The following is a 54,995-nucleotide window of genomic DNA, read 5'->3' as shown; positions in this document are numbered from 1 at the left end:
ATGGCGGCAGCAAAAAAGATCAGGCTGACCCACATCAGACGAACAAAGACCTGTGCTATCCGCCACCTCTGCCACTGACATATTGCCCAGGCGATTATGAAGACCTGACAAGCCGCAGGGTAGGAAAACAGTGCCACTAGCCCGACGCTATATCCAAGGGATGGGCCCTCGCCCTGAACGGCCGAGGCTCCCATGATCCACAGTAAGAGGAACAACCCTGCCGCCGCGGCGACAAGCAGAGGTATGCCCAAGACGACAAAGGCGCGAAGAAATCTCATCAGGCCATCTGATACGAGATTTCTGACAGCACAAGCTTTCAGGACGCCTTGAGTTATCCTTCTTCAGGAGTGTGCTAGGAATTTGCAGGTGCCGTTTGCGTGGTGGGGGTCCCAGCATCCCCGCCTACCGGCTGTCCCCCGGCACTACGCCGCTCTGACTGACCAGCACATATGCTATGGCAAGTGCCAGAAGCAGCACAAACGCCCCGACAATAATTCGGCCAATCTTTCGGTCATTTCTGTGATCGACCATAGTCAATCCTTTCAGACTCGTTCTAGCGAGCGCATATCAAGCCAAAGACCCTGTAGGTGTCCGGCGCGTGAGCGTGGGCACGATGATCTCAGTGAGCCCTACCAACAGGTGCGGCCACCAGATCCGATCAGCGAAGCCTAAAAGCCAAGGAGACGTGGCCAGCAACACACCGCTCGCAATGTCTATGGCGAGATGAACATTGAGCGGGATGATCTTGGAGAAACTGAGCTCGTACCGAGTTATCAAACTCATCACGATGGTGACAGTGCCGAGCAGCATCGGCAGCCATTGGGCGATCGTACCGTCGGCAAAGCCGAAAAGGTAAGGTGCAACGATCAGCAGTGCTCCGGTTAGATAATCGAGAACCGCGTGCGTTCGCGTCGGGATCATGGCGGCATCCTCTGAACTTCCAGCGCTAGCCAATCCTTGCGCCACGGCACGCCAATGATCTCCCATGTTTCCCGTTCCGGCGATTGCCTCGGTTAGGTGGGGCTGCAGCGGCCTTGCTGGGGCAAGCTGATGGTGCTTAGCTGCGGATATGATAAATTCTGTCTGCGCTGCCTTGGTCAGTTCGCTGCTCTGGCTTGCTATCGCCGTGTCATCGCCGGTACTCGCGGAAGAGGCTGAGGGGCGGACATGTTTTGACCTCGACGGTAAGGAAATCTGCATCGAGCAAGCAAGCTACCGAGCCGATACATGTGCCGCTATCGAGGCATTTGCCACACATTGGGGCTTGCCCGTTGGGTTCTTTGCAAGGCTCATCTGGCAGGAAAGTCGGTTCGATCCTGCAGCCTTAAGCCCTGCGGGTGCTCAGGGCATCGCGCAATTCATGCCCACAACCGCAAGGCTGCGCGGCCTTGCCGATCCTTTCGATCCGGCCGAAGCGATGGCGCGGTCTGCGGAGTATCTGCGGTTCCTTGAGATAAAGTACGGCAATCTCGGCTTGGCTGCCGCAGCGTATAATGGCGGGGAAGGGCGGATGAGCGGCTATGTCGCGCGAGGCGGAGGTGCGCTGCCCGCCGAGACACGCAACTACGTGATGATCATCACCGGCTATCCTGTCGACCAGTGGCTTGCAGACAATGTCGGCGATGTAGACTATACCCTGGACAAGGAACTGGATTTCCAGTCTGCCTGCCTGGACATGGCTATATCGGTCAGTACGCCCAATCTCGTTGCCAGCCCTGCCCACTGGCAGCCATGGGGCGTGCTTCTTGGTCAAAGCGCTACGGCCAACCTTGCCCAAGACAGGTTCCACTCTGCACAACAGCGCTTCGCAAGCATTCTTGGCAACGAGCAATTGATGATGATCAGCGTGCGCAACCCCAGCTTCGGCAATCGCATGCGCTTTTCGGCCATGGTGGGCAGGCAGAGTCAGGAAGAGGCGCGAGAACTCTGCCAGCAGCTGGTCCGCGCCGGTGGAAACTGCATCGTGCAGAAGAATGCACCATAATTCCGCACGAGGGATCTGGCCCTTGCGCGTAGAAGCGATCGTTGCGGGCGGCGATGCAGTCGTTGAGATCGGGGTACGCGCAGCGCCGATGGATTGTGTTTGGCGTCAGACTTGGTCCGCCGAAGCTTTGCGAAGCTGATCCAGCATGCCGCAACTTGACGATGTACTGGATCAGGAAATGAGATCGCGACGGGCATCGATGTGATCTGCGGCCGTGCGGAAGATAGCACCGTAAGCTCCTACGGTGAAACGTAGCTGGCCCTGCTAGTCCGAAAGCAGCTCGTTCACGGCGGCCACCAACCTGGCGGGGTCATAGGGCTTGTCCAGCACTGCATCGAAGGCCTCGGGATGCGCGCGGCCGATCGAACCTTGCGCTCCACTGACCAAAAGAATCGGTATTGCGCTAATCTCCGGGTCTTCCCGCACCGCTTGGGCAAGCTCAAGGCCAGTCATCAAGGGCATCATGAAGTCGGTGATCAAGAGGTCAGGCTTATGCGCGCGCACAAGCTTGAGTGCCGCTACCCCATGAGGCGCCATGCGCACCTCGTGGTTCTCGTCTTCGAGAATGGCCTCAAGCATTGTGGCAAGCAGATATTCGTCTTCTGCAATTACAATTATTGCCATGGCGGTGGGCGAAACCGGAACGTCGTCAAGATAGCTCAGAGCCCCGAATTTTCACTGATCGAGAGCGAATTGGATGGATAATCCACGGGGAACGCGACCTTCAGGCCAGTGGTTCCTATGACAAATTCATGCAGTGCGGGCTCGAAGGCTCCGTCCCTGACCTTAAGCAAAGCGATGGAGCGTGTGACTCCGGAACGGCGCGGCACCTGTCTAAGCGTGACCAGATTGTCGATAAGGCTATACAGCTCTGGTCCGGGTGCACCGGAACCGGCGCTGCTGTCTTTTTCCCAGGTGACGATGGTGGTGACATCAAGCGCCCGCAACTCGTTGCAGAGCGCTGCGAAGAACTCGATAAGCCTTGGAGAATAGAGGCAAGCGCGCTCGAAGCCAGCAAGTGCGTCGATCACGAGGCGCTTGATCCCGCGCGCCCGGACTTCTTCAAGCAGGCGATGGCCAAGCTTGTCGATCAGGTTTTCCGTTAGCGGCTGCCAGCGCATATAGACAGCGCCTTGTTCCACTTGTTCCCGCAGGGAGATGCCTAGAGCATCCGCCTTGATCAGGAGGCGCTCAGGAGTCTCGTAGAACCCAAACAGCATGCCAGGTTCTGCTGCGGAACTTTCGCTCAGGAAATCAAGCCCGAGCGAGGTCTTACCGCTGCCTGAAGATCCGAGAAGGAGAGTGACAGAGCCGCTCGGGATACCGCCCAGAAACAGCTCATCCAAGCCTTCGATGCCAGTCGAGATGCGCTTGGCAGAAGGCATGTCTGGAATGGATGGGTGGGACAGACTGGACTCGAGCCGGGGATAGATGCAGATACCGCTGCTAGTGATCTCGAATTGATGATAGCCGCCGAGCGCACCGCTCCCGCGAGACTTGCGAACCTGGAGCCGACGCGCCGACCGCATGCCGACCAGTTCATCGTATAGCTCGATGACACCATCGACCATGGTGTGTTCCGGACTCTGATCGGCCAGGCGAGCACTTGTCAGGAAAAGAACGGTGCATCCAACGAAGGCAGCCTGGCTCTGCACTTCCGCCACGAAAGTCTTGACGTCGATGTCCGTTTCCGCTCGGTCCCGGGCGTTCAAGAGGCCATCGAATATCAGCAGTGTAGCCTGTTGCCGGCGCGTTTCCTGCCGCAGAAGCGAGACGACAGCAGAAAGTCCCTCGTCCTTCAGAGTCTGAAAGACGCTGAGATAGACGATGCCGTTTCCGAGCCGCTCCTTGTCAAAGAAGTCCAAGGTGCTGAGCGATTGGAAGAGGCGGTCGTGCGTCTCTGCCAAAAGGGTGATGTACAGCACCTTTCGGCCGGCCCTGAGCGCTTCGAAGGCAATCTGATTGGCAAGGATCGTCTTGCCCGCGCCTGGCTGACCCTGAAGGATATAGGATGCGCCATCAACGAAGCCGCCGCCAAGGACTGCATCTAGGCCGGGAATGCCCGCTGCGATTCGTGGGAGATACTCGGTCACAATTTCGCCTGAGAGATTCTAGTTCGGCGCACCGTAAGACAGGCACCTGCGATTTCCTATGGGCAAAATGGCCATTTAGCAAAGCCGGCGCTCTGAGCCGACAGGATTAGCCGCTAATGGGAAGCGCACAGCTCCTGCTGCATGAGTCACTCAGCAAGGCAACGACGATATGTGGAACTGGTGCCGGCAGCAGGGTTCGAACCCGCGACCCCCTGATTACAAATGAGGGGCAGGGCCCCGTAATGCGGGGAATTTTGCCCTCCATGTTGCGTCCGTGTCGCATCTAGCGGAGCACGAATGCTTCGGCTGCAGCCATTTCCGCCCCGTCATCGCCTCTCGGGAACAAGTGCCCGTAACGGTCCATCGTCAATGCTATGGTGGAGTGCCCAAGTCGGTCTTGGACCACCTTCGGGGGAAGGGCCAGCCCTCCATCCTCTTTTCGATTGATGCACCAGCTCGCAAACCAATGGCGGAGGCAGTGCATGCCGGTGTATCGCGGACCAAGGATCGGCTTGCCGTCGGCATCGACCTCTCCCGTCTCCACTGTTACGCCGGCCGCGATCCATGCCGGGTGAAGCCCTCGCTTGAGGATGTTTCCCAATGCCTCAACCTTGCCCTGGCCATTGGGGAACACGAGGTCGAGCACCATGACCTTTTTGCCGCTAGGGTCGACCTTGCCGCTGTCCAGCCGCGGGCATGTCAGCTTCCATTCCCGTAACGTGTTCGCCACCAGTGGGGGCAGGGGGATGGTGCGCTCTCCGGTGACTGACTTAGGCTTGCCGATGGCATTGAACCGATCGGCGCGCTGATGAACGCGGAGTTCGCGCCGCTCAAAGTCGATGTCCTTCCATCGCAGTCCGCGAAGTTCTGAAGCCCGGAGGCCGGTGAACACCGCAGTGATAATCAAAGGCCTCCAGCGGCCCTGTAGCGAGCCAGCCAGCGCCTTTATGTCCTCAAGGCTGGGAATATCCGTCCCAACCTTTAACCGGCCCTTCTGGCGCTTCTCCTGACGGCTCTCGGTGGCGCGGCGCCCGGTCATGTCCCTTACGGCATTGCGCACCACCAGACCACGCTCCTGCGCATCGGCAAGCATGGTGCCCAGCGTCGTCATCACCCGACGGGTCATGGAGGCAGATCGGCCCGAGTCTCGCAGCTCGTCGGTGAAGGCTCGCAGGCGCGGCGTGTTCAATGTCGTAAGGCGCAAGTTACCGATCAGCGGCTCGATATGAAGCCTGAAGGTCCGCTCGTAATCTTGAACAGAGGACCGCTCAAGGCCGGAGGCGGTGGCCGCAGATAGCCATAGCTTGCCTGCCTGGCTCACAGTCGCGCTGGCGCTATCGGCAACGTGAAGCCCTTCCCTAACCTCCACATGGGCGGTGGCGGCAAAGCTGTCTGCGGCCTTCTTGGTGGGGAATGTCTTGAGCCGGCGTACGCCATTGCCGTCGCGGTAGTCGACCGCCCATGCAGTCTTCTCGACACCTCTAGGCGTGGTCCAGGTGCGTTTACGAACGGACATGTTTCATCCTCAGCACGGCCATTGAGCGATCACCTCGTCAGCGATCAAGTCAAACGCTGGACGGTGCCGCTCGGCAGGTTTTTTCCGAAGCGTTTCAATGGCGAGGTCGATTATCTGCGATGCTTCGACGCCTCTTGGTCGGCATGACCGTTTAGCTGGCCAGGCAGTGGCTTCGAGCGCATCGGCGATTCCTATGATGTAGCCGCCGCAACTTGCCTGATCGACCCGGCACATCTCCTTCAGCTCATTGCCAGTGATATACACAACCCGGCTCTGTGCCATTGCTGATGAGGCGAGCGCGGCGATTAGCACCGTCGTAGCCAGGCAGCGTTTCAGGACGCTCATTGTTGCTCTTTTCTGCGCCGCGCGTCGCGCTTCGCCTTCCATATCTCCAGCTCGCTGAGAGGCTTTATCTTCGGCGTCGCGTTGACTGGAATGAATCGAACCTCGCCTGCAGTGACGATAATCGGCATCTGAAAACCTGCGGCCGCAGCGCCCTTCAGGATGGAGGTGAGGTCGCTTTGTTTCATCAGCGCGTCTGCTCGCTGAGCTATCAATAGCCGTCCTCGCTTCGTCGGTGCTCACTAGCTTGGCGGTACATTGCAGAAAGCTCTTCCCTCAGAAACTTGTTCTCCTCAGTGAGCATCTCGAGCGAATTGCTCATGCGCGAGATCTCGGCCTTCAACATGGAAATTGAGTTTGCGATTTGTGCGGAGAGCTCACCCATCATGAAACCCTGCTTGCCACCGGCTTCATCGATCTCGAATGAGGCCTCGAGTCTTGCAACAATCTCCGCGTTCATAGAGCGGCCAACCTCTGAAGCAGCTGCTTTTAGCTGATCCCGCATCCCATCGGGTAGCCTGACTATGACCTTGTCCAGAACCCTACTTTCCGACTCTTGAACCAAGCTACACCTCCAGGTTGATATGGCAATAGGCCATAAATGACCTTGTTTCAATGTCGGCCTTAGGCCATATTGGCCTTAGGCCATATAGGAGACTGATTCTTGGATACTGACCGGAACAAAAATGTGGAGGGCTTTAGCCTTCGCATCCCAAGCGAGTTACGCGACCGCCTGCGATTAAGCGCTAGAGAAAATCGACGGTCGCTGAACGCTGAAATTCTTGTGCTGCTTGAGCAAGCGCTGCCTCACACGAAAAAGGCCGAAGCGGCTGTTGCCGCTCCGGCCCATTGAGCCCGCCCGGCAAGGCGGAACTCCACATCTAGGATGAACCAAATGCACGCACTACATAGCACGCCCGCTGGCGGTGTCACACTCGACATGCTCACAACTACCGAATTGCTCGAGGCCAACAAAACCCTGCTGGCCGTTCGGCAGATCCTCAATCTTCAAGCTACTCGCTTTCGCGCCTTCAGCGGCGCAGGCGGCGAACAAGTCCGGGCCTGGGCAACTCAACACCTTCAGCGGATGGACGAAGAGATTTTCGCGATTGCAATGGAGTTCGACAATCGCGAGATGGCGAATGAGGACGAAGAGGTCGAGCGCGACATCGCTATTCGGGAATCCTACGACGTCCTGCCCTTTGAAAACCCCTTCGGTGTGAAGGTCAGCCGGAGCGCGGGGCAATGACAAACGCGCAAGAAAACCTCGACCTCATTTGGGGCGCTGCCGCGATCGGGAAGGTACTCGGGTGCTCGGTCCGCAAGACCTATCACATGCTAGAATCCGGTGCCCTGCCTTGCTGTAAGCAGGTCGGCAACCGCTGGGTGGCAAGCCGCAAGGCGCTCGAGGCCTTTTTCGCGGGGGTGGCGGCATGACCTTCACCCCGCGTAGCGAAACCGTCAGCTCGGGAACGCAAAAGATCGGCGTCATCCACAGTCGTGCCAAAGATCGGCACGAGGTGTTCGGCCCTACGGACGCCTATATCTGTCAAGCTATCACCCTAGAACACGCCCGGCGCATCTTGTTCGAGATGCATCGAGACAGTTCAGAAGGGCTGGCCAAGCTATGAGGCAGCGCACCTTCTTGGCTACACGTGACGACGCGGGCCACGCCCGCGCTGTCGTTCGGTCTGTGTACTCGGGAACGGCAGCGGACGATACTCTGCTGCATAATCCTGAAGAGACGATAGGCCTTGAATTACGGAACTATCTCAAGGCCGTCTATAACGGCCGCACACGCCAGGGACATGCTGTTGGGAGCTTTGATGGCTGGGCAAGGGCGGTGGCCTGGGTTTCGATACGGTGTGATGCTGAAGTCTCACTAGCAAGCGTGGCACGTCACGCTTCCAAGATTGGTGTTCCACTCCCTGAACCTTTCATGGAACGGGTAGCGCTAGAAGCCGCCGCCGCTAAGGCGGCCGGCATCCCGATGATTGATGCTGTATCTCTGGGAGAAATGATCCAGCTAACTGCGGCTGAAAGAGAGGAGTACAAGGTGCGCAGGCTGATTGAAGCTTGCGACGAAACACCAAAAGAGCGGATCAATCGTCAACGGCGAGCCAAGCGCGGCTCGATTTCTAGGGCGAATTCTATCACTGCTCAGCAGCCTTGGCTTGCCGACGGCTACAAGTGCCGCCGCACCTGGGAGAGGAATGGGAAACAGCCCAAAATGTCGCAAACTTGGTCGACCACAGATTCTTTTAATAAGGAAGAAGGGTGCTCGACCAAAGTTGCGACATCTGACGGGTGCTCGACCAAAGTTGCGACAAAGCCGGAGCGTCAGAATGGCTGAGCAACTCGACCTGCTCTCGTGGCAACCATCACCCGCCGTCGTGCTTGCTTTTCCGCAGGATCGTAACCGGACCAGGATCCGGCATGTCGTCGATCTTTTAGAGAAACGACAAACTCAAGACCGCTTGCAAAGGTGCTTTGACCGGGAGCTTCGATCGTTGGCCAAGAGCCTCAAGGCAATGGGTCTTGACGAGCACCAGATAGACCGACAGCTTGATCGCTTCACTCAGGCTGTAAACTTCGAGCTATGGCGTCGAGATTTTCGTCATCGGCCGGGAGGCGCCGCATGATCCTTCCCGCATGTGTCCTCATGGCCCCTGACGACATCATTGGCCTGAAGCAGGCCGCTCACCTGGCTGGCAAGGATCCGAAAACGATCCGCGATTGGTGTCGCAAGCATGGCATTGGCAGCCGGCCTGGCGGGGGCGGTCCATACCGAGTCTCGCTTCCTGGGCTCCAGATGGTCATTGCTGAGGATTGGCGGGCGCTCGAGCTCCTGAGGGAGGGTCGCCGAAGCGCCCCAGAGGTGATGCGGCACTTGCATTTCCTAGGATTAGCGGCGTGAACCGGCGCGTGTTTCCACCCAGCGCCTCTGCCTCGCGAGGCTGAAGCAAGCCAAGATCATTCCAACAATGGAGCTGATCATGGCACCTACAGAACTTACCCCTTTGACCCTCCGCGGAGGCCGCGTTACCGCCGGACTCCGAGATGCAATTTTCGATGAAGCAAACCGCGCCGGCATGTCCGTCAACGAGTTCGTGCTGACTGCCGCTGCAGAACGCCTTGCGCAGCGCGGCATCAAGTTCGCCGGCGTCTTCGAACCCGGCGATCTGGACCAGATGGGCGCCGCCCGATGAGCACCAGGCCTATCGCCGTCCGCTCTAGTTCTCCCCACCGGCGCGATATCGCACAGGATGCGTTCAAGGCCGCCTGCGCTGTTCCCGCGCCTGATCACGGCGCTGACGTGGAGTTCTCCCACGACGCCGGCAGGCCGCCGCGGGTGCCTCAAGCGGGTAAGCCGCGCACGTTTACCGTTACGGGGCGCTGAGATGGATGCCATAGATTTCCGCCCCGGCCGGCGAGCCTACGAGGTCGCGATCAGCGTCCCCAGGCGTGCCCGCCCATCTAAGCTCTCAGCGGCAATTCGCGAGTTTGAAGAAGCGCGTGACGCGGCGCTCGATCTCCTCGCGCGGCGAACGAAGCTTATTGCCGCTGCCCGGAATGCCCAGGATCCCATTTGCTCGACCGCTCGCGCTCACCTCGCCGACCTGAACGGATCCGGCAGGTTGGATGCCGCACCTGATGCCTATGAGCGGGCCTGTCGCGGACTTGAGCACGAGATAGGGCGGAAGCTCTGCATCGGCTGACGAACTTGCCCCTGTCTCACATCAATCAGCCGCCGCCGAGGGCGGCATAGGAGAACAAACATGCCAACCACCCCCACAGCGTCTTCGTTTGACGCTCTCGCAGATCACCTTGCCAACATGTCGGTCCCTGAACTGGCCCCCATGCACGTCCGGTCACCGAAGCCTCAGCTCGGCCCCCAAAAAGCTGCGGTCCAACTGCTCGCTATCAAGGCGCTGCTGCCGATCCTCGAGACGCTACCGACGCCAGCAGCGCTTAAGGGCAAGTCCGAGGATGAGTTTTTCGACCTTCTTTACAAAGGCCCGCAAGACGCGGTGCGCGCTATCGCCGATCGTGAGCTTCAGCGTCAGACAATGAAACTGCTGAACGAGCTTACGGCTTCCTGGCGCCTCGCCTGGGGCATCTGAAATTCAGAAGCACCATCAATGGTCGCCCATGGCGGCTAGAAAGGCCACGAATTGACTAAATCCGACGCATATCAGCTTTCCCCCGAAGAATTTGTAGAAGAACGCGACCGCATCCGCGACATCATCGCCGACGGCAGACAGGCGGGATTCCCCCAGTTGGCCGAGGTGCTGGCCTTTGAAAGTGACCTCAGCGCCGACCAGGCTAAAGCCGCCTTCATGTTGGCACGGGATGACCAGAGCCGGCCACAACAACCGCCTAGCGCGGCCTGAGGACACCTGCGTGCCGTACGATTTTACCCTCGCAAAGAACCGCGTGATCTGCCGTGAAGAAGGGGTGGAGTTGCCTGGCGACAAAAGTAGTTTGACCGCCAAGCCGACGCCTCGTCCGAGCGAAAAGGCTGGCGCGGTCAAGAGCAAGCGAATGACCTCGGATGACATCGAGCTAGTCGAGCGCGCTGATTTGTGTCTTCGCGCCTTCGCCAACGATCTTGCGGTAAGCCGCTTGCCGCGCGGGGAGCACAAGGAGGGCCTTTTTCAGTTCACCGCCGCGGGCACAATTTTGGATCGTCGGGCATCCGAGCTTCGTGCCGCACTGCAACATTTTCGTCGCGCCGCTGAGGCGCGCGCAACCACTGAACTGATGCGAGATGACCTGGACGACGAGATCCGAAGCTTTCAGCGTATCGTCTGGCTCGCCGCTCGATAACTAAAACCGAAAGGAAATCCTATGGCCAATAAACGCACCACCTCCCCGGCGGCGAGCTTCCCCGCGTATATCGCTTTGACTGAAGTACTTGCCGCCGATCCCGGCGTGTCCGCTCAACTTGCCGCGCTGAAAACCGCGAATGACCGCTTCGACTTCGTGGCAGAGAAAGTCCGGGAATCTCACGCTCAGAATTATCATCAGCGGATCCGAGATCAGCAGAAAGTCGTTACCGAGCTTCAAGCGAAGTTCGATGTTGGCAAGGTGGAAGCGGAGGATCTGGCCAGCGCCAAGCGCGAACTGGCAGACGCCAAGGAAGCGTTAGAGTTGGCGCCCGGTCGGCGGAAGGTCTTGCTGGAAGAGCTTGAAGTGGCTGACGCCGCGATCAACGCGGCACAGACTGCCCTCGGCAAAGCCCTTGTACCTTGGGAAACGAAACTGACGGAGGCCAGAAAAGCGCTCGAACTGCAAGCTGCACAACTGCTTTTTGTAGCAGCTCAGGCTTTTAATCTTCAGCATCCGGGCGTCGTGAGAGTCGGCTCGTTCGGCAACTTTATCCTTGATCTCCCGAGCTCGTATGGCGCTTTCGGTGGAGACGCCCGCGCAGATGAACTGCCTATGACGCGGCATGATAACGCCGGCAGAGCATCTGGCCTTCTCGACGGTGCCGAGCGCCGCCACGATCGCCTGGTGGATATGTACAACTCGCTCACAGCACAACACCGTGAAGCTGACCTCACGGCAGGTATCGATCGGGACACAATTGGAACCGCCGCGGGCGCCCCAATGAGCGCCGCCGACTACGAGTATCGGGTTGGCCGCCAAGGCTCCTCTCCGGGCACAAGCCAGCCCCTCAGCTCCTTCTCGTCCAGCATCGGTTACAGCGAGTGAACGCCATGACTTCCACACCCACCCCCACCACCGAGGCGGCGCCGACGAGCGCCGTCGAGTATCTCGGCGCCCCGCGTGCGGTCACCATCCCGCTGAAACACGCATTTCGGATCGGCGAGCAGGAGTATCGGGAAGTCGTGGTTCGACGTCCGACTGGTCATGAGGTGAAAGCCTATGGCTTTGCGGTCTCGGCATTCTGGCGGGATATCGAGGCCGGACGGAGCGTCCAAGAACCCCTGTACCCCGGAATTGAGCTTCCGCGGGAAGCCTTGGCCGCTCTGGACGATGACGATCTTGAGGCCATCGAGGAAGCGGCCGACGGTTTTTTTCCCGATCGCCTGCGTCCCGTGTTGGAGGCACACAACGGGATGCTGGCGATCATCGTGGCGCCCGCCTCCGCGCTGGCCACTGGCGAGAGTGGACCAGCTTCATAGCCGCCGTCCTGCACATCCCGCCCAGCGAGGCACTGACGTGGGACTGGGCGGAACTCTGCGAGCGGTACGAAGATGCTCAGGTGATCGACCGGGAACGGTGGAAGGCGAAAGCCACGCTGGCCGGCGCTAAGGTCAAAAGGAAAAAACGCGATGGCTAGAACGTTGATTGGCCAACTCATCCTCAGGATGCAGCAGAACGTTACGCCCGAGGCCAACAAGGTCACGGCGGCCCTCAAGGGTATCGAGACGGCTTCCGCCAATCTAGATCGAAAGCGCCCCCAGTGGGGCAGCAAGTTCGATCAGCAGCTTCAGCGACTGAAGGTGTCTCCCGCTGAGCACGCAGCGATCGTTGCAAGCTGGGACAAACTGCTTTCCGCCATCGACGGAAAAACGGGGCGCGACCGACGCGAGGGGAAGGCCGCTTGGCAGACAGGTGTTATTGCGCACCTCGCCTCTATGCGGACTGAAATAGACAAGACCGAGCAGCGGGCGCGAGTGCTGAATGACAGCCTTCGCGGCATCAATCGGTTTGGCGGGTATCTGGTTGGCGGAACGACTGCTTACGTCGGGTATAGGGCCACCCACGGGGGTGTCAACGCAGCATTCGAGCAGCAGCGTCAGCAGGCGAACGCATACTTCGCAGGCCTTCCAGAAGAGGATCGCAACCGCATCAAGGCAGCATCGGAAGAGCTCTCCGCACAGTACGGCATTTTTTCCGCCGACATGTACGAGGTGCTCAAGGAAGCCAGCCTTTCTATGCCCAACACCGATATCGCGCTCGAGGCCGGGGACACCATGGCCCGCCTGTTCGTGGCATTGGAAGCAATGTTCGGCAGATCAGAGGCGATTAGCGGTCTCTACGACCTTAATAAAATGGCCGACAATGCCGAGCTGAACCTTACGGCGGAACAGTACACCCGGGTCATGGACCAGTACCTTCGTGCTCAACAGGTGCTTGGCAAGGACTTATCTCCTGGCGATATGAAGCGGGCGGTACAGTATGCGCGCATCGCGGGTAAAACTCTTTCCGAAAATTACCTGATGACCTGGCTCCCGATCATTGCGGCCGAGACATCGGGAAGCGACGCTGGCACTCAGGTGCGCGCCAACTTCGACCAATTTATCGTCGGTCGCGCATCCAAGCAGGCGCAGGCGAAAATGGCCGAATGGGGCATCATGGAGGGCGGCGAGCTCGTCGGCACCGACCTTTACGGTGAGAACCAACTTCTCTGGGCAAACGAAATTCTCCTGCCGCGCCTCAGAGATGCGGGTATCGACACCGACAACATGATGGAGCTCGGCCGAGCGATAGGTCAGCTTACGCAGAACCGGCAATCGTCCGACCTTTTGGCGCGCGCACTGATCTCAATCGAGCAATACAGCCGCTACGCGTACGAGCGGTTCCCCGAAGCAAAAGGCTTGGCCTCCGCGGACGAGATCCGCGACATGGACCCATTTGCAGCAACCACAGGCATGGTCAATTCGCTCAAGAACTTCGCTGCTGCCATGGGCGAGCATGTCGTGCCGGTCATCATCCCGGCCATGAACGCCTTTGCTGGTGGCGTTGAAGAGCTGGCGCAGAAGGTGAGGGATGCCGAAGGCTGGGAGGTCGGTTTAGCAGCTCTGGGCGTGGCAGTAGGTGGTATCGGCGCAGTCGGCGTAGGCAAAGTCGGCCTGGCCTGGCTGACCGCCGGACCGTCGCTGCAAGCAGCCGCCACAATGTTGCAGTCTGCCGCGGCTTCCTTGGGCGGTACAGCGCCGACAGGCGCCGGTAACAAGCCGACCGGAGGCAAGAGTGCGGTCACCCCTGTCGGTTCCGCCAATCCCCTGATGATGCTTGCGCCTTGGCTGGCTGATTATGCCGGCACGATGGCCTTTGACCGGATTGCCGGTGAAGGAGCAACTGCTCAGAGCCGTGAAGTCACGAACGGTGCGCTCGAACGAACTATCCAGCGCATCAATCAGCTTCTGTTTGCCGCTCCTGCTGGCCCTGACTTCGCCTCAAACCCCCTCGCTCCAAACGCTGCCGCCTACCAGGCTGAAATCGACAAACTCAATGCCGAGATCGCCGACTGGGGGCCAGAGCCGGCGCTCCTCGACCGCCTCGCCAGTCTCGAGGCGAAGCTGTCGGGTGGCGGGGGCGGTATTGGGACCGGGGTTGACACCAGCGAGGTTGCCGCGGCCGGCCAGAAGGCTGACGAGGCAGCGCTCAAGCTCGGCGCGCTCAATGCAACGCTTCGACCCGTAGTGGACGTCAATCCTATCACCCGGCTCATAGGCCTCCTTGAGCGAGCCGTCAGCCTTCAGCGCCAGCTTGGCGCGGGGCCGACGGGCGGCGGTGATCTTGATACACGTATCCGGGCCTCCTTCTCTGACTATGGAGTTTCCCCATGAGCTTGATGCTGGGCAAACCAGGCGCCCCCGTTTTCTTGGAGCGCAGGCCACAGGCCTGGGCCGGCATGGTCGGCTTCCTCGCTGGTCGAGGTTATTCCTCCGTAGCGATCGCTGAGAGGCTCAACGACGGGACACACCCGGCAACGATCCGAGCAATGGTGACACGCCGTTGGAAGCTTCGCCCGCCCGGGGCGCGCAAGGGCAGAATGGTGGATGTCATGGTTCCAATGCGCGCCAAGGAACGCGCTGCCATCGAGAAGAACGCTGCCGCGCGCGGCCTCACCTCCGGGGAGTATTGCAGGCGGATGTTGGTGTGCGCGTCGATGCCGCGTGATCGATATGGTGAGTTCGTTCAGCAGGATCGCTTTGACGATTAGTGAGCCTGCTAGTGACCAGCGGCCGCCGTGAGGCTTCGAGCAGTCTGATGGCGATGGCCCTGTGGCCGCTTCGGCGGCGAAACTACCCACAATGAAGTGCTGGACTCAACGATAGTCCCCCGCCTAGATCAGGCGGGGGATTTACTTATGTTCAAAGCAACCGTAGCGACCGCGTGCCTTGTTTCACTGTTTGGCGGAAGTGCGCTCGCACTTGAACTCCCGCCTCCTGCGCAGCAGCCTGCATGGCAACTCTATCTGCCGGAAAATGTACCAAACCAGTCGCACCGCTTAGATCTCGCGCAAGCCTGCTGCAAGCGCTGTTCGACGGGTCAGGCCTGCGGCAACAGCTGCATCGCGCGGAGCAAGCAGTGCCGCGCCGGCCCTGGCTGCGCGTGCAATAACTGACCGAGCACTCAGCGTTTGCCAGGAAAGGACCCCTGGCCCACGCACTTCCCAGACCAGGTCCTCGGCCAGTACCCATTCCCATCGGCCAGTGTCGGCAGCGCGGTATGGATAGACGGCGACGCTGCCAATGGATTGGCTCATCAGCTCGCTCCTGCAATCACGATTAAATATTGATCTGTCTCGACAGATTGGTCTGTTTAGAAATTCGCCTTAAGGTGCCACCCTATTTCAAGGAGGGCACCCCATTGTCACTAGCTTCGAACATCATCCCGAATATTCAGGCCGCCTATATCTCACTGCTGGAGCGACCAGCCGATCCCGACGGGCTGCAGTACTGGACTGAGCAGGTTACGAAAAGTCAGAGCGCTGAGACGGTGATCACTGGCATCTTGCAGTCCGACGAATTCAAGAAAAAGCAGCTGCAACCTACGCACGAGCAGTTCCTGAACAGCGTCTACGCAAACCTGTTCAACCGGGCGCCCGACGCGGACGGGAAGGCGTACTACCTGGAGCAACTGAAGCAGAACCAATCGGCCAATTTCGAGAAGGTCCTGCTGCAGATTATCCAAAACGCCCAGAATGCCGACAACGTCAAATTGACGTCGAAACTCAAGACTGCGGATGAGATGACCAAGAAGCTGGACGAGCAGAAGATAGCTCTCCAGCAGGAACAGTTTTTCGTTCAGCAGAAAGCCATGGCAGAGGCGATGAAACAGATGAGCGACCTCATCAAGAACATCACCGATCAAGCCTCGAACATCGTCCAAATCGATAAGATCATTCAGGACTCGACCCAAAAGGCAAAGCCGGAGCCAATCTATATCGAGGTCCCAGGCCCGACCAAGATCGTCGAAGTGCCAGGCACCGTTGGCATGATCCTGGGCGATGGCATCGATAAGATCGATTTGGGCAACGTCACCGCCACGATCACCATCAGCGTAAACACCGCACTGGAAGAATACGGTATAAGGGACGACACTCTGGACGTGATCACGGGTTTTGGCTCTGACGATAAGATCAGCCTCGCATTCCATTCCGGGAACTACGCCTTCATTTCGTTTGAGGTCGATGAGCTTGACGACGTGTTCGAGTCCGAGTTCACTGATGCAATCGTATTCGCTTACCACTCCGGTGCTGAGACGTCATGGCTCGTTGTGTTTGACGACGAGGGCTATGCGGTGAATGGGGTCGAATTGGTCGGCCTTGGCGACGGCGATTTCACATCGTCGAATTTGCTAAGCCTGCAGTAGGCGCACTCCGGCGAATGGGCTTCTCAGAGCCCGTTCGCCTCTTCGAAGGTATCGCCTTCAGCAATGCCGGCAGGGCAATGTGCCAGCACCACGGGGTCACTGAAGTGGCCCTGTGCCAGCGGGCGGGATGGCCCCGCGCCACTTTCAAACGCCATAAGGACTTCGCCGCCGGGCGCATTGCGCACCGGCTGAACCAGCTGGGGGTGGGGGTGTGGTGATGCACCCTCGACAGAACGTGATGACAACGTTCATTGACGAGGTGCCTCGGTTGACTCATATTGTGCACGGCAGGCAAGCGCCGGAATCGTCTCGAGTTGCCCAAACGGCAGCAGCATCCTTTGCGATGTGGATCCAGGGGCCCGGGGGCCTGCCACTTCCTCCCTTCAAGCGAAGCTCGCGGCGAAAGCTCTCTGCTTTTCAGGCATTGGGTTCCTCGACAGTGGTGGGATCAACGTCAAGCCGCAATTGAGGGTGCGCCCTTGGTTACGGATGTATCTGGGTCTCAAAGCGTGGCAGTAGCCTTCTTCACAATGACCGTAGAAGCCGGGCTCGAACGCAGCGAAAGTGGCGCTCGTGACAACGTCAGCGAGTTGCAGCCCCGCACGCACAGCGTGGTTTTCAACGCGAATATCTGCTGGGTCGAACACTGACCAGTCGATGCGGCCGATACTCGGCATTACCTCTTTGCCATCCTTCAAGAACTGCAGGTATTCCCGCATCACCTCGTAATCCGTCCCCTCGCGCCGAGAGAATGTGACGGTCAGTGCCGCCTTATGTCCATGCTGCAAGGCTCGTTTTCGCACGGCTGCGGTGACGCGCTCGAGGGTGAAGCGCACTAGGTAGTTGTAGAGGTGCTGCGGCTGTTTAAAGATCTGGTACTTTGGACTGTCTACGATGGTCGGCTTGAACGAGAGAACGACGCAGGCAGCGAACGGCTTGCTGGACAACGAATGACAGACCGCAATTTTCTGCTCGTGATTTCTAAGTTCTTTGAAATGGAGCGTACGGCCGACCCTTTGAGGAAAAGGCTTAACGGCTTCGTCTCGCCATTTTGGCAACTGTGAATCGCTCACAGCATCGACGAGAAACGCTCCTATCGCAAAGAATCTGGACTGGCCGCCTGAGACCCCCTCGACCTTCAGCTTGCCAAGTCCTTCGTCGCCAGCTTCGTCGATATAGGCGTGATAGCGAACTACGTCTAAGGCTGTCCCTGTCATTGCTTTTCCGGCTCTAATACTGCCGAAGATGAATACAGAGCCGCAGTGAAGTGTCTAGTGTGGTTTACGAAACGCCCGCCTGCCACAACATGCCTGCGCTGGCTACCAAGCAGATCACACCAAAAACCAGCCTGGGCAACATCGACCAGCGTGCTGTAGGCGCCCCGCGCAGCGGCGCCAGCACCTTATCCATCGACACCGCCTCACCAGTCGCCGCCGGCACCGTATCGAGCCCCCTGGCGGCGCGCTGCCTGTTCTCGAATTGCCGCGCCTGGTCCGGTAGTTCCGCCGGCAACACCCCGTTGATTATCTCGCGTTCAAGATCTGAGATGGGCCCGAGTTGCCCGGCCGGCTTTGCCACCTTCACGCGTTCCACCGGCGACGGGACACCGTCGGCGAGCAAAGTCGACACAAGCGCCTCGCCCACGCCCATTTCGAGCACGGCCTTCTCGACGTCGATTGCCGGGTTGGGCCGGAAGGCGCGCGCGGCCGCCTTCACGAAGCGCTGCTCCTTGGGCGTGTAGGCGCGCAGTGCATGCTGGATTCGGTTGCCGAGCTGGGCGAGAACACCGTCGGGCACGTCAGCAGGCGACTGGGTGACGAAGTAGACGCCCACACCCTTGGAGCGCACCAGGCGTACGACCCGCTCGACGGACTCGAGCAGGTGCTTGGGCGCGTCGCGGAACAGCAGGTGCGCTTCGTCGAAGAAGAAGACCAGCTTCGGCTTGTCGAGGTCGCCGACCTCGGGAAGCTTACGGAACAGCTCGGTCAGCAGCCAGTAGATGAGCACGCCATAGAGCTTGGGCGCTTCCATCAATTGGTCGGCGTGTAGCAGATTGACGGTGCCGCGTCCGTCTACGGTCTGCAACAGACCGGTAATGTCGAACGGCGGCTCGCCGAACAGCTTCTCGCCGCCCTGCGCCTCAAGCGTCAGGATATTGCGTTGGATGGTTGCGATCGAGCTGGCGGTCACATTGCCGTACTTCTGGCAGACCTCTTCGCGCTTGTCCTGCATCTCCACCAGCGCCCAGCGGAGGTCGTCCAGGCCAAGCAGGTAATTCTGATCGTCCTCGGCCTTCTTGAGCGCTATGGCCAGCGTGCCGGCCTGCGTCTCGTTCAGGTTGAGCATGCGGGAGAGCAGAACCGCGCCCATCTCCTGCACGCTGGTCTTGATCGGGTAGCCCTTGGCGCCGAACACGTCCCAGAACTTGACGGGGGTGGCCGTGGCGATGCCGGAAAGATCGCCCTTCACGTCGGCGGCGAACACGGGGACGCCGGCGGCGGAGAATTCTTCGGCGAGACGCTGCAGTGACGTACTTTTTCCGGTTCCCGTAGCTCCGGTAATGAGCCCATGCCGGTTGGCGAAACGGAGGGGCAGTGCCACGGCTTCTCCCGACGCCGTTACACCGATGTCGACAGCATCAGCAATTTCGGTCGCGAGTGATGGAAGCTCAGAGTGCGCCGTCACGTTGATGTCCTTTCAAAGTACACATAAATAGTGTAACTAAGCGACCGCCTAAATCAACATGAATCGAGCAACTCTATGCCAAAATCGTCCATGATTGCAGCGCAATGCCGAGCGGCTCGCGGTCTTCTGGATTGGTCGAGAGAGGAGCTGGCAACTCAAGCTCAAGTGGCAATCCGGACGATCATCGATTTCGAACGTGGCGCCCGCCTTCCGAGACAAAGCACCTTAGAAGCGCTGGCGCTTGCCTTTGAGGAGGCTGGCGTGGAGATGATTGCAGCAAACCGCAAGGGTGCAGGCGTCAGGCTATCTCACTCAGCGCTCCCGATAGGCCATTCTGACCTTGATTGACGAGGCGGGGCGACGAGGCTACTCACCCTCATGCGCCACGCCCTTGCCATCCTTATTTCTGCTGCGTCCCTTATTGTCGCTCCAGGTCCCGCCACCGCCCAGACCTCTAGCGAATACGCCGAAATGTCGAACGCTGCCGTATCTCACCTAGAGTGCGCGTTGCTTGCGACCCCCGAAGACGCGCAACGGCATTACGATCAGAGCGTGCGACTGCTGGACACCTTCAAGGAAGCCGCACGGTCGGGGCTTGTGGATCCGCAAGATCTCTATGACTACGTTCCCGAGCAGTTCTGGGGGATGGGTCGGTTTGTTGCTAGCAATGAATTTCACCTCGGCGTCCTGCATGAAGAGTTGAGCCTGAAGCACCGAGATCTATTCAGGAAAGGCAGCTTCGCCGATCCTCAAGAGTATTTCGCCCAAGCCTATCGCGCGGCGAATTGCGGGATGATCCGCTAGCACCTCGGCCCTGGCTGATTGAGCGAATCTCAAGTGGAAATCGTCGCCGAAATTCTTACCGGCCCCTGGTTCTGAATTCTCCTGCCAAATTCCGGAATGGTCCACATGCTCGGCACCGCGCCAGCCTGATCGGCGATTGTGCTTTAGGATGTCCATTCGCCAGCCTGTCCTGTCCGCAAGTGAGGCATTGAATCAAGGTGCAAGCACCTGGTTACAACCCTGCCCATGTGGAGGCGGAGGGTGCAGACGGACCGCAGCACCTCCCCCAATATCTCCTTACCCACTTGCGACAGCGAGCGCCCGACAGGGCGGCGCGCAGCGGAGGGCGTGGGCGGGCGTAGGCAGTCAGGTGAGGCCAAGGGTGTCTGGTGAGCGTAACTCCTGCCACAGGCCACGGCTGAGGCGCTGAGCAGGGGTCTAGGGACCGTACTAGGGAGGTAATCGGTGGGGGCGGCACCCGACCGCAGATACGGGCGCAAGTTTTCAATTCTAGGGGGGTTCGCCCCCATAGGCATGCCTCTGTTGAATTCGTTGGATAATTTTCGTGTTTGGGCGCAGACGTCCGCTTCAAAAGGGACATTTTTGAACGCAGCCATGTGCAAGTTGTGGTTTGGGCACTTTGCACAAGGCAATGCCCCTTCCGTTCCTTCTTTGTTCATGCCTATAAACGAGCCTTGGCTTTGTCCTCGCCAAGGAGTCGTCGCATGCGGATCAGTCGAATAGTCATGGCACCCGGTGGCACGCCGGTGCCTCTCTCGACACTGCTCAAAACTCGTATCCCCCTTGTCGGGCAGAGCGTTCACGCAGGCTTCCCGTCGCCGGCAGACGACTTCATCGAGTCGATGATCGATCTCAACGAGATCCTCGTCCCAAATCCGATCTCAAGCTACCTCTGGCGCGTCGTCGGTGACTGCATGATCGACGTGAAGATCTTCCCAGGTGACGTCGTCGTGGTGGATCGATCACTGGCGCCCAAGCACAGGGACGTCGTCCTCGTCATCATCGATGGGGACCCCACACTGAAGCGCCTCAACCGGCGCGGCGGGGTCATGGTGCTGCACAACGAGAACGCAAAGCTGCCGCCATTCCTGATCTCGGAAGGCACTGAGGTCTCAATCTGGGGCGTTGTGACGAATACGATCCGCGGCATCCGCAAATGACCGCCCTCGCTCTCATCGATGGCAACAGCTTCTACTGCTCATGCGAGCGCGTCTTCGATCCGAAGCTCGAGCGGCGGCCGGTTATCGTCCTTTCCAACAACGACGGCTGCGCGGTCGCGCGAACGGCAGAGGCAAAGGCGCTGGGCATCGGCATGGGCGCGCCATTCTTCAAGATCAAGGACATTTGCCGCAGCGGCAACGTCGCCGTCTTCTCCAGCAACTACGCCCTTTATGGCGACATGAGCCGGCGTATGAACCAGGTCTATCAAGGCTTCAGCCCCGACATCGAGATCTACTCGATCGACGAGAGCTTTCTTGACGTCGAGCACCTGCCCATCAAAGATCGGACGGCCTGGGCTAGTGATCTGCGATCGACGACGCGCCAGTGGACCGGCATCCCGTGCTGCGTCGGCATCGGCCCCACGAAGACACTTGCGAAGCTCGCCAATAAGGCTGCCAAGAAGCTGGCGGGTGGCGTTCTCGATCTCTCGGAAGAGCGTATCCGGGCTGAGGTGATGGCGACGTTCCCGATTGCCGACGTTTGGGGCATTGGTCCCGCGTCGCAGGAGAAGCTTCGACACCTCGGCATCGAATACGCTGGGCAGGTCCGAGACATGGACCCGAAGCTCGCGCGGCAGCTCATGACTGTCGTCGGCGAGCGGATCATCCACGAGCTAAACGGCCGCCAGGCCATCGCGCTAGAGGCCGTTGCGCCGCAGCGCAAGGGTTGCGCCGTCACTCGGTCTTTCGGGGAGCGCGTAACGCAGAAGATCCAGATGGAGCAGGCCGTCGCCGGGTATGCCACCCGCCTCGGCGAGAAGCTGCGCCGGCACAACCTCGCGACCGATCACGTCACCGTCTTCATGCACACGTCGCAGTTCAGCAAGGACGATCCGCAGCGTTCGGTTTCCATGACCGTCGACATCCCGGAGGCCACCAACGACACCTTGTCACTGATCAAAGCTGCGCGCCGGGCTGTCGACGCACTCTGGCAGGACGGCTTCCGCTACAGCAAGGCCGGCATCATCACCCAGGACTTGGTGCCGCCAGCGCAAAGCCAGCGCGCCCTCTTCGACGCTATGGACCACGAGCGCGCCGCAAAAGTGATGGCAGCCATGGACAAGGCCAACCGACGGTGGGGCAGGGCGACAGTCGTGCCCGCAGCAACAATGGGCGGTGCGAAAAAGCCGCAGACCTTCACGACCAAGTTCGAGATGCGGTCGCCGCGGTTCACGACTAGGTGGGCGGAGCTTCCCATGTGTCGCTGAGCCCATACTGCACCGGCTCAAGAGAGGCACTTGCCTGTGAAGAGATAGGGAGAGCGTGGCCTTGATGGAGACTGTGCATTTGACGCGCTGCGCTTTCCTCCTGCTGTCAAACAGGTGCTTGGCTGTTCCCGCTTAAGACCACGCGCATTAAGTCTGCGACATTCCTGGCCTTTAGTTTGCTCATTATATGAGCCCGGTGGACCTCTATGGTGCGATGGCTAATGTTGAGTTTCTTGCCGGCGACCTTACTGGAGTCGCCGTTGACAATGAGCTCCAGAACTTGTCGTTCTTTGGATGTCAGCAGGGGGAAGCCCGTAATGCTAACCCGGGACACGCCGTTTTCGTCCTCGACCATACACACAGCCTGGCGAAATGCATTGCGAATTGTCCAGGTTAGGCGTTCATGGTCTACCGGTTTCCCGAATACGTAAGTAGCACCTGACTTTATCGCCTGAATAGTTTCATCGATGTCAGGACGGTCAGCGATCATCACAATAACGCACGACGGGTTAAATCGCCGGATCTGGGGCAGGAGGGCTAGGCCAGAAAAGTTGCCAATCAAGCTGTTTACGATGACCACATCTGGCGTGCGTCGTTCTGCTCGGATCAAGAAGTCTTCGGCCGTCAGTGAGAATGTAGCCTCAAAACCTTCCATTCGCAGCAGCAGCAAAAGTGCTTGGCAAGTCTTGGTGTCATGATCGACGATGTGCACAAGCTTGTTTTTTAATGCGTGAAACGGGATTACATCGTTGGTGTACATCAGGAGCCCTCGTCTGAATGTACGCATTATGCCTTGCGCGTAAGGACTTAGTAATTGTCATTTTCCTGTAATGTGTGAGGCTTTTTTATTCACTTCGCCTCAAATGATGTCGCGGTTTTTCTCGACAGCAGTGTCTGGGAATTTATTTGCCTTAATGAGGGATTCGCGTAACGCTAGTCTTGGTCATTGAAGGTTGGGACACTTTGATGCTTGGACAGTTTTGGTACAAAGAGGCGGCTCCAGACGATGACGTGGTCCTGGAGCTGAAGTGGGTGAACGAAGAGCCCTATGGGAAGGTCGCCACACCCTGTTGGGTTGCGAGGCAGCCAATCAGCGATGAGCTCGGCGTGAAGCACGAAGACGAGTTCATGAAGCTGCCATTCGCCTTAAGCTACGGCTTGCTTGTGGCTGCTGCCTCTGGCGCTCGGTTTACGGTTTCGGGGGATCCCACGGTCTGGCCGAAACCCTGGGGTAACCTCCTGATGGGTGAACTTCGAGACTTACGCGTCCCAGCGCCTATATCTCATTGAGTTTGATCGCTTTAGCGACCGCATGAACGCGATTTGTCGCCTCGAGCTTGGCTGTACCTCGTCGCACATGCTCTTCGACAGTTCGGGGCTGTATGCCGAGCTCGCGGGCGATCCGCTCGCTGGTGTAGCCTTGGGCGATCAATGAGAACACCTCCTTCTCGCGGACGGAAAGAAGCCGCTTATGCTCGGAAGATGTTGCGGATGCGGGCAACCATTTCGACAGTTGGTCGACACGGGCAACGTACTGCTGCATGGTTTGCGTCATCCCTAGAAAGCCTTGGAATTTCCCGTGACAATCGATACGCGGAACGCCGTGGCCCCAAACTAGGTGATAACTGCCATCTGCCATACGCAGACGATAATCGACAGCGTACTCTCGGCATTCATCCGTGGCTTTAAAGAACTCTCGGCGCGTTCGGACTTGATCGTCTGGGTGTAGTAGCTCGATCCATGCAAGGCCAAGCATGGAGCCAGGTTCTGCCCCGGTAAACTCGTACCATTTGGGGCTGTAGTACGCACAGTAGCCGTCTTCGAGAGTGATCCAAGCCAGTATGCCCGACGCTTCCACGATTTCGCGAAAGAACAGCATGTCCTTCTTCCATGGAATCGTTCGCTGCATTTGCGCTTGGCACCCCCATCCCAGGTTAATCTTGCACAAACCAATAAGTACAGCCACTGTCCGTTGCATCGACAAAGTAAAATTTTACCAAGTTTGAACAAGGACACTCTGATTGAGGGCTAGTTCGGAAACGGAATTTAACAGAGTAAGTAGCCCGCTGTCTCACCAGTTGTGTTATACAGGTCAGTGGAGGGTTGCCGTCCTCTTTAGTATCGGCAATCCTTCGCTTCAGAGGCGGTAAGGCGGCACCACGGGAGTTACGTCGATATGCAGCACCTTCTCCAGACTTCGGGTTCTCTCGAACGTTTGAGCGAAGTGGTGCCGTTGGCCAGGCATACGGTTAGAGTGACTTGGGTGAATGGTATCTCTGAAGAGAAGGATCTATCCTTCCTGCTGGCCAACCATCGCATGTTCTCAAAGGTGCGGAGTGATACCGCCGTCTTTGCTACTGTGAAGGTGGCCGATGAAGGATCTCGTATTCGCTGGAGCGATGGATCATCACTCAGTTCCCGCGCGGTTAGCCGAGTGCCGAAGACCGACATGGACGCTGCTCTGTTTCGCAGCATCATGGCGGATCTGAACCTTACTAGCGAGGCGCTGAGCTGCTTGTTAGGCTTGTCGCGCAGGGGGGTTACTGCTTACAGAGGTGGAGACCCAATCCCTAAACACATCGCTCTCGCAATGCTCTATCTCTGGGAGCGATTGGATCGCTGAAGACAGCCCATGCCCACCAAGTTCCAATCTGAAACAGGCTCTGTCGCGCCGGTTGCTGACGCCACCCACAAATTTCCGATCTACTTCTGTGAGGATTGCAGTGCGCCTAATGCCGCTTACGGCCGGGCTCGCGCCGATGGGCGGCTGAACTATTGTGGCTGGAGCAATGGCGGGCCGGTGTGCGTGCGGAAGGGAAGCACCACGTAGCCGTCTCTGCAGGACTGGTTACTTCGGCTTGCCAGCCTCATCAGCGTCCTTGCCGCGCTCCCTGGCTATGTCCTCTAGGATCTCCCTCCGCATCTCCTGGCGCTCTTCCTCTGTGACGTTAACTGCGCGCAGCAGATCATCCATGAGAGGTTCAGGCTTGGGAGGGAAGTTTGGGACGCGGATCATCGGCACCAGAACTCGTGGCCATTCGGCCAGCGACGGGCCAAGCCTTCGCTAATCAGGATATCACCAACATCGACGCCATCAATGCGGATTGTAGCTTCGAGCCGACTGCCGGTGCGATCGGTGCCGAAGATCTCGACGGTCCACACGTTTTCGTTGAGCAATTGCAGTAGCCGAGCGCTGGCGCGGTTCGCCAGCTCCACCTCGGCCTGACCCCCGCATAAGTGGCCCATCGATTCTGGTGTGTCGAAGTCCTTCAGCCGGAGCGACTCTTTCATTCCGCCGAGCCAGATTGTGTCTCCGTCGACTAGGCATCGCTTCTGGGGCCCGTTGCGCTCGCCTGGGTGGCACATTCGCCAGGGCTCGTTGGCTAGGGCAGGAGAAGCCAAGATGGCAAGGATCGCGATGAGAAGTACTGGGCGCATGAAGGTCTCCAGAGGGCTGCTTCAGCAGTTACAGGAGCTTCCGGGTGCTGTCGAATTGCTCTGCGGCTACCGATCATCCCGCTCGTTCAGGTTTGTCAGTTCGAAGCACTCGATGATTGCGCATGAAACATCAAATCTTGCAGCTTTGTGACGCCGTCGAGCCCTCTCAACTGTAGCGAGCAGCGGAAATTCCGTAACAAAAGCAGTGAAAAGACGGCTTGGGGCTGAACCCCCTGCTTTTTGCCGAAAAACTTGCGCCCGTATCTGCGGTCGGGTGCCGCCCCCTGTCGTCTGCACCTGTCTACAGTCCCTAAACACCTCGATGCGGCCCGCGCGCTGGCCGCTGGCGCTAGGGAGCGGCGTTGCTTGCCTTCGGGGCGCCTACCTGAGGTCCCAGCCTGCCTACGGCCGTCTCTGATGGAATTGCTTTGAATGGTCCAGCTCGTGACTGCAAACTCCCTCGCGTGGCTGCAACTCGGCCGCCCCGCAGCTACGCCGGCAGCGCGAGACACCGGCAGGCAAATGCCCCAGCGTAGGGATTGGGCGTGCCAGCCCGGAAAAGCACTGCGGCCATCGATCTACGACCTGTTGGTGATCTCGATCGACTGTTACGCTGGCGCTTCCGGAAACTCGTCCACCGCCCTGCCATTGCAAATTGAGAAGCAGATGGAGAAATCGCTTTAGCAGCAATGCAGACTTCTCGGGGCATTAGAGGATATCGGCCGCATCCTGATAGCCGGTTTCCTCGTCTGTCGCGCCAATGGCGCGGTCCAGATCATCACGCAGCCAGAGCCGGCGGCGCCCCTCGTTCACGCGGGGCTGCGGATATTCGCTTCCTACCCGATCCAGGAATGCTTCCACGCTGGGTTCACCGACATAGCCGGCAGCATACGCCGCGTTCATGCGGCGGGGCCATGAGCCCACAGGTATGATTGGTGGCCTAGCCATTGCGCTTACGGTTGAAGCTCGGACGCTTGATTCCGCCGATGAAGTTTTGGAGATCCTGTTCGGCTCTCACGAAATGGACTGCGTCCAGCTTGTCTCGTAGCCACAAACGCCGCCCAGGCTCGTCGATCTGAGGCAGGGGGTACACGGTGCCCACCTTTGCCAGGAACGCCTCAGCCGACGGCTCGAACATGTATTCGGCAGCGAGATCAGGATTGAGCCGTCGTGGCCAGGAGCCTTCCGGTAGCGTAGGTGGCGTGATCTTTTTCGGCATCCGTAAGCCTCGGCTGCAGGTTCTAGCGGACCGCCCTCAAGCCTTCGACTGAAGCGTACTCCGGCAGAGCGTCATCCCTTCAACCAGCTTGCCCATGTCAATCCATCTCCGGAACTTCGCCTTCAGAAAACAGCACAACAGGCTCGCCAAACTCACCATTCAATAAGTCGGCCGAGCGCCACCAGGCGATCGCGCCGGCGTACTTGCCTGAGGACCATAGGAGGTGCGCCTGCTGTTTGGCGGCTGCCTCTGACTGAGCTTCACGAGCATCGAACGCCGGCTGAAGTTCGCCTTCCTCATCACGGACAAAGGCAAGGTAGACGATCAACTTGGTCGGTGGGGCAGGAGTGCTCATTCAGGCCTCAGGTGCTGCTCGATCAACTCACGCGCAATATCCATTGCTTCGCCGTAGCCCGGTACGTTGTCGGCAGCGGCTTGCTGCATCTCCAGCAGGAGCAACGCCTGCTCATAGACCTCGACGGTTTCCTCGCCCGACAGTAGACCCTTGTCGTGAAGCGACTGGACGAGGGCTGCCAGAATGGCGCTCGACGACAGCGTGACGGCGGCCACCATCGTCAGAGGTCCATTATGCTCGTCGTCGTCAGCGCTGTCAGTCATGCAGTGCCCCGTGTGCATGTCGCGTCCATGTCGCATGGATTCGCCGGGGGTGTCGAGAAAAGCCCGGAAATGCTGGGTATCTAAGTGCAACACGAACGCAACATGGCTGCGCCTGGCGCTAGTGCCGGCGCCGACCTAAGTGATTGAGTGTGTTGTGAAATTCATGGTGCCGGCAGCAGGGTTCGAACCCGCGACCCCCTGATTACAAATCAGGTGCTCTACCAACTGAGCTATACCGGCACAGGCGGGCGTTTAGCATTGGGTCGTGGTGGGACGCAAGGAGAATGGATGAAAGCGTGTCTTCAGGCTGGGGATTTCCCTGGCCGCGGCTGATCTTTGTCCTTGGGAGTGGTGGGCTGGTCCAGTTTACCGTCGCCATCCTTATTGCCAAGATCGTCGACATTATCGTCCATCTGCTCGCCATCCTCGGTTTCCAGCGGCGCGGGCTTGGAGTCGTGCTGTGTCATTGTGGTCTCCTTCTCTTTGCTAACCCGCGAGCACACCACCGGTTCCGGTGCAAACCGGTGTATCACCGACTGAGAATTTTTTTTGCGTGAGAGCGGCGGGAAACGGATAGCGGTAACCTCGGAAGCTCAGGGGATGAATGCGCTTGGCACGACGGGCGGCAAGACCGCACAAATTTGCCTTTGGAACCGAAACGCCCAGAAAATCCGGGGCTTTCACCCTTGCTGGTGACGCGGCGATCCAAGTACCTAATGACAATGGCGCCGAGCTTTGCGCCCTTGCTTGAAGGTGCTTATCCGTGACGAACCGCCTTACACATCTGCAGACCCTGGAAGCCGAGAGCATCGAAATCTTCCGGGAAGTCGCAGCGTCTTTCGAGCGTCCCGTCATGATGTATTCCATCGGCAAGGACTCGAGTGTTCTGCTGCACCTGGCGCGAAAGGCGTTCTTTCCGAGCAAGATCCCGTTCCCGCTTCTGCATGTCGACACCACCTTCAAATTCAAAGAGATGATCGCATTCCGCGATCAGACAGCTGAAGACTATGGCTTCGATCTGATCAGCCACACCAATGCCGATGGCGTGCGTGACGGGATCAACCCGTTCGACCATGGCTCATCGCGCTACACCGATATCATGAAGACGGCTGCCTTGCGTCAGGCGCTGAGTGCTGGGCGGTATGATGCCGCCATCGGGGGGGCACGGCGGGACGAGGAAAAATCGCGGGCCAAGGAACGCGTCTTTTCTCATCGCAATGCCGCACACGCCTGGGACCCCAAAAACCAGCGGCCAGAACTCTGGCGCACATTCAATACCCGCCTCAACCCCGGCGAAAGCATGCGCGTGTTCCCGATCTCGAACTGGACCGAGCTCGATGTCTGGACATATATCTACGCCGAGAACATTCCTATTGTGCCACTCTATTTCGCCAAATCCCGACCGGTGGTGGACCGCTCGGGCACACTGGTCATGGTTGACGACGAGCGACTGCCGCTCGGGCCCGGCGAGCAGCCGCGGCTTGAAATGGTGCGGTTCAGAACCCTTGGGTGCTATCCGCTGACCGGAGCTATTCGATCGACGGCCGCAGACCTCCCTTCGATCATCATGGAAATGCAGGCAAGCCGCACTTCGGAACGCGAGGGGCGCCTGATCGACAGCGACTCTGCCGCCTCGATGGAAAAAAAGAAGCAGGAAGGCTATTTCTGAGATGACGCTCGCTATTGCCACCCCGGATACCAGCCTTGACCTATGGCTCGCGCAGCAGACTGAAAAGTCGCTTTTGCGCTTCTTGACCTGCGGCAGTGTCGACGACGGAAAGTCGACCCTGATCGGACGCTTGCTCTATGACAGCCAACTTATCCTTGACGATCAACTGGCCAGTCTCAAAAAAGAAAGCCACAACCGTACGGTAGGCGATGAAGGTATCGACTTCTCCTTGCTGGTCGATGGGCTTGCGGCAGAGAGGGAGCAGGGGATTACCATCGACGTTGCTTATCGGTTCTTTTCAACCGACAAGCGCAAATTTATCGTCGCGGATACTCCGGGGCATGAACAATATACCCGCAACATGGCGACGGGCGCGTCGAACGCTGATCTCGCGCTTCTGCTGGTGGATGCCCGCAAAGGGCTGCTCACGCAGACACGGCGCCATAGTTTCATCCTCTCTCTTGTCGGGGTGAAGCACGTCGTGCTGGTCGTCAACAAGATCGATCTGGTTGAATACAGCCAGGAAGTGTTCGATCGCACCGAAGCCGATTATCGCGTCTTTGCTCAAAATCTCGGATTCCAGACCTTTGCAGCCGTTCCAGTATCGGCATTGCGTGGTGACAACATCCTTACATCAAGCGAGCGTATGTCCTGGTTCAAAGGCTCGCCCCTCGTGCCCTACCTCGAAAGCATCGAGGTCGCCCGAGATAAGGCCGACCTTCCGTTGCGCTTCCCCGTACAGTGGGTCAATCGCCCCAATCTCGATTTCCGGGGCTTTTCCGGCACACTGGCCTCGGGCGAAGTCAAGGTGGGCGATGAAGTACTGGTGGCGGCCTCCCGCAAACCGGCGAAGATCGCCAGGATTGTCACTATGGATGGCGATCTCACCCGGGCAGCGGCGGGGCAGGCGATTACTTTGGTGCTGGACCGAGAGGTCGACATATCACGGGGTGACGTCCTCGCGCATCCGCAAGCTGTGCCGGAATTTTCCAACCAGTTTCAGGCTAAGCTCATCTGGATGAATGAGAGCCCAGCTTTTCAAGGGCGGTCATATCTTCTCAAGATCGGCGCTCAAACTGTGCCGGCCACGATAACCGACATAAAATTCCGCACGAATGTGAATACGCTCGAACAGGCTGCGGCGAACAAGCTTGACCTCAACGAAGTCGGCACCGTCACGTTCGCCACGGATCGGGCCATCGCTTTCGACTCTTATGCCCAGAACGCTCTGACCGGCGGCTTTATCCTGATCGATCGCTTATCCAATGCTACCTTAGGCGCGGGAACGATCGAATTCGGCCTGCGCCGTGCACAGAACCTGACCTACCAGAATTTTGACGTGAACAAGCAGGTTCGGGCTGGCATGAAGGGGCAGGAGCCGCAGATTGTATGGTTCACCGGGCTCTCCGGCTCGGGCAAGTCGACGATCGCGAACCTTCTCGAGAAACGACTCACGGCCGAGGGGCGGCATTGCTATATCCTTGACGGAGACAACGTTCGTCATGGGCTCAACAAGGATCTCGGCTTTACCGAAGCGGCGCGCGTTGAAAACATCCGCCGTGTTGCGGAGGTTGCCAGATTGATGGCTGACGCCGGACTGATCGTCCTAGTCTCCTTCATTTCGCCATTCGAGAAAGAGCGTCGGCTGGCGCGTGAGATTGCAGGAGACATTCGCTTTACCGAAGTCTACGTGGACACCTCGTTGAAGGTAGCAGAAAGCCGCGATCCCAAGGGACTTTACGCCAAAGCGCGCAGAGGCGAGATCAAGAATTTCACGGGTATCGACAGCCCCTTCGAGGCTCCGCTTACCCCTGAAGTCGTTCTGCATGGCGGAGAGTACGAGCCACCGGCTCTCGCCGATCAACTCTACGACTGGTTGAAAATCTAGGGTCTGCTCAAGCTCCTAAGCGGAAGCAGCACGCGAGGAGGACGGAAGAGCGGCGAAGCTCTGATCGATATCGCTCAAGGTCTTCATCAGAAGGCCTCGGAATATCGGCTCCGACTCGTCGCGCATCCCGCTTATATCCGGCAAGCCGATGATGCTGCCGACAAGGGAAACGCTGATGGCGGAATGGATTTCGGGACGCATCAGGTGCAGTGCTTTCGCGCCCGGCCCAACGATCAGCACATGGCTTGGATCGACGATTGCCATCATACGGCTCAGACCAAAGCCTATGGCTCTGCCCGCAAGATTGAACGCATGTATGGCGGCGCGGTCCCCCGCCTCCGCACGTTGGATCAAGGCCTCGTATTGTTGTGGAGGTACGGCAGCGGCGGGCGCAGCGGTTTCGGGAACCGAGTAGGCGTTTCGAAGAACACCATAATCTGCCGCGTATGCCTCGATGCAACCGCGCAGTCCACAGCGGCAAAGTGCGCCGTTCGGTGTGTGGTTCATATGCCCGAACTCGGTGGCACCTTCGTCTCCCCGGCCCATCAGCTGTCCGCGAAAGGTCATCCCCATCGCTACGGTGGACCCCACGAATACGGAGGCGACACTGGCGTCATGCAGGGCTGGATTGGACCAGCGCACCCCCTCGGCAAGCAGACGTCCACGCTTATAGATCGAAACCGGAAGATCCAACGAACCCGCCATGGCATCGGCAACGCCGCTTCGCACCAGCCCCTTGATCGGCGACCATAGCAAGTCCTTTCCATGCCGGTCGAGCATGCCCTGAACCGAAATGGCAACGCGCCGCAACGAGGCACCCGCTGCCGGCGTGCGCGCTATCAGGGCTTTGAGGCGATCGACAAGAAAGAGGTGCGGAGACTGCGTGGTAAATGTGGTCGTAGAGACAGCCGTTTCCATCCTATCGACAAGCACCCCCCCGTAGTCCACTAACGATAGGCGCACGCGATTGACATCAACCTCGAAAAGGGCGGCATGCGCAGCCCTTCGCTCGAAGTTCACGAGCGTTGCAGGGCGGCCTCTGGCGCGACTGTCCGGCTTGTCGGCAGCAAGCTCCGCAACAAGACCTTGAACCAGCAGATCAGACATGATCGCTGTTATGCTGGCATGGCTCAGCCCCGTCGTTCCAGCCAGCGCGGTTCGCGACTGCGCGCCTTCCAAACGAAGAGCCGCAAGAACCAGGCCACGGTTCATGCGCCGCACGCTGTCGCTATCGCTGACGGATCGCGTCAAGAGGCAAACTCCTCGTATAATGTCCAAGGCAGCAAAGCGTCCGCGACCTCGCAACAGGATATCATTCGACATCACAGATTGACGTTGACATGTCCCGAGCCGACATGCGACTTATTTTTTCGAGCATTAAAAAAATGCTTCAGCCAATCGTGCCGAGGGAGATGGTGCGGAGCGGCATTCGGGGCGAAACAGCCCTTTGGGAGGACATCATGAACAAGCTATTCGCGGTCTTGCTCGCAACGACCGTCATGACCGGTGCCGTCGCGGCACAGGATACCTATATCGTAGGCGTGTCTTGGAACAACTTCCAGGAAGAACGCTGGAAAACCGACGAGGCAGCCATCAGGGCTGTGCTCGACGAGGCAGGCGCAAGCTACATTTCAGCCGACGCACAGTCATCGGCGTCCAAGCAACTGACCGATATCGAGAGCCTCATAGCGCAGGGCGCAGACGCCCTGATCATCCTGGCGCAGGACAGCGATGCGATCGGCCCTGCAGTGGCCTCGGCCGTGGCCGAGGGCATCCCGGTGGTCGGCTATGACCGGCTGATCGAAAATCCAGACGCCTTCTATTTGACTTTCGATAACAAGGAAGTCGGCCGTATGCAGGCTCAAGGCGTTTTCGACGTCGCGCCTGAAGGCAACTATGTATTCATCAAAGGCAACTCGGCCGATCCGAACGCAGACTTCCTGTTTGCCGGGCAGATGGAAGTGCTGCAATCGGCGATCGATTCCGGAGCGATCGCGAATGTCGGCGAAGCCTATACCGACAACTGGAATCCCGAGGTTGCACAGGCCAACATGGAGCAGTTCCTGACCGCTAACAACAACGAGGTCGATGCGGTCGTCGCTTCCAATGATGGTACGGCAGGGGGCGCCATCGCTGCGCTTGCGGCACAAGGCTTGGCGGGATCCGTGCCGGTTTCCGGTCAAGACGGCGATCACGCAGCTCTCAACCGCATCGCGCTCGGGACACAGACCGTGTCTGTGTGGAAGGATGCCCGAGAACTGGGCAAGCGCGCAGCCGAGATCGCGCTCGAGCTCGCTGGAGGCGCAGAACTCGACGGAGTGACCGGAGCAACCAAGTTCTCCGACGGGCCAAACGGCGTTGAGATGAACGCGGTGCTCTTGCCGCCCGTGCCGATCACCCAGGATAATCTTGATGTTGTAATCGACGCCGGATGGGTCTCCAAAGACGTCGTCTGCCAAGGCGTGACCGCCGGCTCCGTCGCCGCGTGCGACTGATTCGGTAGTTCTATCATGTGTTTGTAGTCGAAACTTGAATCGAACTGCAAACCAACTGCGTCCCGGCTCAACGCCGGGACGTGCGTTCACGGGAGACCCAGAATGGCCGATCAGCACGCCATTTCTACGCCTGCTCATCCCAGCAGCTTCACGCAAAATCCGGTGCAGCGTTTTCTGATCGCAACAGAGGTGGACACCCGTCTGCTGGGGATGATCGGCGCGCTGGCCATCATCTGGGTGGGGTTCAACATCTTCTCCGGCGGCTTGTTCCTGACGCCGCGGAACCTCTGGAACCTGTCTGTTCAGACAGCTTCGGTTGCGGTGATGGTCACGGGCATGGTGCTGGTGATCGTCACGCGCAACATCGATCTGTCGGTGGGCTCCATTCTGGGCGTTGTTGGCATGGTCATGGGCATCATGCAGACCCAGATCCTGCCCGTACAACTCGGTCTGGGTCTTGGACACCCGCTGATCTGGGTGCTTTCGTTGCTTGTGGGGCTCCTGGTGGGTGTGGGGATCGGCGGGCTGCAGGGAGCCATCATTGCTTATCTGCGCGTTCCCGCGTTCATCGTGACACTTGGCGGTTATCTCGTTTGGCGCGGCGCTGCCTGGTGGGTCACGATGGGCCGCACCGTTGCGCCCATGGACCCAACCTTCCAGCTGATCGGCGGCGGCCCTGCTGGCTCCATCGGCTTCACCTGGAGCTGGCTTGTCGCGGCCGCGGCCTGTTGCGCCATTGGCCTGGGACTTTACCTAGGGCGCCGCCAGCGCCGCCGCTTCAACTTCCCACAACGTCCCCTCTGGGCTGAACTCTCGCTGGCCATTCTCGGCTGCGGAGCTACGATTGGTGCTGTCTGGGTTGCCAATGCCTATCCCTGGCCGGTGCGTATTGCCGCAAATTACGCTGAGGCCAACGGCATCCCTGTGCCAGAAGGCGGACTCTTCATTTCACATGGAATCGCCATTCCGGTGCTGATCGCGCTCGGTGTGGGACTCGCAATGAGCTTTCTGTCCAAGCGCACGCGCTTCGGCAGGTATGTCTATGCCATGGGCGGCAATCCCGAAGCTGCGGAATTGGCAGGTATCAACACCCGCTGGGTGACGGTGAAGATTTTCATGCTGATGGGCGGTCTCTGCGCCATAGCCGCCGCTATCTCAAGCGCGCGCCTCAACGCCGCCACAAATGCTTTGGGAACGCTGGACGAGCTTTATGTCATCGCTGCAGCCGTGATCGGCGGTACATCGCTTGCTGGCGGCGTCGGAACTATCGCCGGCGCCTTGCTTGGTGCGGTTGTCATGCAGTCGCTGCAATCAGGCATGGTGCTGATGGGGCTCGATAGCCCGCTTCAGTCGATCGTTGTGGGCGCCGTACTCGTCTTCGCGGTTTGGCTCGACACGCTCTACCGTCGGAACAAGCAGTAGTTTTATGGGTGGGAGTGACATCATGCTGGAATCCAGCACGCCCCTCGTCGAAATGACCGATATCTCCATCGCCTTTGGCGGCATCAAGGCGGTCGATCATGCCTCGATCAGCCTCCGGCCTGGCGAGGTGGTTGGCTTGCTTGGCCACAATGGCGCGGGCAAATCGACGCTCATCAAGATCCTGTCCGGCGCCTATAAGCGCGATGCTGGCGATATCCGCATCAATGGCGAGCCCGCTGTCATCAACAATCCTCGCGATGCCAAAGCTTACGGTATCGAGACGATTTATCAGCAGCTCGCTGTTGCGGACAATGTCGACGCAGCGGCCAATCTGTTTCTTGGCCGAGAGATGGTGACCCCGCTCGGCACACTCGACGATGCCGCCATGGAGTCGCGCGCTCGAGAAGTCATGGGGCGTTTGAATCCTAATTTCCGACGCTTCAAGGAGCCGGTGAAAGCGCTTTCCGGTGGTCAGCGCCAGTCAGTCGCAATCGCCCGCGCCATTCTTTTCAACGCACGCATCCTGATCATGGACGAGCCTACGGCTGCGCTCGGGCCGCAGGAGACGGCGCAGGTGGGTGAGCTGATCAAGCAACTCAAGGCCGACGGCATCGGCATTTTCCTGATCAGTCACGATATTCACGACGTATTCGACCTGGCGGACCGGGTCGTGGTGATGAAGAACGGGCAAGTGGTTGGTCAGGCCCGTACCAAGGATGTGACCAAGGACGAAGTACTCGGTATGATCATCATGGGCAAGGTTCCGCCTGGTGCCCAGCCGGGTCCAGGTGCAATCGTGGGATGACAGCTGTGATATTCGGGATTCGGTGAGGTTGTCCTTGGCGCTGGCAGACGTGTAACGTCCGCCCGATTCTGAGAAGGAGCATCCTCATGAAAACCCGGGCCGCAGTCGCTTTCGAAGCGGGAAAGCCTCTCGAAGTCGTTGAAGTGGACCTCGATGGTCCCAAGGCGGGCGAGGTTCTGATCGAGATCAAGGCGACAGGCATCTGCCACACCGATGATTTCACCCTCTCAGGCGCTGATCCGGAAGGGATCTTTCCCTCTATATTGGGTCACGAGGGCGCGGGCGTCGTTGTCGATGTGGGCCCGGGTGTGACCTCGCTCAAAAAGGGCGATCACGTCATACCGCTCTACACCCCCGAATGCCGCGAGTGTTATTCCTGCCGCTCGGGCAAGACCAATCTTTGTACCGCCATTCGCGCTACACAGGGTCAGGGCCTAATGCCGGATGGCACGACACGCTTCAGCTTTGAAGGCAAGCCAATCTACCATTATATGGGTTGCTCGACATTCTCCAACTTCACGGTTCTCCCGGAGATCGCCGTCGCCAAGATCGATCCTGCGGCAGCCTTCGACAAGGTCTGCTATGTTGGCTGCGGGGTGACGACTGGCGTAGGTGCAGTGATCAATACTGCAAAGGTGGAGATCGGTTCGACGGCAGTCGTGTTCGGCCTGGGCGGGATCGGGCTGAACGTCATTCAGGGCCTGCGCCTCGCCGGTGCGGACATGATCATCGGCGTTGATCTAAATAATGCTAAGAAGGAATGGGGCGAGCGCTTCGGCATGACCCATTTCGTCAATCCCACCGAGATCGATGGCGACATCGTGCCCTATCTGGTGAATCTGACCAAGCGTCGCGGCGACCTGATCGGCGGTGCCGATTACACCTTCGATTGCACCGGTAACACCAAGGTTATGCGACAGGCGCTGGAAGCCAGCCACAGAGGATGGGGCAAGTCGGTGGTGATCGGGGTGGCCGGGGCAGGGCAGGAGATCTCCACGCGCCCGTTCCAGCTGGTTACAGGCCGCAACTGGATGGGAACTGCCTTTGGCGGTGCCCGCGGCCGTACGGATGTGCCCAAGATCGTGGACTGGTATCTCGACGGCAAGATCGAGATTGATCCGATGATCACGCATACGCTGCGTCTCGAGGATATCAACAAGGGTTTCGACATGATGCATTCTGGCGAGAGCATCCGCAGCGTAGTCGTCTACTAAGCCGACCTATTTCCGGGGTTTTTCACACGGCTCTTTGCCAGGATCGCGTCAGTGCCTTGACACGGCGCGCGAAACCCCGGAAATACCCGCCCAGAGGCCGCGTGGCGGAGTGGTTACGCAGCGGATTGCAAATCCGTGTACTCCGGTTCGATTCCGGACGCGGCCTCCATATCCGAACACGCCGGTGTGCATTTCGGTCACAGAGTGCTGTGAACGCGTCGGGCCATATTGCCTTGGGGCAACGCGATCTATATTCACGTCCGGCATATCAGGCAGGTAGCGGCAGCCGATGACGGACTTTCGACAAGCAAGGTTGTCTATGATCGACACCCAGTTGCGCCCGGCTGGGGTGACGACGGCTAACGTGTTGCGCGCCATCACTGCCGTGCCGCGCGAACGCTTCGTCCTGGAAGGTCGCGAGCCGGTTTCCTATGTCGACGATCTCCAGCCGCTGGAGGGTGGACGCTTCATTCTGTCGCCCGTGCATGCAGCGCGCATGATCCAGCTTGCTGAAATCAGCAGCTTGGACCGGGTTCTTGATGTGGGCACGGCAAGTGGCTATTCGAGCGCGGTCCTGTCTCATATGGCGCGACACGTGGTGGCCCTTGAAGAAGATGCCAGCTTGGCCGCCACAGCGCGCCAGCACGTTGTTGAACTCGGCCTCGACAATGTGGAAATCCGAGACGGCTGGTTGGACGCCGTGAAGGGCGAGAGTTTCAACGTGATCCTGGTGCAGGGCGCGCTGGATTGTCGGCCAGATGAACTGATAGCGCTTCTTGAGCCGAATGGCCGGCTCGTTGTGCCGGTACTACGGTCCGGCGTCGCGAATGTGCAGGTATTCCGGCAAGACAGTGGCGGCGTAATGTTCGCGTCAGAATTTGATGCGACCATGCCGCGGCTCCGGACATCGGTTCCAGCACAGGAATTCGTTTTCTAGCGCGTGGTCGGTTGTTGCCGATCAGCCACGCTGGCGAGGAAGCATACGTTAAAGTTTGAACGGCATTGTACGGTTGGTTGTCGATCTTTGTGCCGAGCGTTAGTGTTATAGAGTCTGAAGGCGGGGTACACATCTTGAAAAAGCTGATCAAGGCGAGCGGTCTTGCCCTATTATTGGCCACCTCTGCCATCGGCGCTGCGCAGGCCCAGTCGATCACTCAGGCGCTGACCGCAGCTTATGATCATGCGCCTGATCTGCAAGCTGCCCTGCTCAATGCCAAGTCGTCTGCAGAGAACATCGTTCAGGCTCAGTCGCGCAAGCTGCCAACGATTGGCGCTTCGGTGAGCGGCAACCAGAGCTGGAGCCTGGCTGCAGGTCGGTTTGGTGACGAGTCGCAATTGCAGGCCGGTATTTCTTATAATCACACCGTGTTTGACAATTTCCGGACGGAAGCTCAGATCGAGCAGGCACGTGCAGCTGCCGAACTGGCTGAATATCAGATCGCCAATTCGGAGCAGAATGTGCTGCTCTCTGTTGTGCAAGCCTATATGGATGTTCTCAGCGGACGCCAGCTGGTTGCTCTCCGGCAGGAGAACAACAACTTCTTCCAGGCTCAGGCACAGTCCGCACAAGACAGGCTGGATGTGGGCGAGGGCACGCGCATCGACGTGGCACAGGCGCAGGCGCGTTTGGCCCAGGGTGACGCCGCATATCGCGCGGCACTCAGTCAGCTTGAAGTGAGCCAAGCGACTTTCCAGCGCCTTGTAGGCGTCCGTCCGCAGCAACTCGACTCCTCGCACAACTACGCACGATTGATCCCGGGATCCATTGATTCTGCTTTGGCTGAAGCGGAGGTCGGTCACCCTGCGATCATGATTTCCAAGGCGGCCATTCGCGCCGCGCAGGCAGGCAGCGACGCTGCTGAAGCCGAATTTGGACCCACTGCTACAGTCACAGGTCAGGCAGGCAACCGTTGGTCGCAGGGTACGGCGAATCCGAATGGCTCGAATGTGCTGAGCGCGTCTCTTGGCTTCCAGGTTACGGTGCCGATCTACGCCGGCGGGGCGATCGGTGCTGGTGTGCGCAAAGCCAATCTCGAGCAGATCAAGACTGAAGTCGAAGCCATGTCCACCTATGATCAGGTGCGCGAGGCCGTGATTTCCGCCTGGGCAGGCATCCAGTCAGCCGATGCCCAAATCCAGGCGGCCAATGCTGCTGTTCAGGCAGGCTCCACGGTGGTGGAGGGTGTGATCCAGGAGCGAGACCTCGGCACCCGTACAACGCTCGACGTTCTCAATGCCCAGGCTGAACTAACCAGTGCGCGGGAGACCCTGATCAACGCGTCGACCAGCAAGGTCATCGCGACCTTCTCTCTGCTTTCGGCAATGGGGCGTCTGACGGCGCAGGATCTTGGCCTGCCGGTCGAAATAAAGTCGGCCGTGAATTACACACAAACGGTCGAAGATGTGTGGCAGGAATTGCGCACCGTAGCGGAATAATCTGCGCCAATCGGGAACCATGTGTTGTGGCCGGGCTTGTCCCGGCTACAACTTTTTGTGGATGTCGAACGTTCTGTCCGTCTGCGAATTCCTCTTGTCTAAGGAAAGCGTTAATCTGCAGGTAACGAATCGGGGTTGGCAGCGTGCGGATCTGTCCCCTGTGCGTCGCGCATGAGTTTTAAGAGGCACTTATGAACAAGCCGGCTGCCAAAGAACCCTCCATGGATGAGATTCTGTCCTCCATTCGGCAGATTATCGCCGATGATGACGAAGGTGCTGCGCCACGCCGCCCCTCGCTGCAGGTCGCCCCTGATCCGATGGAAGCCGCGTGCGTTTCCTCGTTGTCAGATGACGACGATGACACTGATAACGAGCCGCTCGCCCTTTCGGCTCTCCAGATCGTGCCTCAGGCAGAAGCTTCAGCAGATATGGGCTTCGAAGCTCTTCTGGCCGACGCCCAGAGCGAAGCTGCCCAAATTGAGGAACCGGCACTCCTGATCCCTGACGACGTTGACTTCAGCGCAGACGAAGCGGAGATTGAGCCCGAACCTCAGCCTTTCGCTGCCGCGCTGCCCGAGTTCGACAGCGAGCCTCAATCGGCTCAACCGGATGTCGAACCTGTTCCTGAACCTGAAATCGAGGCTGCCCCCGTGCTTTCTGCTGTACGTTCTTTTGATGACCATGTTTCCTCGGAAACATCCAGCGTCGAGCGGTCCTCCATTGCTTCTGTATCGCCCATGCCAGACGCCAACCTGAGCACCGATCTGGCAGAGGGTCTGCTTGAATCCACCACCAAGGCTGCAATACGCGGCTCGATGGGCAAGCTGAATGCTGCTGGTATCGGTGTGGTCGCCTCGCCAAGCCTCGGCAATGGCAGCGTCACCATCGAATCCATGGTGCGCGACATGCTGCGTCCCATGCTCAAGGAGTGGCTCGACGAAAATCTGCCGTCTGTCGTGGAGCGCATGGTGGAAAAGGAAATCGCGCGCGTTGCTCGCGGCGACTGATCCCTGCTCTGGAGCAGGATGCTTTTCCTGCTCCATCGCAGTTGACCCTGCGACAGGCATTTGCTTGAAGATGCTTACTTTGTCTGTGACCCGCCATGTCATGCCTGGCGGGTCTGTGCTGTTGCGAGTGACCCATGCTTGAAAAGACCTATGAGCCCGCTGCCGTCGAAAGCCGCATCTACGATGCTTGGCTTGAGGCCAATGCCTTTGCAGCTGGTGCTGGGGCCAAGCCGGGCGCCGAAACCTTCACCATCGTCATTCCGCCGCCGAATGTAACCGGTTCGCTCCACATTGGCCACGCGCTGAACAACACCATCCAGGATATCCTCGTCCGGTTCAACCGCATGCTGAAAAAGGACGTTCTTTGGCAACCTGGCACGGACCATGCTGGTATCGCGACGCAGATGATTGTCGAGCGCCAGCTTGCGGAAAAGCAGATGGATCGCCGCTCGATGGGGCGCGACAAGTTTATCGAGCGGGTCTGGGAGTGGAAGGCCGAAAGCGGCGGCACGATCATGAACCAGCTCAAGCGTCTCGGCGCTTCCGCTGACTTCTCTCGCGAACGCTTCACCATGGGTGATCGCGGGCAGGCGGACGACCAGATGGTGCGCGCGGTGACCAAGGTGTTCGTCGAGCTGCACAAGCGCGGACTGATCTATCGCGCCAAGCGGCTCGTTAACTGGCATCCTGGACTTGAAACCGCGATCTCCGACCTTGAAGTCGAGAACATCGAGGTCAAAGGCCACATGTGGCACCTGCGCTATCCACTGGCAGATGGCGTGACCTACCAGTTCCCGATCAAGGATGAGGAAGGCAATGTTACGGGCGAGGAAACCCGTGACTACATCATTGTGGCAACCACCCGCCCAGAAACCATGCTCGGCGACGTTGCCGTTGCGGTTCACCCGGAAGACGAGCGCTACAGCTCGCTTGTCGGCAAGTTCGTCGAACTCCCGCTAGTCGGTCGCCGTATTCCAGTTGTAGCCGATGAATACGCTGATCCGGCCCTCGGCACCGGCGCGGTCAAGATCACACCGGCCCATGACTTCAACGATTTCGAAGTCGGCGCGAGAGCCGGTGTCGAACCCATCAACGTCTTTACGACCCGCGGCACCGTCATCGATGCAGATTTCGTTCCCAAGGCTTATCGGGGGCTTGATCGCTTCGAAGCGCGCAAAGCCATTATTGCCGACCTGACTGCGCTGGCGGAGGATAACCCCACCCGCGGGCTCCATCACATCGAAGACAAAAAGATCATGGTGCCGCATGACGAAAAGTCAAAGCTTGTCGTCATCGAGCCGTTCCTGACCGATCAGTGGTGGGTAAAGGCGGACGTTCTGGCGCAACCTGCGCTTGCCTCCGTGCGCGAAGGGCGGACCAAGTTCGTGCCTCAGCAGTACGAAAACACCTATTTCGCCTGGCTCGAAAACATCAAGCCATGGTGCATTTCACGGCAATTGTGGTGGGGACATCAGATCCCTGCTTGGTACGGCCCCGACAACGAGGCGTTCGTTGCCTATGACGAAGCCGAGGCCAAGGCCGCAGCCGAAGAGCATTATGGGCGCCCGGTCGAGCTGACGCGTGACCCCGATGTTCTCGACACCTGGTTCTCGTCCGCCCTCTGGCCGTTTTCGACCCTCGGATGGCCCGATGAAACGCCGGAGCTCAAGCGCTACTATCCCACCAATGTTCTGGTGACCGGCTTTGACATCATCTTCTTCTGGGTGGCTAGAATGATGATGATGGGCCTCGAGTTCCTCGATAAGGAACCCTTCGACACCGTCTACATGCATGCCCTTGTTCGTGACGAGAAGGGCCAGAAGATGAGCAAGACCAAGGGGAACGTCATCGATCCTCTCAAGCTCGTTGATCAGTACGGCGCCGATGCAACCCGCTTCACCCTTGCCGCCATGGCAGCGCAGGGCAGGGACCTCAAACTCGCCATTGCGCGCGTTGAAGGTTACCGCAACTTCGTTACAAAGCTCTGGAATGCTGCGCGCTTCCTCGAGATGAACGAATGCCGGCGTATCGCGGGTTATGAGCCGAGCGCCAACACACTACCGCTGAATCGCTGGATCGTCGGCTCAACCGTCAGAGCACTCGCTTCCGTGCGTCAGGGCATCGAGGACTACAAGTTCAACGAAGCGGCAAACAGCGCCTACGATTTCGTCTGGGGTACGTTCTGCGATTGGTACGTAGAATTCGCCAAGCCTGTCTTCAACGGTGAAGATGAAGCGGCCAAGAGCGAAACTCGCGCTACCGCAGCCTGGGCTCTTGATCAGATCCTGATCATGCTTCATCCGATGATGCCGTTCGTGACCGAAGAGCTTTGGGCCGAAACAGGCAAGTTCGGCCCGCAGCGTCAATCGCAGTTGATCACTACCGAATGGCCAAGCTTCGAAGGCCTGGAGAACCCCGAGGCCGATGCCGAGCTCGCGTGGCTGATCGACGTCATTTCCAACGTCCGCTCCGTGCGCGCGGAGATGAATGTGCCGGCAAGTGCCAAGCTGCAACTCGTGGTTACAGGTGCAGGCGAGCAGACACTAGCGCGCCTGGTGGCGGGAACTTCTTTGATCACCCGTCTTGCGCGACTGGAGGAGATTTCCCCTCAGGCACAGGTGCCCGGTGAATCCGCTCAGTTCGTGGTCGGCGATTCTACCTTCGCGCTGCCGCTCGCAGGGGTGATCGATCTCACCGTCGAAAAAGCTCGGCTTGAAAAGGAAGTCGCAAAGCTTGATGCTGAAATAAGCCAGATCGACAAAAAACTCGGCAACGAGCAATTCGTCGCCAAGGCACCCGAAGAGGTGATCGAGGAGCAAAAAACGCGCAGGGAAGCGGCTAGCGAACGCCGGTCTCGTATCCTCGACGCTCTGAAGCGCCTGAGCTGATCCGAATGGATGCGCCGCGTGGACCGACCGAAAAGGCTATCCAGAACGGTCTGGTTGGCGTTGGTGCGGTACTCGTATTCGATGGTGTCGGCGGTATGCGCCGGCACGAACCTGACAAGCCTCTACCAACGCTTCCACCGGGCGGTTTTAAGCTGGTCGTGGGCAATTCGAAGTCCCCCGAGTTCAAGCTCTGGCTCCGGAACGAACTTGGGGAATTCAATTCCGGGATGCTGACCGCACCCACGTCGCGTGCGCGATGTACGGTGATGGACGACCGCGCCATAGTCATGCTGCGCATCGTGCGTCCGGGCGCAGCCCCCAACGATGTGGGCCGTCAATTCCTGACCATTTGGATCGAGCAGTTCCGTGTGATTATCGCATCGGAACTGAACATTCTCGACTTCCTGGGTTTAGCCAAATGGGAGCAGCCTGCGCATGCGCCAGTTTCCCCTGCAGATCTCATTGCGCGGCTAGCGCTTCGCGCAACCGATCGTCTGGAACCACTCATCGAAATGCTGGGCGAGCGGTTGGATGCTGTCGAAGAAGCTCTGATCACCCAGCGGACCGAAAAAGCTCAAGATAATCTGGAGCAGTTGAGGCGCACCCTGATAAGCTTTCGCAGGCTTGTTTGGCCTCAGCGGGACGCGCTGAATACTCTGGAGATTGAAGACCTGTCCTTTTTTTCCGATCGCGATCGGTTAAGGCTCCGCGATGCTGCGATGAGGACCGCCAGGATCGGGGATGAACTGCAGGCCCTCTCCGAGCGCGCCGTTCTTGTGCACGAAGAGATGATTGACGATCGGGCCGAACAGATGAACAGGGCCATGTTGCTGCTCGCCGCAGTCACGGTCATTTTTTCTCCGCTTACGCTGATCACCGGTCTTCTGGGTATGAATGTCGGCGGCATACCGCTGGCCGAAAACGGCACGGCTTTTTGGATTATCTGCATTCTGCTTGTCGCGATCGGGGGCGGACTCGCGGTCTGGATGCACAAACGCCGCTGGTTCTAGAGGTCGCTTGCTGTCAGCCAGGTCGTTCGAGATTTGACACCACGATGCTCTTGCGCGGGTACAGAATACTTCCTGTGACGATTCAGCAACAACAGACGCGATTCACCGCGGAGCTCTGACGCATCAATACTTTGATGATGTTTCCCGCCACAATCTGAACCTAAACGAGATGACTAGGCATTCGGGGGCGGGTGTCGGCAGTCGCTGGTCTCTTCGCATGTGAGTAGAGACCACGTCTGTTCGGATCGCGCCGGACTGCTGGAATGAGCGGGTATTCCGCGGATTTGGTGACGTCGTGCGCATGCGAGTTTCTGATAGATGTCTGGGAGCGTTTGCTCCAGCCGAAAACGCTCAGGCCGCCGCCGATGGAATGGTTTTGGCTGAAATGCTGCCGCAATGCGCGTTTACCAGTTCTTTACACTTCGCTTTTCCTCGCCGGGCCGTTGAGGGACAATCCCCAGGCTTCGCGAATACGCAGCAGACATTTGTAGCATCGGCCCTGAGTTTCTTGGGCAAAAGGAGTACCATGCGGAAAGCGCCGGCATTTTCCCTGGCATCCGCGGCGACTGGAATCGCTATGTCCATCTTGTTGATGGCTGCACCCGTTCAGGCGCAAACCGCAGCTGACGCGGCACTCGATCTGGCAAATATGCTGGATGGGGCCGGGGGCGGCGTGTCTGGCGATGCTTATCTCTCCGCGTTGGAGAATGCAGCCGCTGCAGGGCAGCCCATGGCTATGTGGCAGCTCGGCACGATGTACGAGAATGGCGAGGGTGTCGCCAAAGACCCCGCCAAGGCGTTCGGCTATTTCGCCCAGATTGCCAATCAGCACGCCGATGCGGCGCCGCGTGGAGTTGAGTCCGATATTGTGGCCCAGTCTTTCGTCAAGATGGGTGACTACTACCGCAAGGGCGTTCCGGATGCAGGCATTCCGGCTGACGTTCAGCGGTCACATGCTCTCTTGTTGCATGCCGCCACCTATTTCGGTGATGCGGATGCTCAATATCGGGTAGGGCTGCTTTACCTGCAGGATGATGGCCTTGGGAACAGTCCCTTGCAGAGCGCCCGGTGGTTGTCGCTGGCGGCACGCAAGGGACACTGCCTGGCCCAGGCGCGGCTCGGCGATATGCTGTTCAACGGCATCGAAGGGATCGAAGCTCAGCCGATCGAAGGACTGATGTGGCTCAATCTGTCGCATGATCGGTGCCGCGGGACATCCGATCAGGCGCAGGTGGATGAGTTGCTCAATCGAGCGTCTTCTATCGCTCAGCCTCAGGATCGGGCTGATGCAGCAGCACTGGCGCAATCTATTGCGCCACAATTTGCTGATTTCTGATTGCAACACCCAAAATCATAAAGGGCGGCCACTTGGCCGCCCTTTGTTGTTGATGCGGATGCTGCTGGCTTAGAGGGTGAAGCAGTCGCCGCCGTTCGCCTTCACGTTCGAACAGATCGTGTTGGCGCTCTGAATTGAATCGGCTGGGACGCGAACGCGATAGAAAATTCCACGATCGCCAAGGTCCACTCGCTGCACTTCGAGACTGACACCGTTGAATAGCGAGCCAAAGCGAGAGGCAATATCCAGAGCTGACTGCCGCGCCGCTTCTTCTGTACGCTGCGATGACAGCTGCACATAAGCGGGCGCAGTGTTGGCAGCAGACGAGCCTGGCTGCGCCGGCGGCGCCGTAGCCACTTGAACCGGTGCTGCAGCAGCAGGAGTTGAGGCTACGGGTTGAGTGGTCGCAGGCGTTGTTGGCGTCGTCGCTGCCGACTGTGGCGCGAAAGTCGTCGGTCGGGTCAGCGGCACTGGAGCCATGAGCCCGGATATCGCGGCCCCCGACAAATCCACGGCAGGAACGGTGGAACCGGGCTGGACAACTGGCGCGGTATTGGCGATTGGATTGGGCTCGAGCGCGCTTGCTGTTGCCTCTGCGTTAGCATTGGCAATCAGCTCTGGCGTCGAAAAGTCAGCGCCAGGCACATCGGGGACCTGCGGCCGGTCGACAGGCAACATGGCAGAACCGGCCAGGCTGTCATTGCCACTGACAATTGTTCCGTCTGGGCGAACTGTGACAGTGCGCACCTTCCGGTTCACCAGGCCGTCCTGGCTAAGATCCGACGAGGCGACCTGGGCCACTTCCTCGACATCGGATTGATCGCGCGAAACGATCTGCTCGTCGGCACCGCGATCAACGCCGGAGATCTCGTTGAACACCACCGACTGCGTAGCCGCGGAGGGCTCGGTCGCGGGTTCTGGAATGTCCTTGATCGGATTAGCATCTGCCGCCAGAAGAGGGGCAGGGCCATCATCGGACTGCCCGCCAAGGCCAAGCACCGCATAAAGCCCGACGGCAGCCACCGCCAGCATCAGCGTTGCGACCAAGGGCCCCGCCACAGACCTCCTCATGCCGAACATCGAACGACGCGGCGCGCGAGGGGCGACATCCGGTTCATCCTGACCGAGGCTGGCGGAGATTGCTGGCTCGACCCACTCCACTCTTGCGCCACTAGTGGCAGCGGCGGACAGTATCGCCTCTTCCACCGAGTTGACCTGCACTCGGGATTGAGTGGGAATGGCAGCAGCCGGAGGCTGCTTCTGCGGCAGTGTCGGGGTGGCCAGGCTACGCAGAGCCGGGCTCGGCGCCGTCGTCTGGATGTGTGCAGCAGGTCCAATAAGCCGTTCGATCTCCTCAAGCGGATCGATATCTGCTTCGGGCTTTGCCGCCGATGCAACTTCCACCTTAGGAGCGACTGACGCAACTGGAGGTTCAGGCAGCGGATCAACAGGCGCGGGAGCAGGTTGAGTGTGTTGCGGCTTGCCGGAGCCAAGGCCAAACACGGGAGGTACGCCGAAAGCGTCGACTTCGCGTGGTAAGGCATCGCCCGGAATCTCATCGCTGACATCAAGCGCTGCGGCCGGGATGTCACTTGCTTCGTTCGAAACGATGGTTTCCGACGAGACGGCGAGTTCTGCTGCGATCAGATCGGCAAGACTGTCGCCATCGAGATCCGGGAGCGCTTCGTCTACCTCAGAGACCTCGACGGAAGCAGGCGTCGCGGGCTGGCTCTGCGGCGCCACGGCAACAGGCGCGCTCGGCGCAACCTGTTGCGGTTGTGCGCTTGGCGTAGGGGCGGAAGCAATTCCCGCAGAAGGCATGCCGAAAGCAGGCTCGACTCGCTCTGCCAATGACGCAGCTGGACGATCTTCGCTCTTACGCACCGCCGATCGTTCCGCTTCGAAGGCTTGCGGTTCAGACCGTTGCGGCGAAGGGGCAGGGTTCTGCGGGCGCGGTATGGGCGCCTCGCTTGTAGCACGTGGCGTGGGGTCGCCGCCCGGAATACGAACAGGGCGTACAGGTGCCTCCGATTGGACCGGAGGCGCCGCACTTGCAGGAGCATCGCCGCCCGGAATGCGGACGGCTGCAGGGGGTTCGCGCTTGGGCTTCTCCGTCTGCGCGTCTTCAGCCATCAGTTTGGCCAGCTCGGCGATCAGATCGTCAGCGCTATCAGTCTGTCCTGCCATGTGGTTCGGTTTCGCTGTCATCGTGAGCCAGCGCCCCTAAAGAATGCTGCAATGCCCTCCACCGGGGAGTTTGCCGCGGTTTTTCACACTAATGCGCCCGAATTATGAAAGTTCTTCGGGCGCGGAGACCCCCAGTATTCCAAGCCCATTGCGGATCACTTGGCGTACGGCATCCACGAGCGCGAGTCGAGCCAAAGTCAGCTTTGGATCAGCCTGGTTAACAAACCGTAGAGAGCTATCATCCTTGCCCTTTGCCCAGAAGCCGTGGAATGCGGCTGCCAGTTCATGCACGAAGAACGCGATGCGATGCGGTTCATGCGCAATTGTGGCTGCTGCTACCGTCCTTGGCCAGGAAGCGAGGAGCCGGATGAGCTCGAGGTCGGCAGATGAGGTCAGAACCTCCACATCTGCCGATGCCAGCGCTGCTGCACCCGTATCGAGGCCGGGCACCTCTTCGGCAGCCTTGCGGAAGACCGAACATGCGCGAGCATGGGCATATTGAACATAGAAGACGGGATTGTCGCGCGTCTGTTCCTTGACCAGCGCAAAGTCGAAATCCATGGCAGCGTCGTTGCGGCGGAACAGCAGCATGAAGCGGGTGGCATCGGCGCCCACCTCCTCCACGACGTCGGAAAGCGTCACAAGGTCACCGGACCGCTTGGACATCTTGAACGGCTCGCCGTTCTTGAGAAGTCGGACGAGCTGGCAGATTCGGACGTCGATATCCGCCTCTCCCTCGGACACCGCCTTCACGGCAGCAGAAAGACGCTTCACATATCCGGAATGGTCGGCGCCGAGCACATTGACCATGTGCTTGAAGCCCCGCAGATACTTGTTGCGGTGATACGCGATATCTGCGGCGAAATAGGTGTAGGAGCCATCGGACTTGACCAGCGCACGATCGGTGTCGTCCCCGTAGTCCTTCGCCCGGAAAAGGGTTTGCTCACGGTCCTCCCATTCTTCGGGAGTTTTTCCCTTAGGCGCCTCGAGCCGTCCTTCGTAGACCATGCACTTTTTGCGCAGCCAATCGAGCGTCGTCTGGATATCGCCGCCCTCGCCATGCAGCGTCCGCTCCGAAAAGAAGACGTCATGATGGATATTGAGTTGAGCCAGATCGGCCTTGATCAGCTCCATCATGGCAGCGAGCGCCGCCTCTCGGGCAATCAGCACCGCCTCCTGCTCGGGCTTGTCGAGCAGGAGGCGACCATACTCCGCCGCCAAAGCTTTGCCGACAGGCACGAGGTAGTCCCCGGGATAAAAGCCGGGCGGAATCTCGATGGTCTCGCCGAGTGCCTCGCGATAACGCAGCAGCGCGGACTGACCCAGAATGATGGTCTGGCCGCCCGTGTCGTTGATGTAGTATTCGCGCGTCACGTCATAGCCAGAATAAGACATGAGCGAAGACAGCGCATCGCCGAACACCGCACCGCGGGTATGGCCGACATGCATGGGGCCTGTTGGGTTTGCCGACACGTATTCGACGTTAACGCGTTCGCCCTTGCCGATGTCACTGCGTCCAAACCCTTCCTTCTCGGCTGCAATGGACCGCAGGACCTGATGCAGGATCGGAGTAGCGAGGCGGAAATTGATGAAGCCAGGTCCTGCAACTTCAACCGATGTCACATCGGTATCCACCTTGAACCGCTCTGCAAGGGCGGCAGCCACATCACGTGGACTCTTGCCGAGGTGCTTTGCAACAACCATCGCAGCATTTGTGGACAAGTCGCCATGAGCAGGGTCTCGCGGCGGCTCCACCACCACGCGCGAGAGCAGATCGGCGCCCAGTTCGGGGTGATCGGCAAGCAGGGCCTCGGTGACCCTTGTGGTGAAGATGGCAAAGATATCCATGACAAACCCGCGAAAAAGCTAGGAGGCGGTTAGCGGAAATCTGGGCGAGCGTCAAACAAGCGCTGATACTCGTCAAGTGCATAGGGGTCTGTCATACCAGCGACAAAATCAGCAACGATGCGAGCGCGCTCGACCAGGGCAATACCGCTTCCCGCCGTCTGACCCCATCGGCCCGGCATCTCCGATCCGCCCATATAGGCAGCGAAGAGCCTTTCAACGACAGCTTCGCTCTCGCGCACCGGGCGCATGACGGTCTCGCTGCGGTAAACACGACTATAGAGGACTGCCTTGAGGCCTTTTTCTGCCTCGGCTACGGCAGGCGAAAAACTGATCAAGGTCTTGCCCGCAATTCTTACCTCTTCGGCGCTCTGAACTGCCGAGGTCTCGACCATACGCGCGCTATAGCTGATAACGTCTTCGATCGCGCGGGTGATCATCCGGCGCTGCACTTCGTGCGTTTGGCGTTTGGGATCGACATGCGGATAAAGCGCTTTCACCTCCTGAACGATCGGCCCAGCCATTGGAGCGTCGAGGAAGGTGTCGAGGTCCACGAGGCCGGCGCGGAGCGCGTCGTCGATGTCATGTGCATTGTAGGCGATGTCGTCAGCGATCGCAGCAACCTGCGCCTCGAGGCTCGCATGGCTCGACAGGCGAAGATCGGCGATGGCTGGAATGTCGTCGATGCCAGTGGGCAACCCCTCTTCGACATAGCGCCCGTCCGGGTGACCCTTAGCATTGGTCAATGGGCCGTTATGTTTCAAGATTCCCTCAAGGGTTTCCCATGTCAGATTAAGTCCATCGTGCTCGGCGTAGCGATTTTCGAGGCGCGTTACGACCCGCAGCGCCTGCACATTGTGATCGAACCCGCCATATGGCGCCATGGACCGGTGCAGGGCGCGCTCACCCGCATGGCCAAAAGGCGTGTGCCCAAGGTCGTGACTGAGGGCGATCGCCTCGGCCAGATCTTCGTTGAGCCGCAGGGAGCGTGCAATGGACCGGGCAATCTGGCTGACCTCCAGCGTATGGGTCAGGCGATTGCGGAAGTGCCGGCCCTCGTGATGCAGAAAAACCTGGGTTTTGTGCTGCAGGCGCCGGAAGGCCGTGGAGTGAATGATGCGATCCCGGTCGCGCTGGAATTCCGAGCGTGTCGGGCTCGGACCGGCTCCGTGAAGGCGCCCCAGCGTATCCTCGGGCTTGCTGGCATAAGGGGCGAGTTGGCTCATCTTTTTGTTCCAGGCCTTTGCAACGACGCATCCTGCGCCTATTTTAGGCTCAGCGTTATGACATAACGATCCTACCGGACCACTTCCATGACCGATGCTGCCCTCGCCGAGACCCCTTCCGTGACACTGTCGGATCGCGCTGCCAAGCGCGTCGCGCGCATTCTCTCTAAGGAACCTGCGGGCACGATACTGCGCATCTCAGTATCGGGCGGAGGCTGCTCGGGCTTCCAGTATGAATATAATCTCGTGCAGGAGAGTGCGACCGAGGACGATCTCGTTCTGCAAAAGGGTGATGCCACTGTGCTCATCGATTCTATGAGCCTCGAGTTCATGGGTGGTTCCGAAATTGACTATGTCGACGATCTGATCGGCCAGGCTTTCCAGATCAAGAATCCCAACGCCGTGGCGTCCTGCGGCTGCGGCACGAGCTTCGCAGTCTAGCTTCACCTGTCTTTGCGCTGCCGCTAAGGTCTGGCGCAAAGGGAGGAATCGAAGGAATGACCAGCAAGATCGACGCCGTGATGGATGATGCCATCGCAAAAGGCTCAATCGTCGGAGGCGAACTGGCCGTAGCGCGGCATGGCGACCTCGTCTACCGCCGCGCCGCTGGCTGGTTTGATCGCGAGGCTGGAGTCCTCATGCCAGACAACGCGATTTATCGCCTGGCCTCGGTCACCAAGCCCATCGTTGCTGCCACCGCTCTGGCTATGGTCGACAAGGGGCTAATCAAGCTTGACGATCGCGTTAGCGAGCACATCCCTTGGTTTGCGCCGCGCCTTGAGAGTGGTGAAGCGGCTCCCATCACCATTCATCACCTCCTCACCCATACTGCGGGGCTATCCTACGCCTATCCCGCAGATCCAGAGATATCGACGGGGTTGGCAGCAAGCGAACAGAGCCTGCAGGAGAACTTCTCCCGTGTGGCGCTGCATCCACTCGATTACGAGCCGGGAAGTGCCTGGCAATACTCCGTCGCCATCGACGTGCTTGGCGCCGTTCTGACCGCTGTCCATGGGGGCTCGCTCGAGAATGCCGTGCATACCCATGTCACCGGACCGCTCGGCATGACAGAAACGGGCTTTTTCGTTGCTGACGAAGCACGACTCGCCAAGCCATATGCCGACGGCAGTCCGCCCACGCCCATGACAGATCCACAAGCGGTGCAGGGCGACAACGGTGTCGTAACCTTCTCGCCGTCGCGCATCTTCAGCAAGTCGGCGTTTCAGTCCGGTGGAGCGGGTATGGCTGGTACGCCGGCAGATATCCTGCGATTCCTTGAGACCCTACGCATCGGAGGTGGGCAGGCTCTGAGCAAGGCAAGTGTTGCTCTTGGCTTTTCTAACCGGATCGGCACCGTGCCACGCGCGGATGCAGGGCAGCGCTTCGGCTATTTCGGCGCTATAGTTGAAGATCCTGCAGAAGCCGATTCACCATCTGCCAAGGGCACCGTGAACTGGGGCGGCGTCTACGGCCATTCCTGGCTGATCGATCCGGCAAACGGGCTTACCCTCATTTCGATGAGCAATACTGCCCTTGAAGGGTGCACGGGCCGGTATCCGAAGGATATCATCCGTGCCGTATATGCTGAGCTGACCTGAACCGGAGACTTTTATGGCCATGCGCATCGCGACCTGGAACATCAACGGCATCAAGGCTAGGCTTGAACTTCTGGTGCGTTGGCTGGACGAGGAGAAGCCTGACATCGTTGGGCTTCAGGAGATCAAGACAGTCGACGAGGGCTTTCCTGCAGCCGAGATCGAAGCGCTCGGCTACAATGTCGTAACGCATGGCCAGAAGAGCTGGAACGGGGTAGCGCTGCTGTCCAAGGTGCCGTTCGACGAGGTTCATCGCGGTCTGCCGGGCGACGAAAGCGACGAACAGGCGCGCCTGATCGAAGGCGTTTTCTCGGTCGAAGGTGCAGCGATACGCGTGTGCAATATCTATCTTCCCAACGGCAACCCCGTCGATACCGAGAGATTCCCGTATAAGCTTCGATGGATGGATCGGCTGAATGCCTTCGTGGCTGGGCGGCTCCAGCTGGAGGAACCATTCATCCTAATGGGCGACTTCAACCTGATTCCTGCGCCGATCGACGCACATGATCCAGACGCGTGGTGGGGCGATGCGCTCTACCGCCCCGAAAGCCTTGAGAGGTTTCGCAGCCTCCGCAATATGGGGATGACGGACGCGCTACGCGCTGTGAACGGGGAGCAGATTTTCACCTTTTGGGACTTTCAGGCGGGCGCTTGGCGGAGAAATGCTGGCATTCGCATCGATCACCTGATGCTCTCTCCGCAAGCTGCTGACCGGCTGGACGATGTTCTGGTGCACAAGGATGTGCGTGGCTGGGACAAGCCGAGCGATCACGTGCCGGTGGAAGGCACTTTCAGCTTCTAAGCTATGCGCGGCTTGATGTTGCAGAGCGCTGAAGCCCGCATCCGAGCCTCGAACAGGGATTGATCTGCATGACAGAGATGCCCACCGGGTGGTCGGATACGGAGCCGGATGCAACGGCCGAGGTCCTCCACGTCGACGTAGACGGCTACGAGGGGCCGCTCGATCTTCTGCTCGATCTCGCACGCCGGCAGAAGGTCGATCTCGGCGCCATTTCGATCCTGGCACTGGCAGAACAATATCTGGCGTTTATCGCTACCATCCGCGAGCGACGTATCGAGGTCGCTGCCGACTACCTGGTGATGGCGGCATGGCTGGCCTATCTCAAAAGCCGGCTCATGGTGCCGCAAGCGCCCGGCGACGAAGAGCCTTCGGGTGAGATGCTGGCGGCGATGCTGCAATTTCGGCTCAAGCGGCTGGAAGCCATGCGTTTATCTGCCGCCAAGCTCCTCGAAAGACCAAGGCTCGGAATAAATGTTTATCCGAGAGGAATGCCGGAAGCCCTTCAGATTTCGCGCAAATCGATTTGGGAGGCGAGCTACTACGAGTTGCTGAAAGCCTATTCCACTCAGCGCGAACGCAACTCCATCGTAGAGTATCGTCCCGCCGCGCGAACCGTCTGGTCGCTGCAGGATGCACGCGATACCTTGCGGCGCTTGATTGGCGACAGTGCCGAGTGGATCGCGATGGATGAGTATCTAGCCGAGTATCTGGGACGAGCCGATGAACGGGCCACAGTGCGCGCGTCAAGCTTTGCCTCAAGTCTTGAATTGGTGCGGCAAGGCGAGATCGAGCTTCGCCAGAGCGAGACCTTCGGGCCAATATATCTGCGCCGCCGGCACAGCGGGCCGACATGAGCAACAGGTTCAGCGAAGTGCGCCAACGACAACTACGCATCCTGGAGGCACTGCTTTTTGCCAGCTCGGAACCGTTGTCGCTAGCCCAGATCGCGCCCTATCTCAGCGTAGGCGCTGACCTGCCAGCGTTGTTGGAAGAACTGCGTCGGCATTACTCATTACGCGGGGTCAACCTCGTCCGTCGCGGCGATCGATGGGCATTTCGCACCGCGGAGGACCTTGAATTTCTGTTGCGGCGCGAAGAAGAGGAGACGCGGCCGCTCTCCCGCGCCGCGCTGGAAACTCTGGCCATCATCGCCTACCACCAGCCATCCACACGCGCTGAAATCGAAGAGGTGCGGGGAGTGGCGACGGGTAAAGGGACACTGGACCTTTTGATGGAAGCAGGTTGGGTGCGTATGCGCGGGCGGCGGAGAACCCCAGGACGGCCCGTTACCTATGGCACGACAGACGCCTTCCTCGACCATTTCGGGCTCGAAGGTCTGGGTGATCTGCCAGGCCTTGAAGAGCTGAAAGGCGCAGGCCTCTTGTCCTCGCGCCTTCCCTCGACCCTGCAGATCCCACTTCCGTTCTCCGGCGAGCTGCGCGAGGACGAGGATCCGCTGGCGCCC

General features: G+C 59.1%; 63 protein-coding genes and 2 tRNA genes (1 of these 65 only partly in view). 39 read left to right on the top strand and 26 right to left on the bottom strand.

Features of this window, described 5'->3' with window-relative positions; all coding sequences use genetic code 11:
- Nucleotides 1–402: 402 nt before the first annotated feature.
- Together BM364_RS18780 and BM364_RS07950 are read right to left on the bottom strand one after the other, a co-directional pair.
- Complete coding sequence (locus BM364_RS18780; RefSeq protein ID WP_280140634.1) at nucleotides 403–531, bottom strand: hypothetical protein; 129 nt, start codon at nucleotides 529–531, stop codon at nucleotides 403–405.
- A 36-nt stretch (nucleotides 532–567) separates the two neighbouring features.
- Nucleotides 568–921: an SPW repeat domain-containing protein gene (locus BM364_RS07950; protein ID WP_092423101.1), complete on the bottom strand. Its 354-nt coding sequence runs from the start codon at nucleotides 919–921 to the stop codon at nucleotides 568–570.
- A 148-nt stretch (nucleotides 922–1,069) separates the two neighbouring features.
- On the opposite strand from BM364_RS07950, the gene BM364_RS07945 reads away from it, so the two are divergent.
- The gene (locus BM364_RS07945; RefSeq protein ID WP_092423099.1) at nucleotides 1,070–1,984 is read left to right on the top strand and encodes a lytic transglycosylase domain-containing protein; all 915 of its coding nucleotides are present in this window, start codon (nucleotides 1,070–1,072) and stop codon (nucleotides 1,982–1,984) included.
- A gap of 264 nt (nucleotides 1,985–2,248) precedes the next feature.
- On the opposite strand, the gene BM364_RS07940 is transcribed toward BM364_RS07945, so the two are convergent.
- The 6 genes from BM364_RS07940 to BM364_RS07920 form a co-directional block, all read right to left on the bottom strand.
- A complete protein-coding gene (locus tag BM364_RS07940; protein ID WP_092423097.1) occupies nucleotides 2,249–2,608 on the bottom strand; it encodes a response regulator in 360 nt (119 codons plus the stop codon).
- A 35-nt stretch (nucleotides 2,609–2,643) separates the two neighbouring features.
- Entirely contained in the window at nucleotides 2,644–4,077 is a 1,434-nt protein-coding gene (locus BM364_RS07935; protein ID WP_244542795.1) for a DUF7125 family protein, read from the bottom strand.
- Between the two features lie 283 nt (nucleotides 4,078–4,360).
- Nucleotides 4,361–5,593, bottom strand: a complete 1,233-nt coding sequence (locus BM364_RS07930) for a tyrosine-type recombinase/integrase (protein ID WP_092423095.1) — start codon at nucleotides 5,591–5,593, stop codon at nucleotides 4,361–4,363.
- Nucleotides 5,594–5,602: 9 nt separating this feature from the next.
- A complete protein-coding gene (locus BM364_RS18200) occupies nucleotides 5,603–5,938 on the bottom strand; it encodes a Rap1a/Tai family immunity protein (RefSeq protein ID WP_139232545.1) in 336 nt (111 codons plus the stop codon).
- Nucleotides 5,935–6,123 (bottom strand): hypothetical protein, encoded by a 189-nt coding sequence (locus BM364_RS07925; protein ID WP_092423093.1) that lies wholly within the window; start codon nucleotides 6,121–6,123, stop codon nucleotides 5,935–5,937. The genes BM364_RS18200 and BM364_RS07925 overlap by 4 nt, the downstream gene beginning before the upstream one ends.
- Before the next feature lie 23 nt (nucleotides 6,124–6,146).
- Nucleotides 6,147–6,500 (bottom strand): Arc family DNA-binding protein, encoded by a 354-nt coding sequence (locus BM364_RS07920; protein WP_244542794.1) that lies wholly within the window; start codon nucleotides 6,498–6,500, stop codon nucleotides 6,147–6,149.
- A gap of 99 nt (nucleotides 6,501–6,599) precedes the next feature.
- On the opposite strand from BM364_RS07920, the gene BM364_RS07915 reads away from it, so the two are divergent.
- From BM364_RS07915 to BM364_RS07840, 14 genes are all read left to right on the top strand, one after another.
- Nucleotides 6,600–6,788, top strand: coding sequence for an Arc family DNA-binding protein (locus BM364_RS07915; protein WP_092423091.1), 189 nt, complete (start codon nucleotides 6,600–6,602; stop codon nucleotides 6,786–6,788).
- 33 nt (nucleotides 6,789–6,821) lie between these two features.
- A complete protein-coding gene (locus BM364_RS07910; protein ID WP_092423089.1) occupies nucleotides 6,822–7,184 on the top strand; it encodes a hypothetical protein in 363 nt (120 codons plus the stop codon).
- Nucleotides 7,181–7,372, top strand: coding sequence for a helix-turn-helix domain-containing protein (locus BM364_RS07905; protein WP_092423087.1), 192 nt, complete (start codon nucleotides 7,181–7,183; stop codon nucleotides 7,370–7,372). Before BM364_RS07910 ends, BM364_RS07905 begins: the two co-directional genes overlap by 4 nt.
- A complete protein-coding gene (locus BM364_RS07900; protein ID WP_092423085.1) occupies nucleotides 7,369–7,566 on the top strand; it encodes a hypothetical protein in 198 nt (65 codons plus the stop codon). The genes BM364_RS07905 and BM364_RS07900 overlap by 4 nt, the downstream gene beginning before the upstream one ends.
- Nucleotides 7,563–8,288, top strand: a complete 726-nt coding sequence (locus BM364_RS07895) for a hypothetical protein (RefSeq protein WP_092423083.1) — start codon at nucleotides 7,563–7,565, stop codon at nucleotides 8,286–8,288. The genes BM364_RS07900 and BM364_RS07895 overlap by 4 nt, the downstream gene beginning before the upstream one ends.
- On the top strand, nucleotides 8,281–8,577 hold the full coding sequence (locus tag BM364_RS07890) for a DUF6074 family protein (protein WP_092423081.1): 297 nt from the start codon (nucleotides 8,281–8,283) through the stop codon (nucleotides 8,575–8,577). The genes BM364_RS07895 and BM364_RS07890 overlap by 8 nt, the downstream gene beginning before the upstream one ends.
- Before the next feature lie 354 nt (nucleotides 8,578–8,931).
- The gene (locus BM364_RS07880; RefSeq protein ID WP_244542793.1) at nucleotides 8,932–9,144 is read left to right on the top strand and encodes a hypothetical protein; all 213 of its coding nucleotides are present in this window, start codon (nucleotides 8,932–8,934) and stop codon (nucleotides 9,142–9,144) included.
- A 570-nt stretch (nucleotides 9,145–9,714) separates the two neighbouring features.
- A complete protein-coding gene (locus BM364_RS07870) occupies nucleotides 9,715–10,059 on the top strand; it encodes a hypothetical protein (protein ID WP_139232544.1) in 345 nt (114 codons plus the stop codon).
- Between the two features lie 51 nt (nucleotides 10,060–10,110).
- Nucleotides 10,111–10,329, top strand: coding sequence for a hypothetical protein (locus tag BM364_RS18195; protein ID WP_139232543.1), 219 nt, complete (start codon nucleotides 10,111–10,113; stop codon nucleotides 10,327–10,329).
- A 10-nt stretch (nucleotides 10,330–10,339) separates the two neighbouring features.
- The gene (locus BM364_RS07860; protein WP_139232542.1) at nucleotides 10,340–10,765 is read left to right on the top strand and encodes a hypothetical protein; all 426 of its coding nucleotides are present in this window, start codon (nucleotides 10,340–10,342) and stop codon (nucleotides 10,763–10,765) included.
- Nucleotides 10,766–10,786: 21 nt separating this feature from the next.
- A complete protein-coding gene (locus BM364_RS07855) occupies nucleotides 10,787–11,653 on the top strand; it encodes a hypothetical protein (RefSeq protein ID WP_092423067.1) in 867 nt (288 codons plus the stop codon).
- A 5-nt stretch (nucleotides 11,654–11,658) separates the two neighbouring features.
- Nucleotides 11,659–12,087, top strand: a complete 429-nt coding sequence (locus tag BM364_RS07850; RefSeq protein ID WP_092423065.1) for a phage tail assembly protein — start codon at nucleotides 11,659–11,661, stop codon at nucleotides 12,085–12,087.
- Nucleotides 12,088–12,249: 162 nt separating this feature from the next.
- The gene (locus BM364_RS07845; RefSeq protein ID WP_139232541.1) at nucleotides 12,250–14,481 is read left to right on the top strand and encodes a hypothetical protein; all 2,232 of its coding nucleotides are present in this window, start codon (nucleotides 12,250–12,252) and stop codon (nucleotides 14,479–14,481) included.
- Entirely contained in the window at nucleotides 14,478–14,858 is a 381-nt protein-coding gene (locus BM364_RS07840; RefSeq protein WP_092423060.1) for a hypothetical protein, read from the top strand. The genes BM364_RS07845 and BM364_RS07840 overlap by 4 nt, the downstream gene beginning before the upstream one ends.
- A 288-nt stretch (nucleotides 14,859–15,146) precedes the next feature.
- Here BM364_RS07840 and BM364_RS07835 read toward each other — a convergent pair whose 3' ends face one another.
- The gene (locus tag BM364_RS07835) at nucleotides 15,147–15,404 is read right to left on the bottom strand and encodes a hypothetical protein (RefSeq protein ID WP_092423058.1); all 258 of its coding nucleotides are present in this window, start codon (nucleotides 15,402–15,404) and stop codon (nucleotides 15,147–15,149) included.
- A 104-nt stretch (nucleotides 15,405–15,508) separates the two neighbouring features.
- Here BM364_RS07835 and BM364_RS07830 point away from each other — a divergent pair, with 104 nt between their 5' ends.
- Nucleotides 15,509–16,513, top strand: coding sequence for a DUF4214 domain-containing protein (locus tag BM364_RS07830; RefSeq protein WP_175528517.1), 1,005 nt, complete (start codon nucleotides 15,509–15,511; stop codon nucleotides 16,511–16,513).
- A 23-nt stretch (nucleotides 16,514–16,536) separates the two neighbouring features.
- Here the strand turns inward: BM364_RS07830 and BM364_RS18775 are convergent, their stop codons facing one another.
- From BM364_RS18775 to BM364_RS07815, 3 genes are all read right to left on the bottom strand, one after another.
- Nucleotides 16,537–16,668: a hypothetical protein gene (locus BM364_RS18775; protein WP_280140632.1), complete on the bottom strand. Its 132-nt coding sequence runs from the start codon at nucleotides 16,666–16,668 to the stop codon at nucleotides 16,537–16,539.
- 228 nt (nucleotides 16,669–16,896) lie between these two features.
- On the bottom strand, nucleotides 16,897–17,730 hold the full coding sequence (locus BM364_RS07820; RefSeq protein WP_092423052.1) for a DUF3800 domain-containing protein: 834 nt from the start codon (nucleotides 17,728–17,730) through the stop codon (nucleotides 16,897–16,899).
- A 64-nt stretch (nucleotides 17,731–17,794) separates the two neighbouring features.
- The gene (locus BM364_RS07815) at nucleotides 17,795–19,159 is read right to left on the bottom strand and encodes a helicase HerA-like domain-containing protein (RefSeq protein WP_092423987.1); all 1,365 of its coding nucleotides are present in this window, start codon (nucleotides 19,157–19,159) and stop codon (nucleotides 17,795–17,797) included.
- Between the two features lie 114 nt (nucleotides 19,160–19,273).
- On the opposite strand from BM364_RS07815, the gene BM364_RS07810 reads away from it, so the two are divergent.
- The 4 genes from BM364_RS07810 (at nucleotide 19,274) to BM364_RS07795 (ending at nucleotide 22,430) form a co-directional block, all read left to right on the top strand.
- Nucleotides 19,274–19,546, top strand: a complete 273-nt coding sequence (locus BM364_RS07810; RefSeq protein WP_342028842.1) for a helix-turn-helix transcriptional regulator — start codon at nucleotides 19,274–19,276, stop codon at nucleotides 19,544–19,546.
- Between the two features lie 30 nt (nucleotides 19,547–19,576).
- Nucleotides 19,577–20,002, top strand: a complete 426-nt coding sequence (locus BM364_RS07805; protein WP_092423048.1) for a hypothetical protein — start codon at nucleotides 19,577–19,579, stop codon at nucleotides 20,000–20,002.
- Nucleotides 20,003–20,706: 704 nt separating this feature from the next.
- Complete coding sequence (locus BM364_RS07800) at nucleotides 20,707–21,162, top strand: LexA family protein (protein ID WP_092423047.1); 456 nt, start codon at nucleotides 20,707–20,709, stop codon at nucleotides 21,160–21,162.
- Entirely contained in the window at nucleotides 21,159–22,430 is a 1,272-nt protein-coding gene (locus tag BM364_RS07795; RefSeq protein WP_092423045.1) for a Y-family DNA polymerase, read from the top strand. The genes BM364_RS07800 and BM364_RS07795 overlap by 4 nt, the downstream gene beginning before the upstream one ends.
- A 106-nt stretch (nucleotides 22,431–22,536) precedes the next feature.
- Here BM364_RS07795 and BM364_RS18645 read toward each other — a convergent pair whose 3' ends face one another.
- Both BM364_RS18645 and BM364_RS07780 read right to left on the bottom strand, forming a co-directional pair.
- Nucleotides 22,537–23,190 carry a response regulator transcription factor gene (locus BM364_RS18645; protein ID WP_244542792.1) on the bottom strand — a complete coding sequence of 218 codons (654 nt, stop codon included), beginning with the start codon at nucleotides 23,188–23,190 and terminating at the stop codon, nucleotides 22,537–22,539.
- A gap of 516 nt (nucleotides 23,191–23,706) precedes the next feature.
- Nucleotides 23,707–24,309: a PAS domain-containing protein gene (locus tag BM364_RS07780; RefSeq protein ID WP_175528516.1), complete on the bottom strand. Its 603-nt coding sequence runs from the start codon at nucleotides 24,307–24,309 to the stop codon at nucleotides 23,707–23,709.
- 297 nt (nucleotides 24,310–24,606) lie between these two features.
- On the opposite strand from BM364_RS07780, the gene BM364_RS07775 reads away from it, so the two are divergent.
- Complete coding sequence (locus BM364_RS07775; RefSeq protein WP_092423037.1) at nucleotides 24,607–25,053, top strand: DUF2442 domain-containing protein; 447 nt, start codon at nucleotides 24,607–24,609, stop codon at nucleotides 25,051–25,053.
- Between the two features lie 225 nt (nucleotides 25,054–25,278).
- Here the strand turns inward: BM364_RS07775 and BM364_RS18770 are convergent, their stop codons facing one another.
- The 8 genes from BM364_RS18770 to BM364_RS18435 all read right to left on the bottom strand — a co-directional run bounded on the left by BM364_RS18770 (nucleotide 25,279) and on the right by BM364_RS18435 (nucleotide 28,172).
- Nucleotides 25,279–25,404, bottom strand: coding sequence for a hypothetical protein (locus tag BM364_RS18770; protein WP_280140631.1), 126 nt, complete (start codon nucleotides 25,402–25,404; stop codon nucleotides 25,279–25,281).
- A gap of 38 nt (nucleotides 25,405–25,442) precedes the next feature.
- Nucleotides 25,443–25,868: a thermonuclease family protein gene (locus tag BM364_RS07770; protein WP_092423035.1), complete on the bottom strand. Its 426-nt coding sequence runs from the start codon at nucleotides 25,866–25,868 to the stop codon at nucleotides 25,443–25,445.
- Between the two features lie 708 nt (nucleotides 25,869–26,576).
- Nucleotides 26,577–26,771: a hypothetical protein gene (locus BM364_RS07760; RefSeq protein ID WP_092423031.1), complete on the bottom strand. Its 195-nt coding sequence runs from the start codon at nucleotides 26,769–26,771 to the stop codon at nucleotides 26,577–26,579.
- Nucleotides 26,772–26,808: 37 nt separating this feature from the next.
- Nucleotides 26,809–27,087 (bottom strand): hypothetical protein, encoded by a 279-nt coding sequence (locus tag BM364_RS07755; protein WP_139232539.1) that lies wholly within the window; start codon nucleotides 27,085–27,087, stop codon nucleotides 26,809–26,811.
- A gap of 97 nt (nucleotides 27,088–27,184) precedes the next feature.
- Entirely contained in the window at nucleotides 27,185–27,442 is a 258-nt protein-coding gene (locus BM364_RS07750; protein ID WP_092423026.1) for a hypothetical protein, read from the bottom strand.
- Nucleotides 27,439–27,705, bottom strand: coding sequence for a hypothetical protein (locus BM364_RS07745; RefSeq protein ID WP_139232538.1), 267 nt, complete (start codon nucleotides 27,703–27,705; stop codon nucleotides 27,439–27,441). Before BM364_RS07745 ends, BM364_RS07750 begins: the two co-directional genes overlap by 4 nt.
- Before the next feature lie 164 nt (nucleotides 27,706–27,869).
- Nucleotides 27,870–27,945, bottom strand: a tRNA-Thr gene (locus BM364_RS07740).
- A 62-nt stretch (nucleotides 27,946–28,007) separates the two neighbouring features.
- Complete coding sequence (locus tag BM364_RS18435) at nucleotides 28,008–28,172, bottom strand: hypothetical protein (RefSeq protein ID WP_175528515.1); 165 nt, start codon at nucleotides 28,170–28,172, stop codon at nucleotides 28,008–28,010.
- Between the two features lie 296 nt (nucleotides 28,173–28,468).
- Between BM364_RS18435 and cysD the strand changes: the two genes are divergently transcribed.
- Nucleotides 28,469–29,374, top strand: coding sequence for a sulfate adenylyltransferase subunit CysD (gene cysD, locus BM364_RS07730; RefSeq protein ID WP_092423020.1), 906 nt, complete (start codon nucleotides 28,469–28,471; stop codon nucleotides 29,372–29,374).
- 1 nt (nucleotide 29,375) lies between these two features.
- A complete protein-coding gene (gene cysN, locus BM364_RS07725) occupies nucleotides 29,376–31,262 on the top strand; it encodes a sulfate adenylyltransferase subunit CysN (protein WP_092423018.1) in 1,887 nt (628 codons plus the stop codon).
- A gap of 15 nt (nucleotides 31,263–31,277) precedes the next feature.
- Here the strand turns inward: cysN and BM364_RS07720 are convergent, their stop codons facing one another.
- Nucleotides 31,278–32,513: an ROK family protein gene (locus tag BM364_RS07720; RefSeq protein ID WP_175528514.1), complete on the bottom strand. Its 1,236-nt coding sequence runs from the start codon at nucleotides 32,511–32,513 to the stop codon at nucleotides 31,278–31,280.
- A gap of 248 nt (nucleotides 32,514–32,761) precedes the next feature.
- Between BM364_RS07720 and xylF the strand changes: the two genes are divergently transcribed.
- From xylF to BM364_RS07665, 11 genes are all read left to right on the top strand, one after another.
- Nucleotides 32,762–33,757, top strand: coding sequence for a D-xylose ABC transporter substrate-binding protein (gene xylF, locus BM364_RS07715; protein WP_244542836.1), 996 nt, complete (start codon nucleotides 32,762–32,764; stop codon nucleotides 33,755–33,757).
- Nucleotides 33,758–33,859: 102 nt separating this feature from the next.
- On the top strand, nucleotides 33,860–35,179 hold the full coding sequence (locus BM364_RS07710; RefSeq protein ID WP_092423014.1) for a sugar ABC transporter permease: 1,320 nt from the start codon (nucleotides 33,860–33,862) through the stop codon (nucleotides 35,177–35,179).
- A 22-nt stretch (nucleotides 35,180–35,201) separates the two neighbouring features.
- The gene (locus BM364_RS07705; protein WP_092423012.1) at nucleotides 35,202–35,984 is read left to right on the top strand and encodes an ATP-binding cassette domain-containing protein; all 783 of its coding nucleotides are present in this window, start codon (nucleotides 35,202–35,204) and stop codon (nucleotides 35,982–35,984) included.
- A gap of 86 nt (nucleotides 35,985–36,070) precedes the next feature.
- Nucleotides 36,071–37,198, top strand: a complete 1,128-nt coding sequence (locus tag BM364_RS07700; RefSeq protein ID WP_092423010.1) for an S-(hydroxymethyl)glutathione dehydrogenase/class III alcohol dehydrogenase — start codon at nucleotides 36,071–36,073, stop codon at nucleotides 37,196–37,198.
- Between the two features lie 95 nt (nucleotides 37,199–37,293).
- Nucleotides 37,294–37,367 (top strand) — tRNA-Cys (locus BM364_RS07695).
- 150 nt (nucleotides 37,368–37,517) lie between these two features.
- Nucleotides 37,518–38,135, top strand: coding sequence for a protein-L-isoaspartate O-methyltransferase family protein (locus BM364_RS07690; RefSeq protein ID WP_175528513.1), 618 nt, complete (start codon nucleotides 37,518–37,520; stop codon nucleotides 38,133–38,135).
- Nucleotides 38,136–38,269: 134 nt separating this feature from the next.
- A complete protein-coding gene (locus tag BM364_RS07685) occupies nucleotides 38,270–39,634 on the top strand; it encodes a TolC family outer membrane protein (protein ID WP_175528512.1) in 1,365 nt (454 codons plus the stop codon).
- Nucleotides 39,635–39,855: 221 nt separating this feature from the next.
- Nucleotides 39,856–40,641 carry a DUF2497 domain-containing protein gene (locus tag BM364_RS07680; protein WP_175528511.1) on the top strand — a complete coding sequence of 262 codons (786 nt, stop codon included), beginning with the start codon at nucleotides 39,856–39,858 and terminating at the stop codon, nucleotides 40,639–40,641.
- Nucleotides 40,642–40,775: 134 nt separating this feature from the next.
- The gene (locus BM364_RS07675) at nucleotides 40,776–43,529 is read left to right on the top strand and encodes a valine--tRNA ligase (protein WP_092423002.1); all 2,754 of its coding nucleotides are present in this window, start codon (nucleotides 40,776–40,778) and stop codon (nucleotides 43,527–43,529) included.
- A 5-nt stretch (nucleotides 43,530–43,534) separates the two neighbouring features.
- Entirely contained in the window at nucleotides 43,535–44,539 is a 1,005-nt protein-coding gene (locus BM364_RS07670) for a CorA family divalent cation transporter (protein WP_092423000.1), read from the top strand.
- Between the two features lie 577 nt (nucleotides 44,540–45,116).
- The gene (locus BM364_RS07665) at nucleotides 45,117–45,875 is read left to right on the top strand and encodes a tetratricopeptide repeat protein (RefSeq protein WP_175528510.1); all 759 of its coding nucleotides are present in this window, start codon (nucleotides 45,117–45,119) and stop codon (nucleotides 45,873–45,875) included.
- Between the two features lie 69 nt (nucleotides 45,876–45,944).
- Here the strand turns inward: BM364_RS07665 and BM364_RS07660 are convergent, their stop codons facing one another.
- The 3 genes from BM364_RS07660 to BM364_RS07650 all read right to left on the bottom strand — a co-directional run bounded on the left by BM364_RS07660 (nucleotide 45,945) and on the right by BM364_RS07650 (nucleotide 51,133).
- Complete coding sequence (locus tag BM364_RS07660; protein ID WP_139232536.1) at nucleotides 45,945–48,083, bottom strand: SPOR domain-containing protein; 2,139 nt, start codon at nucleotides 48,081–48,083, stop codon at nucleotides 45,945–45,947.
- A gap of 81 nt (nucleotides 48,084–48,164) precedes the next feature.
- Complete coding sequence (gene argS, locus BM364_RS07655; RefSeq protein WP_092422994.1) at nucleotides 48,165–49,910, bottom strand: arginine--tRNA ligase; 1,746 nt, start codon at nucleotides 49,908–49,910, stop codon at nucleotides 48,165–48,167.
- Between the two features lie 29 nt (nucleotides 49,911–49,939).
- A complete protein-coding gene (locus tag BM364_RS07650) occupies nucleotides 49,940–51,133 on the bottom strand; it encodes a deoxyguanosinetriphosphate triphosphohydrolase (protein WP_092422992.1) in 1,194 nt (397 codons plus the stop codon).
- A gap of 87 nt (nucleotides 51,134–51,220) precedes the next feature.
- Between BM364_RS07650 and BM364_RS07645 the strand changes: the two genes are divergently transcribed.
- The 5 genes from BM364_RS07645 to scpB form a co-directional block, all read left to right on the top strand.
- On the top strand, nucleotides 51,221–51,574 hold the full coding sequence (locus BM364_RS07645) for a HesB/IscA family protein (protein WP_092422989.1): 354 nt from the start codon (nucleotides 51,221–51,223) through the stop codon (nucleotides 51,572–51,574).
- Between the two features lie 56 nt (nucleotides 51,575–51,630).
- On the top strand, nucleotides 51,631–52,731 hold the full coding sequence (locus BM364_RS07640) for a serine hydrolase domain-containing protein (protein WP_092422987.1): 1,101 nt from the start codon (nucleotides 51,631–51,633) through the stop codon (nucleotides 52,729–52,731).
- Nucleotides 52,732–52,750: 19 nt separating this feature from the next.
- Complete coding sequence (gene xth / locus BM364_RS07635) at nucleotides 52,751–53,530, top strand: exodeoxyribonuclease III (RefSeq protein ID WP_092423983.1); 780 nt, start codon at nucleotides 52,751–52,753, stop codon at nucleotides 53,528–53,530.
- Nucleotides 53,531–53,598: 68 nt separating this feature from the next.
- On the top strand, nucleotides 53,599–54,384 hold the full coding sequence (locus BM364_RS07630; protein WP_092422985.1) for a segregation and condensation protein A: 786 nt from the start codon (nucleotides 53,599–53,601) through the stop codon (nucleotides 54,382–54,384).
- On the top strand, nucleotides 54,381–54,995 hold the 5' portion of the coding sequence (gene scpB / locus BM364_RS07625; RefSeq protein ID WP_092422983.1) for an SMC-Scp complex subunit ScpB. The gene runs 42 nt beyond the window's last position; 615 of the gene's 657 nt are visible here — the first part of the coding sequence; the start codon lies at nucleotides 54,381–54,383; the stop codon falls past the right edge of the window. The genes BM364_RS07630 and scpB overlap by 4 nt, the downstream gene beginning before the upstream one ends.

The organism is Devosia crocina, from assembly GCF_900116545.1.
GTDB lineage: Bacteria > Pseudomonadota > Alphaproteobacteria > Rhizobiales > Devosiaceae > Devosia > Devosia crocina.
Note: the sequence above shows the minus strand (reverse complement) of the source record. Positions and strands in the feature narration are given on the sequence as shown.

Bases quoted from the DNA above. Each gene is read 5' to 3' on its own strand.
- BM364_RS18780 (WP_280140634.1), bottom strand. From the start codon at position 531: ATGGTCGATCACAGAAATGACCGAAAGATTGGCCGAATTATTGTCGGG.
- BM364_RS07950 (WP_092423101.1), bottom strand. From the start codon at position 921: ATGATCCCGACGCGAACGCACGCGGTTCTCGATTATCTAACCGGAGCA.
- BM364_RS07945 (WP_092423099.1), top strand. From the start codon at position 1,070: ATGATAAATTCTGTCTGCGCTGCCTTGGTCAGTTCGCTGCTCTGGCTT.
- BM364_RS07940 (WP_092423097.1), bottom strand. From the start codon at position 2,608: ATGGCAATAATTGTAATTGCAGAAGACGAATATCTGCTTGCCACAATG.
- BM364_RS07930 (WP_092423095.1), bottom strand. From the start codon at position 5,593: ATGTCCGTTCGTAAACGCACCTGGACCACGCCTAGAGGTGTCGAGAAG.
- BM364_RS18200 (WP_139232545.1), bottom strand. From the start codon at position 5,938: ATGAGCGTCCTGAAACGCTGCCTGGCTACGACGGTGCTAATCGCCGCG.
- BM364_RS07925 (WP_092423093.1), bottom strand. From the start codon at position 6,123: ATGAAACAAAGCGACCTCACCTCCATCCTGAAGGGCGCTGCGGCCGCA.
- BM364_RS07910 (WP_092423089.1), top strand. From the start codon at position 6,822: ATGAACCAAATGCACGCACTACATAGCACGCCCGCTGGCGGTGTCACA.
- BM364_RS07905 (WP_092423087.1), top strand. From the start codon at position 7,181: ATGACAAACGCGCAAGAAAACCTCGACCTCATTTGGGGCGCTGCCGCG.
- BM364_RS07900 (WP_092423085.1), top strand. From the start codon at position 7,369: ATGACCTTCACCCCGCGTAGCGAAACCGTCAGCTCGGGAACGCAAAAG.
- BM364_RS07895 (WP_092423083.1), top strand. From the start codon at position 7,563: ATGAGGCAGCGCACCTTCTTGGCTACACGTGACGACGCGGGCCACGCC.
- BM364_RS07890 (WP_092423081.1), top strand. From the start codon at position 8,281: ATGGCTGAGCAACTCGACCTGCTCTCGTGGCAACCATCACCCGCCGTC.
- BM364_RS07880 (WP_244542793.1), top strand. From the start codon at position 8,932: ATGGCACCTACAGAACTTACCCCTTTGACCCTCCGCGGAGGCCGCGTT.
- BM364_RS07870 (WP_139232544.1), top strand. From the start codon at position 9,715: ATGCCAACCACCCCCACAGCGTCTTCGTTTGACGCTCTCGCAGATCAC.
- BM364_RS07855 (WP_092423067.1), top strand. From the start codon at position 10,787: ATGGCCAATAAACGCACCACCTCCCCGGCGGCGAGCTTCCCCGCGTAT.
- BM364_RS07850 (WP_092423065.1), top strand. From the start codon at position 11,659: ATGACTTCCACACCCACCCCCACCACCGAGGCGGCGCCGACGAGCGCC.
- BM364_RS07840 (WP_092423060.1), top strand. From the start codon at position 14,478: ATGAGCTTGATGCTGGGCAAACCAGGCGCCCCCGTTTTCTTGGAGCGC.
- BM364_RS07835 (WP_092423058.1), bottom strand. From the start codon at position 15,404: ATGAGCCAATCCATTGGCAGCGTCGCCGTCTATCCATACCGCGCTGCC.
- BM364_RS18775 (WP_280140632.1), bottom strand. From the start codon at position 16,668: ATGGCGTTTGAAAGTGGCGCGGGGCCATCCCGCCCGCTGGCACAGGGC.
- BM364_RS07820 (WP_092423052.1), bottom strand. From the start codon at position 17,730: ATGACAGGGACAGCCTTAGACGTAGTTCGCTATCACGCCTATATCGAC.
- BM364_RS07810 (WP_342028842.1), top strand. From the start codon at position 19,274: ATGCCAAAATCGTCCATGATTGCAGCGCAATGCCGAGCGGCTCGCGGT.
- BM364_RS07805 (WP_092423048.1), top strand. From the start codon at position 19,577: ATGCGCCACGCCCTTGCCATCCTTATTTCTGCTGCGTCCCTTATTGTC.
- BM364_RS07800 (WP_092423047.1), top strand. From the start codon at position 20,707: ATGCGGATCAGTCGAATAGTCATGGCACCCGGTGGCACGCCGGTGCCT.
- BM364_RS07795 (WP_092423045.1), top strand. From the start codon at position 21,159: ATGACCGCCCTCGCTCTCATCGATGGCAACAGCTTCTACTGCTCATGC.
- BM364_RS18645 (WP_244542792.1), bottom strand. From the start codon at position 23,190: ATGTACACCAACGATGTAATCCCGTTTCACGCATTAAAAAACAAGCTT.
- BM364_RS07780 (WP_175528516.1), bottom strand. From the start codon at position 24,309: ATGCTGTTCTTTCGCGAAATCGTGGAAGCGTCGGGCATACTGGCTTGG.
- BM364_RS07775 (WP_092423037.1), top strand. From the start codon at position 24,607: ATGCAGCACCTTCTCCAGACTTCGGGTTCTCTCGAACGTTTGAGCGAA.
- BM364_RS18770 (WP_280140631.1), bottom strand. From the start codon at position 25,404: ATGGATGATCTGCTGCGCGCAGTTAACGTCACAGAGGAAGAGCGCCAG.
- BM364_RS07770 (WP_092423035.1), bottom strand. From the start codon at position 25,868: ATGCGCCCAGTACTTCTCATCGCGATCCTTGCCATCTTGGCTTCTCCT.
- BM364_RS07760 (WP_092423031.1), bottom strand. From the start codon at position 26,771: ATGAACGCGGCGTATGCTGCCGGCTATGTCGGTGAACCCAGCGTGGAA.
- BM364_RS07755 (WP_139232539.1), bottom strand. From the start codon at position 27,087: ATGCCGAAAAAGATCACGCCACCTACGCTACCGGAAGGCTCCTGGCCA.
- BM364_RS07750 (WP_092423026.1), bottom strand. From the start codon at position 27,442: ATGAGCACTCCTGCCCCACCGACCAAGTTGATCGTCTACCTTGCCTTT.
- BM364_RS07745 (WP_139232538.1), bottom strand. From the start codon at position 27,705: ATGACTGACAGCGCTGACGACGACGAGCATAATGGACCTCTGACGATG.
- BM364_RS18435 (WP_175528515.1), bottom strand. From the start codon at position 28,172: ATGACACAGCACGACTCCAAGCCCGCGCCGCTGGAAACCGAGGATGGC.
- cysN (WP_092423018.1), top strand. From the start codon at position 29,376: ATGACGCTCGCTATTGCCACCCCGGATACCAGCCTTGACCTATGGCTC.
- xylF (WP_244542836.1), top strand. From the start codon at position 32,762: ATGACCGGTGCCGTCGCGGCACAGGATACCTATATCGTAGGCGTGTCT.
- BM364_RS07710 (WP_092423014.1), top strand. From the start codon at position 33,860: ATGGCCGATCAGCACGCCATTTCTACGCCTGCTCATCCCAGCAGCTTC.
- BM364_RS07705 (WP_092423012.1), top strand. From the start codon at position 35,202: ATGCTGGAATCCAGCACGCCCCTCGTCGAAATGACCGATATCTCCATC.
- BM364_RS07700 (WP_092423010.1), top strand. From the start codon at position 36,071: ATGAAAACCCGGGCCGCAGTCGCTTTCGAAGCGGGAAAGCCTCTCGAA.
- BM364_RS07690 (WP_175528513.1), top strand. From the start codon at position 37,518: ATGATCGACACCCAGTTGCGCCCGGCTGGGGTGACGACGGCTAACGTG.
- BM364_RS07680 (WP_175528511.1), top strand. From the start codon at position 39,856: ATGGATGAGATTCTGTCCTCCATTCGGCAGATTATCGCCGATGATGAC.
- BM364_RS07675 (WP_092423002.1), top strand. From the start codon at position 40,776: ATGCTTGAAAAGACCTATGAGCCCGCTGCCGTCGAAAGCCGCATCTAC.
- BM364_RS07670 (WP_092423000.1), top strand. From the start codon at position 43,535: ATGGATGCGCCGCGTGGACCGACCGAAAAGGCTATCCAGAACGGTCTG.
- BM364_RS07665 (WP_175528510.1), top strand. From the start codon at position 45,117: ATGTCCATCTTGTTGATGGCTGCACCCGTTCAGGCGCAAACCGCAGCT.
- BM364_RS07660 (WP_139232536.1), bottom strand. From the start codon at position 48,083: ATGACAGCGAAACCGAACCACATGGCAGGACAGACTGATAGCGCTGAC.
- argS (WP_092422994.1), bottom strand. From the start codon at position 49,910: ATGGATATCTTTGCCATCTTCACCACAAGGGTCACCGAGGCCCTGCTT.
- BM364_RS07650 (WP_092422992.1), bottom strand. From the start codon at position 51,133: ATGAGCCAACTCGCCCCTTATGCCAGCAAGCCCGAGGATACGCTGGGG.
- BM364_RS07645 (WP_092422989.1), top strand. From the start codon at position 51,221: ATGACCGATGCTGCCCTCGCCGAGACCCCTTCCGTGACACTGTCGGAT.
- BM364_RS07640 (WP_092422987.1), top strand. From the start codon at position 51,631: ATGACCAGCAAGATCGACGCCGTGATGGATGATGCCATCGCAAAAGGC.
- xth (WP_092423983.1), top strand. From the start codon at position 52,751: ATGCGCATCGCGACCTGGAACATCAACGGCATCAAGGCTAGGCTTGAA.
- BM364_RS07630 (WP_092422985.1), top strand. From the start codon at position 53,599: ATGACAGAGATGCCCACCGGGTGGTCGGATACGGAGCCGGATGCAACG.